The organism is Micromonospora sp. NPDC023633 (assembly GCF_040640035.1).
Classification (GTDB): domain Bacteria; phylum Actinomycetota; class Actinomycetes; order Mycobacteriales; family Micromonosporaceae; genus Micromonospora.
Genome location: NZ_JBFABB010000048.1, coordinates 1 through 49,863, shown reverse-complemented (window position 1 = coordinate 49,863; position 49,863 = coordinate 1). Strand labels below are relative to the sequence as shown.

53 protein-coding genes, 1 tRNA gene, 1 pseudogene and 1 riboswitch are annotated in these 49,863 nt (G+C 73.0%); of the genes and pseudogenes, 15 read left to right on the top strand and 40 right to left on the bottom strand.

Going from position 1 to position 49,863, the window contains the following annotated elements:
- Positions 1-218 precede the first annotated feature (218 nt).
- The 3 genes from AB0G13_RS17090 to AB0G13_RS17080 form a co-directional block, all read right to left on the bottom strand.
- Entirely contained in the window at positions 219-584 is a 366-nt protein-coding gene (locus AB0G13_RS17090) for a hypothetical protein (RefSeq protein WP_357875124.1), read from the bottom strand.
- A 122-nt stretch (positions 585-706) separates the two neighbouring features.
- A complete protein-coding gene (locus AB0G13_RS17085; protein ID WP_357875132.1) occupies positions 707-838 on the bottom strand; it encodes a hypothetical protein in 132 nt (43 codons plus the stop codon).
- Complete coding sequence (locus AB0G13_RS17080; RefSeq protein WP_357875130.1) at positions 817-1,128, bottom strand: hypothetical protein; 312 nt, start codon at positions 1,126-1,128, stop codon at positions 817-819. The genes AB0G13_RS17085 and AB0G13_RS17080 overlap by 22 nt, the downstream gene beginning before the upstream one ends.
- Between AB0G13_RS17080 and AB0G13_RS17075 the strand changes: the two genes are divergently transcribed.
- Positions 1,128-1,529 carry a tyrosine-type recombinase/integrase gene (locus AB0G13_RS17075; protein ID WP_357875128.1) on the top strand — a complete coding sequence of 134 codons (402 nt, stop codon included), beginning with the start codon at positions 1,128-1,130 and terminating at the stop codon, positions 1,527-1,529. The two genes, AB0G13_RS17080 and AB0G13_RS17075, sit on opposite strands and share 1 nt — an antisense overlap.
- 14 nt (positions 1,530-1,543) lie before the next feature.
- Here AB0G13_RS17075 and AB0G13_RS17070 read toward each other — a convergent pair.
- From AB0G13_RS17070 to AB0G13_RS17050, 5 genes are all read right to left on the bottom strand, one after another.
- Positions 1,544-1,619, bottom strand: a tRNA-Arg gene (locus tag AB0G13_RS17070).
- Positions 1,620-1,846: 227 nt separating this feature from the next.
- Positions 1,847-3,037, bottom strand: coding sequence for an IS110 family transposase (locus AB0G13_RS17065; RefSeq protein WP_357875122.1), 1,191 nt, complete (start codon positions 3,035-3,037; stop codon positions 1,847-1,849).
- Between the two features lie 426 nt (positions 3,038-3,463).
- Positions 3,464-4,357, bottom strand: coding sequence for an RNA polymerase sigma-70 factor (locus tag AB0G13_RS17060; RefSeq protein WP_357875120.1), 894 nt, complete (start codon positions 4,355-4,357; stop codon positions 3,464-3,466).
- A 102-nt stretch (positions 4,358-4,459) separates the two neighbouring features.
- Positions 4,460-4,843, bottom strand: coding sequence for a DoxX family protein (locus tag AB0G13_RS17055; RefSeq protein WP_357875119.1), 384 nt, complete (start codon positions 4,841-4,843; stop codon positions 4,460-4,462).
- Positions 4,844-4,978: 135 nt separating this feature from the next.
- A complete protein-coding gene (locus AB0G13_RS17050) occupies positions 4,979-6,163 on the bottom strand; it encodes an FAD-dependent oxidoreductase (RefSeq protein WP_357875116.1) in 1,185 nt (394 codons plus the stop codon).
- A 466-nt stretch (positions 6,164-6,629) separates the two neighbouring features.
- Between AB0G13_RS17050 and AB0G13_RS17045 the strand changes: the two genes are divergently transcribed.
- The gene (locus AB0G13_RS17045) at positions 6,630-7,187 is read left to right on the top strand and encodes an ABC transporter ATP-binding protein (protein WP_357875113.1); all 558 of its coding nucleotides are present in this window, start codon (positions 6,630-6,632) and stop codon (positions 7,185-7,187) included.
- Between the two features lie 58 nt (positions 7,188-7,245).
- Here AB0G13_RS17045 and AB0G13_RS17040 read toward each other — a convergent pair whose 3' ends face one another.
- Positions 7,246-7,797 carry a helix-turn-helix domain-containing protein gene (locus AB0G13_RS17040; protein WP_357875110.1) on the bottom strand — a complete coding sequence of 184 codons (552 nt, stop codon included), beginning with the start codon at positions 7,795-7,797 and terminating at the stop codon, positions 7,246-7,248.
- A gap of 73 nt (positions 7,798-7,870) precedes the next feature.
- Entirely contained in the window at positions 7,871-8,764 is an 894-nt protein-coding gene (locus tag AB0G13_RS17035; RefSeq protein ID WP_357875107.1) for a T6SS immunity protein Tdi1 domain-containing protein, read from the bottom strand.
- Between the two features lie 238 nt (positions 8,765-9,002).
- On the opposite strand from AB0G13_RS17035, the pseudogene AB0G13_RS17030 reads away from it, so the two are divergent.
- Positions 9,003-9,449, top strand: a pseudogene (locus tag AB0G13_RS17030) (transposase); the annotation flags it as partial.
- A gap of 128 nt (positions 9,450-9,577) precedes the next feature.
- Here AB0G13_RS17030 and AB0G13_RS17025 read toward each other — a convergent pair.
- On the bottom strand, positions 9,578-9,781 hold the full coding sequence (locus AB0G13_RS17025) for a cold-shock protein (protein ID WP_013283833.1): 204 nt from the start codon (positions 9,779-9,781) through the stop codon (positions 9,578-9,580).
- Positions 9,782-9,993: 212 nt separating this feature from the next.
- On the opposite strand from AB0G13_RS17025, the gene AB0G13_RS17020 reads away from it, so the two are divergent.
- Positions 9,994-10,647, top strand: a complete 654-nt coding sequence (locus AB0G13_RS17020; protein WP_357875126.1) for a helix-turn-helix domain-containing protein — start codon at positions 9,994-9,996, stop codon at positions 10,645-10,647.
- Positions 10,648-10,701: 54 nt separating this feature from the next.
- On the opposite strand, the gene AB0G13_RS17015 is transcribed toward AB0G13_RS17020, so the two are convergent.
- Complete coding sequence (locus tag AB0G13_RS17015; protein WP_043326983.1) at positions 10,702-10,998, bottom strand: helix-turn-helix domain-containing protein; 297 nt, start codon at positions 10,996-10,998, stop codon at positions 10,702-10,704.
- Between the two features lie 993 nt (positions 10,999-11,991).
- Between AB0G13_RS17015 and AB0G13_RS17010 the strand changes: the two genes are divergently transcribed.
- A complete protein-coding gene (locus AB0G13_RS17010; protein WP_357875103.1) occupies positions 11,992-13,305 on the top strand; it encodes a reverse transcriptase family protein in 1,314 nt (437 codons plus the stop codon).
- A gap of 922 nt (positions 13,306-14,227) precedes the next feature.
- On the opposite strand, the gene AB0G13_RS17005 is transcribed toward AB0G13_RS17010, so the two are convergent.
- The 12 genes from AB0G13_RS17005 to AB0G13_RS16950 form a co-directional block, all read right to left on the bottom strand.
- Entirely contained in the window at positions 14,228-14,812 is a 585-nt protein-coding gene (locus AB0G13_RS17005; RefSeq protein ID WP_357875100.1) for a hypothetical protein, read from the bottom strand.
- 141 nt (positions 14,813-14,953) lie between these two features.
- Positions 14,954-16,186 (bottom strand): serine protease, encoded by a 1,233-nt coding sequence (locus AB0G13_RS17000; RefSeq protein ID WP_357875097.1) that lies wholly within the window; start codon positions 16,184-16,186, stop codon positions 14,954-14,956.
- 220 nt (positions 16,187-16,406) lie between these two features.
- Positions 16,407-17,618 (bottom strand): low temperature requirement protein A, encoded by a 1,212-nt coding sequence (locus AB0G13_RS16995; protein ID WP_357875094.1) that lies wholly within the window; start codon positions 17,616-17,618, stop codon positions 16,407-16,409.
- Positions 17,619-17,840: 222 nt separating this feature from the next.
- Positions 17,841-18,383 carry a hypothetical protein gene (locus AB0G13_RS16990; protein WP_357875091.1) on the bottom strand — a complete coding sequence of 181 codons (543 nt, stop codon included), beginning with the start codon at positions 18,381-18,383 and terminating at the stop codon, positions 17,841-17,843.
- Positions 18,384-18,572: 189 nt separating this feature from the next.
- The gene (gene mnhG, locus AB0G13_RS16985) at positions 18,573-18,935 is read right to left on the bottom strand and encodes a monovalent cation/H(+) antiporter subunit G (protein ID WP_089002240.1); all 363 of its coding nucleotides are present in this window, start codon (positions 18,933-18,935) and stop codon (positions 18,573-18,575) included.
- Positions 18,932-19,195, bottom strand: a complete 264-nt coding sequence (locus AB0G13_RS16980; protein ID WP_089002241.1) for a monovalent cation/H+ antiporter complex subunit F — start codon at positions 19,193-19,195, stop codon at positions 18,932-18,934. The genes mnhG and AB0G13_RS16980 overlap by 4 nt, the downstream gene beginning before the upstream one ends.
- A complete protein-coding gene (locus AB0G13_RS16975) occupies positions 19,192-19,818 on the bottom strand; it encodes a Na+/H+ antiporter subunit E (protein ID WP_357875088.1) in 627 nt (208 codons plus the stop codon). Before AB0G13_RS16975 ends, AB0G13_RS16980 begins: the two co-directional genes overlap by 4 nt.
- Complete coding sequence (locus AB0G13_RS16970) at positions 19,815-21,392, bottom strand: Na+/H+ antiporter subunit D (protein ID WP_357875085.1); 1,578 nt, start codon at positions 21,390-21,392, stop codon at positions 19,815-19,817. Before AB0G13_RS16970 ends, AB0G13_RS16975 begins: the two co-directional genes overlap by 4 nt.
- Entirely contained in the window at positions 21,389-21,862 is a 474-nt protein-coding gene (locus AB0G13_RS16965; protein WP_357875082.1) for a Na(+)/H(+) antiporter subunit C, read from the bottom strand. Before AB0G13_RS16965 ends, AB0G13_RS16970 begins: the two co-directional genes overlap by 4 nt.
- Positions 21,859-24,696, bottom strand: a complete 2,838-nt coding sequence (locus AB0G13_RS16960; RefSeq protein WP_357875079.1) for a Na+/H+ antiporter subunit A — start codon at positions 24,694-24,696, stop codon at positions 21,859-21,861. Before AB0G13_RS16960 ends, AB0G13_RS16965 begins: the two co-directional genes overlap by 4 nt.
- Positions 24,697-24,817: 121 nt before the next feature.
- Positions 24,818-25,114 (bottom strand): TrkA C-terminal domain-containing protein, encoded by a 297-nt coding sequence (locus AB0G13_RS16955; RefSeq protein ID WP_357875076.1) that lies wholly within the window; start codon positions 25,112-25,114, stop codon positions 24,818-24,820.
- A 3-nt stretch (positions 25,115-25,117) separates the two neighbouring features.
- Positions 25,118-25,297, bottom strand: coding sequence for a potassium transporter TrkA (locus AB0G13_RS16950; protein ID WP_357875073.1), 180 nt, complete (start codon positions 25,295-25,297; stop codon positions 25,118-25,120).
- A 147-nt stretch (positions 25,298-25,444) separates the two neighbouring features.
- On the opposite strand from AB0G13_RS16950, the gene AB0G13_RS16945 reads away from it, so the two are divergent.
- Positions 25,445-25,696, top strand: coding sequence for a hypothetical protein (locus AB0G13_RS16945; RefSeq protein WP_357875070.1), 252 nt, complete (start codon positions 25,445-25,447; stop codon positions 25,694-25,696).
- Here AB0G13_RS16945 and AB0G13_RS16940 read toward each other — a convergent pair.
- Positions 25,659-27,266 carry an amidohydrolase gene (locus AB0G13_RS16940; protein WP_357875067.1) on the bottom strand — a complete coding sequence of 536 codons (1,608 nt, stop codon included), beginning with the start codon at positions 27,264-27,266 and terminating at the stop codon, positions 25,659-25,661. The two genes, AB0G13_RS16945 and AB0G13_RS16940, sit on opposite strands and share 38 nt — an antisense overlap.
- 203 nt (positions 27,267-27,469) lie before the next feature.
- On the opposite strand from AB0G13_RS16940, the gene AB0G13_RS16935 reads away from it, so the two are divergent.
- The 4 genes from AB0G13_RS16935 (at position 27,470) to AB0G13_RS16920 (ending at position 31,932) form a co-directional block, all read left to right on the top strand.
- Positions 27,470-28,036 carry a sigma-70 family RNA polymerase sigma factor gene (locus AB0G13_RS16935; RefSeq protein WP_357875063.1) on the top strand — a complete coding sequence of 189 codons (567 nt, stop codon included), beginning with the start codon at positions 27,470-27,472 and terminating at the stop codon, positions 28,034-28,036.
- A gap of 88 nt (positions 28,037-28,124) precedes the next feature.
- Positions 28,125-28,880: a zf-HC2 domain-containing protein gene (locus AB0G13_RS16930; RefSeq protein WP_357875060.1), complete on the top strand. Its 756-nt coding sequence runs from the start codon at positions 28,125-28,127 to the stop codon at positions 28,878-28,880.
- A gap of 81 nt (positions 28,881-28,961) precedes the next feature.
- Positions 28,962-29,564 (top strand): copper resistance CopC family protein, encoded by a 603-nt coding sequence (locus tag AB0G13_RS16925; protein WP_357875057.1) that lies wholly within the window; start codon positions 28,962-28,964, stop codon positions 29,562-29,564.
- Between the two features lie 109 nt (positions 29,565-29,673).
- Positions 29,674-31,932, top strand: a complete 2,259-nt coding sequence (locus AB0G13_RS16920; RefSeq protein WP_357875054.1) for a bifunctional copper resistance protein CopD/cytochrome c oxidase assembly protein — start codon at positions 29,674-29,676, stop codon at positions 31,930-31,932.
- 7 nt (positions 31,933-31,939) lie between these two features.
- Here the strand turns inward: AB0G13_RS16920 and AB0G13_RS16915 are convergent, their stop codons facing one another.
- The 13 genes from AB0G13_RS16915 to AB0G13_RS16855 form a co-directional block, all read right to left on the bottom strand.
- The gene (locus tag AB0G13_RS16915) at positions 31,940-32,305 is read right to left on the bottom strand and encodes a hypothetical protein (RefSeq protein ID WP_357875052.1); all 366 of its coding nucleotides are present in this window, start codon (positions 32,303-32,305) and stop codon (positions 31,940-31,942) included.
- Complete coding sequence (locus AB0G13_RS16910) at positions 32,302-33,069, bottom strand: ABC transporter ATP-binding protein (RefSeq protein ID WP_357875049.1); 768 nt, start codon at positions 33,067-33,069, stop codon at positions 32,302-32,304. Before AB0G13_RS16910 ends, AB0G13_RS16915 begins: the two co-directional genes overlap by 4 nt.
- Entirely contained in the window at positions 33,069-34,148 is a 1,080-nt protein-coding gene (locus AB0G13_RS16905) for an iron chelate uptake ABC transporter family permease subunit (protein WP_357875046.1), read from the bottom strand. Before AB0G13_RS16905 ends, AB0G13_RS16910 begins: the two co-directional genes overlap by 1 nt.
- Before the next feature lie 5 nt (positions 34,149-34,153).
- On the bottom strand, positions 34,154-35,167 hold the full coding sequence (locus AB0G13_RS16900) for an ABC transporter substrate-binding protein (RefSeq protein ID WP_357875043.1): 1,014 nt from the start codon (positions 35,165-35,167) through the stop codon (positions 34,154-34,156).
- Between the two features lie 28 nt (positions 35,168-35,195).
- Positions 35,196-35,377: riboswitch (cobalamin riboswitch) on the bottom strand.
- A 63-nt stretch (positions 35,378-35,440) separates the two neighbouring features.
- Positions 35,441-36,112, bottom strand: a complete 672-nt coding sequence (locus tag AB0G13_RS16895; protein WP_357875040.1) for an ATP-binding cassette domain-containing protein — start codon at positions 36,110-36,112, stop codon at positions 35,441-35,443.
- Positions 36,109-37,170, bottom strand: coding sequence for an ABC transporter ATP-binding protein (locus AB0G13_RS16890; RefSeq protein WP_357875037.1), 1,062 nt, complete (start codon positions 37,168-37,170; stop codon positions 36,109-36,111). Before AB0G13_RS16890 ends, AB0G13_RS16895 begins: the two co-directional genes overlap by 4 nt.
- Positions 37,167-38,036 (bottom strand): ABC transporter permease, encoded by an 870-nt coding sequence (locus AB0G13_RS16885; RefSeq protein WP_357875034.1) that lies wholly within the window; start codon positions 38,034-38,036, stop codon positions 37,167-37,169. The genes AB0G13_RS16890 and AB0G13_RS16885 overlap by 4 nt, the downstream gene beginning before the upstream one ends.
- Positions 38,029-39,072, bottom strand: coding sequence for an ABC transporter permease (locus tag AB0G13_RS16880; protein WP_357875031.1), 1,044 nt, complete (start codon positions 39,070-39,072; stop codon positions 38,029-38,031). Before AB0G13_RS16880 ends, AB0G13_RS16885 begins: the two co-directional genes overlap by 8 nt.
- Complete coding sequence (locus AB0G13_RS16875) at positions 39,069-40,664, bottom strand: ABC transporter substrate-binding protein (RefSeq protein ID WP_357875028.1); 1,596 nt, start codon at positions 40,662-40,664, stop codon at positions 39,069-39,071. Before AB0G13_RS16875 ends, AB0G13_RS16880 begins: the two co-directional genes overlap by 4 nt.
- 467 nt (positions 40,665-41,131) lie before the next feature.
- Positions 41,132-41,890: an SRPBCC domain-containing protein gene (locus AB0G13_RS16870; protein WP_357875025.1), complete on the bottom strand. Its 759-nt coding sequence runs from the start codon at positions 41,888-41,890 to the stop codon at positions 41,132-41,134.
- 1 nt (position 41,891) lies between these two features.
- Positions 41,892-42,500 (bottom strand): helix-turn-helix domain-containing protein, encoded by a 609-nt coding sequence (locus tag AB0G13_RS16865; RefSeq protein WP_357875022.1) that lies wholly within the window; start codon positions 42,498-42,500, stop codon positions 41,892-41,894.
- A 69-nt stretch (positions 42,501-42,569) separates the two neighbouring features.
- Positions 42,570-44,654 (bottom strand): heavy metal translocating P-type ATPase, encoded by a 2,085-nt coding sequence (locus tag AB0G13_RS16860; protein ID WP_357875019.1) that lies wholly within the window; start codon positions 44,652-44,654, stop codon positions 42,570-42,572.
- A gap of 154 nt (positions 44,655-44,808) precedes the next feature.
- Positions 44,809-45,216 (bottom strand): four-helix bundle copper-binding protein, encoded by a 408-nt coding sequence (locus tag AB0G13_RS16855; protein ID WP_357875016.1) that lies wholly within the window; start codon positions 45,214-45,216, stop codon positions 44,809-44,811.
- A gap of 99 nt (positions 45,217-45,315) precedes the next feature.
- Here AB0G13_RS16855 and yidD point away from each other — a divergent pair, with 99 nt between their 5' ends.
- From yidD to AB0G13_RS16835, 4 genes are all read left to right on the top strand, one after another.
- Positions 45,316-45,639 (top strand): membrane protein insertion efficiency factor YidD, encoded by a 324-nt coding sequence (gene yidD, locus AB0G13_RS16850; protein ID WP_357875013.1) that lies wholly within the window; start codon positions 45,316-45,318, stop codon positions 45,637-45,639.
- A gap of 49 nt (positions 45,640-45,688) precedes the next feature.
- Positions 45,689-46,144: an ATP-binding protein gene (locus AB0G13_RS16845; RefSeq protein ID WP_357875010.1), complete on the top strand. Its 456-nt coding sequence runs from the start codon at positions 45,689-45,691 to the stop codon at positions 46,142-46,144.
- 175 nt (positions 46,145-46,319) lie between these two features.
- Positions 46,320-47,153 carry an MEDS domain-containing protein gene (locus AB0G13_RS16840; RefSeq protein ID WP_357875007.1) on the top strand — a complete coding sequence of 278 codons (834 nt, stop codon included), beginning with the start codon at positions 46,320-46,322 and terminating at the stop codon, positions 47,151-47,153.
- Complete coding sequence (locus AB0G13_RS16835; RefSeq protein ID WP_357875003.1) at positions 47,150-48,109, top strand: sensor histidine kinase; 960 nt, start codon at positions 47,150-47,152, stop codon at positions 48,107-48,109. The genes AB0G13_RS16840 and AB0G13_RS16835 overlap by 4 nt, the downstream gene beginning before the upstream one ends.
- Here the strand turns inward: AB0G13_RS16835 and AB0G13_RS16830 are convergent.
- Together AB0G13_RS16830 and AB0G13_RS16825 are read right to left on the bottom strand one after the other, a co-directional pair.
- Positions 48,069-48,947, bottom strand: a complete 879-nt coding sequence (locus AB0G13_RS16830; protein WP_357875000.1) for a cytochrome c oxidase assembly protein — start codon at positions 48,945-48,947, stop codon at positions 48,069-48,071. The genes AB0G13_RS16835 and AB0G13_RS16830 overlap by 41 nt on opposite strands.
- The gene (locus AB0G13_RS16825) at positions 48,944-49,408 is read right to left on the bottom strand and encodes a DUF2243 domain-containing protein (RefSeq protein ID WP_357874997.1); all 465 of its coding nucleotides are present in this window, start codon (positions 49,406-49,408) and stop codon (positions 48,944-48,946) included. The genes AB0G13_RS16830 and AB0G13_RS16825 overlap by 4 nt, the downstream gene beginning before the upstream one ends.
- A gap of 228 nt (positions 49,409-49,636) precedes the next feature.
- On the opposite strand from AB0G13_RS16825, the gene AB0G13_RS16820 reads away from it, so the two are divergent.
- A complete protein-coding gene (locus tag AB0G13_RS16820; protein ID WP_357874994.1) occupies positions 49,637-49,777 on the top strand; it encodes a hypothetical protein in 141 nt (46 codons plus the stop codon).
- The last annotated feature ends 86 nt before the right edge of the window (positions 49,778-49,863 follow it).

Sequence of the window (49,863 nt, the reverse complement as noted above, 5' to 3'; positions counted from 1 at the left end):
ATCTCTGAACGCCCGCCCTCATCAGGACAAGGTTCTAGACCGCACGTCAAGCATGTCCTGGGACGGATCCGTCAAGCATGTGGTGGGACTAGACAGCTGTCCTGCCCCGGTTGATGGTTGACACTGCGGCCTCAGCTGATGCTTTACATGAGCGCGACACCGCGCGGATCTCGGTAGATCCGAGGAACCGATCATGGCGTCGACGTCCGGCGACGCAGTCAGTCAGCCGTCAGGTCCGCAAGGACGGCGGCACGGCCCTGTTCGTACTCTGCGAGGGCGGCAGGTTCGCTGGAGAACTGATCCGTCCAGAATCCATGCCGAAGCCAGGGCCGGGGAGCGAGCCGAAGCGACCCGTCACTGTCCAATGCCACCGACCAGCAGCTAGGGATGCGCCCGTCCACGGTCTCGAACATCTCCGGGCTCCAGATGGAGTCGGTCCCCTCATCGTCGACGACCCGCACGTAGAACGCGTCAGCCCAGTAGGAGATCTCCAGAACGGGATAGGACCTGCCGACTGTCATGCCGGGGTACGTATCAACTGGATCACCAAAAGCATCGATAATTCTGACGCATCGCACCAGCACTCGGCGATCCTACGGGACCGCCAACTGCCTGGTGGCCACCCATGGCGATCATGTCAAATGTTCTACGACGCCGTCTCGTCAACCATCATTCGAGACCCGGCCTCGCCGGCAGCCGACCGTCCCTACGCCTTCGCGGCTTCGCTGCGCTGGACGTTTTCGCTGACTAGCGCGGCTGCCATATCTGCGGGCACCTTCGATGTGTCGATGGTGAGGTCGGTAAGAGCCACCCAGATCATGACCTCGGCGGTGGACAACGGCATGATCCCTTCATCGCCATGCCGGGTGTCAAATTGCCTCGGATACCGGAAGCCGACCCGCACATCCTCACGTCGAGGAGGTCGACCGGCTCGCCTCGAACTGCGATCTCGCCGACCGGTTCCTGGTGCTGCTGCTCGCCTACGGCGGCCTGCGCATCGGCGAGGCGCTGCCGCTGCGCCGCCGTCACATCGACCTTACCAACGGCAGAGTGGTCATCGCCGATGCGGCCAGCGAGTTGCCGGGCGGCCCTGTCATCGACACCCCGAAGAACCATCAGCGCGAGCACTGCTGGTACCCGCGTTCGTCGCCGAACTGGTCGGGGAACACCTCGCTACCCTCCCCGACGACCCCGACGCCTTCGCCTTCCCTGGTCGGCAGACGCACACCGCCCACCGACAGCAGAGCTACTACGGCTTCCGCCGTCGCTTCATCCAAGCCGTGGCCGCCGCCGGGCTCGCCGACGTCACTCCGCACGACCTACGCGCCACCCACGCAAGCTGGGTGGCTGACTCTCACGGCGTACTCGTCGCCGCCCGACGGCTCGGTCATGCCAACGCCAATGTCACCACCCGGCACTACGCCCGCGCGATCGACTCCCGCGACGCCGAGGTGGCTGCTCACCTGGACAACCTCGGTCGGGCACGCAACGGGCACGGAAGCGCCGAGAGGAAGGAGAATGATCGTTGATCAAGGGTCTGACCTGGTGCCCCCGGCAGGATTCGAACCTGCGACACACGGTTTAGGAAACCGATGCTCTATCCCCTGAGCTACGAGGGCGCGAGGGCCTAGTCTAGCGACATGGGCGTTCACCTGGGGTGGCAGGGAGTGGCTCACGTTCACCCACATCACCCGGACCCCCGTTCTCCCAGCCCAGGACGGGTTGCCCGGTACGGCGTTCCAGTGCCGTACCCACACCCGGAGTCTCCATGTGACTCCCGTTGATCTTGGTGGGCTGGGTGGAGTGGCCGGCGCGATGGGGCCGCGTCGGCGGAGAGCGGTTTGGTTCAGGCTGCGGCGCGGATGGTTGATGCTGGTCGGCTGAAGGTCTTGCGATCACGGATAAGCGCCCAGAGGACGTCGACGCGTCGTCGGGCGAGGGCAAGGATGGCTTGGCGGTGGTTCTTTCCTTCGGCGCGTTTCCTCTCGTAATAGGCACGCGACGTGGGGCATTCCCTGGCGGCGGTGAAGGCGGCCATCCAGAGAATGTGTCGCAGCCGCCGGTGAAAGCGGCGGGGCTGCCGATGGTTGCCGGAAACTGTTCCGGAGTCGCGGGATACAGGTGCCAGGCCGGCGTGGGCGGCGAGTTTCGCGGGGCTGTCGTACTCGGTCATGCCGGCGGTGTGGACGAGCAGTTCGGCGGTGAGTAGGGGTCCCATGCCGGGCAGGCTGCTGACGATCGGCGCGAGTGGGTGTTGGTCGAGGTGTTCGGCGATGAGGTCGTCGACGGCGGCGATGCGTTGCTCGAGGGCGAGGATCTCGGTGGCCATCTGCCCGACCACCACAGCGGCGGCGCGTTGGCCGGGCAGGGTGACGGTCTGCTGCCGGGCGGCGGCCACCATCGCCTCGGCGACCTGGGCGGCGTTTTTGACGTGGCCGCGTCGGAGCAGGGCGGTGATGCGGCCGACGCCGGCGTGCCGGATCGCGGCCGGGGTCTGCCAGCAGGCGAGGACCATCATCGGCCCCTTCCGGTTCAGGTCCACGGCCCGTTCGAGGGCGGGACTGATGCCGGTGAGTAGTTCCTGCAACCGGAACAGGGTCGCGACGCGCTGCCCGACGAGATCGGCGCGGTAGCCGGTCAGCACGGTCAGCTCGGCGAGGAGCCGGTCAGACGGTTCCAGGACGGGGATGTCGGGGCGCATGCGGATGGTCTGGGCGATGACCACCGCGTCGCGGGCGTCGGTCTTGTTTTCTCCGGCGAACGCGGCGGCCATGTGGAACGCGACGGTGCCGGAGACGTAACGGACCTGGACCTGCCTGCGCCACAGCAGGGTCAGCAGCAGCGCCGACAGACCGGTGGTGACGTCGACCGCCCAGCAGACCGGACGGCCGTGCGTCGACACCTCAGCCATGACCGCCAGGAGAGCGGTCTCGTCATTGGCGACCCGGCGGGAGTAGACCAGCCGGCCGTCACCGTCGACGGCGGCCACGTGGTGGTGGGTCTTGCCGATGTCCACGCCGATCCACAGCTTTCCCACCGTCGTGCTCCCCTTCGTTGATCGGTTCTCTCGGATGGCACTCGTCTGCGGGTTCGGATTTGCCGGCACCTTCTAACGATGCGAACGCAGGTCGCGGGTCTCCATCAGCGGTCTACCGAATCTCGCAGACGACGAAGCGACGGGTGGCATCTCCTACCGTCAGCCAAACGATCACGGCGAAACACACGCAGCCATACCCGCCACTTCCTGGGCGTCAGGGTCTACGGCCACCAGGCCGCGCCCGTTCAACTCGGCGCGCCCGCGCGGCGGGAGTGGGTGGCACCTCGAGGCTTAGCCACAGGCAGGCGGAACACACTTCAGCCATTCCCACTCCCGGCCCGCGGGCACAGTAGCCCCGAGCCTGCCGCCGTCGCCGGCCGGCACCTCGGACACGGTGTGCGGGCCCGGAAACGGGGGAAGCTCAGTTCATCGCAGGGTGAGCGGGGTTTCGGATTCGACGCGGGTCAGCTTCTCGGGGTTGCGGACGTAGTAGAGGCCGGTGATGCGGGCGTCCTCGACACGGATCGCCAGGACGCCGTCGAGCTCGCCGTCCAGGCGTACGAGGAGTGCCGGGTTGCCGTTGACCACGGTCGGTTCACCGGTGAGCGTGCCGTCGACCTTGCCCAGGCCACCGAAGAACATACGGGCCACCTTTTCCGCGCCGGTGATCGGCCGCAGCGCGGCCTGCTTGACGCCGCCGCCGTCGCCCACCAGGACGACGTCAGGGGCGAGCACGTCGAGGAGACCCTGCAGGTCCCTGGTTTCGACCGCGCGTTGGAAGGCACCCAGAGCCGCTCGGGTCTCGCTCGGGGAGACCACCTGGCGGGGGCGGCGGGCATCGACGTGCTGGCGGGCGCGGTGCGCGATCTGGTGGACGGCCGCGGGGCTCTTGCCGACGGCGGCCGCGATCTCGTCGTAGCTGACATCGAAGGCCTCGCGCAGAACGAAGACGGCGCGCTCGGTCGGCGACAGTGTCTCCAGGACGATCATGAGCCCCATCGACACGCTTTCGGCGAGCGTGACGTCTTCGGCCACGTCCGGTGCGGTGAGCAGCGGGTCGGGCAGCCAGGGGCCGACGTAGGCCTCCTTGCGGCGTTTCATTGTGCGCAGCCGGTTGAGCGACTGCCGGGTGGTGATCCGGACCAGGTAGGCGCGCTGGTCGCGCACGTGCTCCGTGTCGACCTTGATCCACCGCAGCCAGGTTTCCTGGAGGACGTCCTCGGCATCGGTCGCCGATCCAAGCATCTCGTATGCGACGGTGAAGAGCAGGTTGCGGTGGGCGACGAAGGTGTCGGTCGCCGGGTCAGTGGCGTGGCTCACATCGCGTCCCTTCGTCGTCGCGGGCGGCCTGGTCACCGACGGCCGTCAACCGTCGGATCACCCGCGCCAACACGACACCACCCCGCCAGCGGCACGTCTTCATCAGGCGGTGAAAGGCTCGAGGCCGAAGCGGCCCCACGCGATGAAGGCTGCAAGCGCGACGTAGCCCAGGTTCACCATGACCAGTTTGAACTGATTGAGGCGGACATGGATGATCATCGCACCGACCATGAGCAGAACCCAGCAGACGGCAGTCACCGGTACCATGAACGGTGCGATGTCGAGCACGGCGGGCAGGATCAGGCCAACCGCGGCCAGGAGCTCGAGGACCCCGATGGTCTTGATGAAGCCGACGCTGGCGTGTCCGGTCCATTCCCCGCCATTAAGCGCAGCCAGTTTCTCCCTCGGTACGAACGTCTTGGTGATTCCGCCGGTCAGGGAGACTGCCGCCAGCAGCCCGCTGGCGATCCAAAGAGCGAGGTTCATGCGGTCTCTCCTTGCCTTGTGTGGGTGACTCCGGTGTCCTGGGACCATCCGGCACGGGCGGAGCTCCAATGGGACACCCTCGATTGTTGGTAGCCGTTCGACTGGGATCGCCGATGCGTGGCCCAGGCTGTCCGTTCAGCGGGTGGCCGGCGCCTCGCCGCGCTTGGCCCCCAGCAACTCCTGGCGCTTGTCGTCCTTGACCCAGGTGAGCGAGCCGGGCTTGCGTGCCTCGTCCGCCAGATGCTTGACGGTGTGCTTGCAGACGAACTCCTTGAGCTTCGCGCCCGCGCCGCCGCCGATGTACAACCCGTTCGCGGTGTCGTCCCTGGCGGCAAACTGGAAGATGCCGGCGCGACGCCCCAGGCTGATGCACTGGCCGAAGAAACCTAGGTTGATGGGCGACGGCTGCGCACCCGCGATCCGGGCCAGCACCGTGTCGGCGGCGTGCGCGCCGATCCTCGTCGCGGCCTGGCAGCTCATCCGGAACGGCAGGTCCGACGGGGCCGCCGAGTCCCCGGCCGCGACGATGCGCGCGTCGTCCACGCTCGTCAACGTCTCATCGGTGAGCAGGCGGCCCAGCGCGTCAGTGCTCAGCCCGCTGCGGCCGGCCAGGTCCGGCACGCCGAACCCGGCGGTCCAGATGGTCACCGTGCTCGGCACCTCTCGGCCGCCGCCGAGCCGTACGGCATCGCGAGTCACCGCCGTCACCTTCGCGCCGGGGCCGTCGAGCACGGTCACACCGAGCCTGGCCAGCCGCCTAGCAACCGAGCGCCGACCCCGGGCGTGCAGATACGGGCCGAGCACCCCACCGCAGACCAGGGTCACCGTACGGCCTGCCTCCGCCAGCTCGGCGGCGGTTTCGATGCCGGTCGGACCGGCTCCGACAACTGTCACCGGGGCCGTTGTGGGAGCGGCGTCGACGACCGGCCGCAGCCGCTGTGCCTCCTCCAGGCTGGCGATCGGGTAGGCGAACTCGGCCGCTCCGGGCACGTCCAGGTGGGCGCTGCCACTGCCCACCGCGTAGATCAGGTAGTCGTAGCCGACGGTGCCGCCGGCCGCCAACGTCACGCTGCGCTCGGCCGCGTCGATCCGGGTCACCGTGTCGACCACCAGCCGGACGCCCTCGGCCAGAACCTCTCGGTAGTCGACGACCGCGTCATCGGACCCGCCCACCACTTGGTGCAGGCGGATCCGCTCGACAAACGTCCGGCGCGGGTTGATCAACGTCACAGCTACAGCGTCGCGCTGCGTCAGGCGATTGGCCGCCATGACACCGGCGTACCCGCCGCCGACCACGACCACATCGATGTTCCCAGCCATAGTGGCTCCTCCGTTTTAAGGGGTTCGGCCTCAAGACACCGCGTGACCGACCGTGCTGACATCGTGTGAGGCAGGCCACTCCACAGGCGTGGGCTCGACAGGCGGGAGCCCCGGCGGGGCGAACGCTTCGAAGCGGGCCTCGGCCGCGACCACCGTGGAACCGTGTAGTTCTCCCGCGACGCGGAGCGCTTTCTGCCAGTCCTTGCGGGTTGGTGTAGCGCAGCTGGCCGGCACCAGATGCACGACGCACTGCTGGCCTGCGCCCACCCAACTGAACCTGGGCGAGTGCCGACAGTGGCCGTTGCCGAAGTTCGGCAACGGCCACTGTCCGCATCTGTCACGACATCGGCCTGGAAAGCCGCTGGGGCGAAGGCGAAGCTGCCGGCATGGATGAAACCCGCCGCGTGCCGGCCAGGGCCGACACGTCGCTGCTACCTACTGTTGCCGCTGGGCGAGGGGATGTGCCGTGAACTCGGTGATCGAGGCCCGGAGCCTGACGAAGTTCTACGGCGGTCGCCGCGGTTTGGAAGATCTCGATCTGCGGGTCCAGCCGGGTGAGGTGTTCGGCTATCTCGGTCCGAACGGAGCCGGGAAGACGACCACGATCAGGCTGCTGCTGGATTTCATCCGTCCCACCCGGGGCACCGCCACAGTGCTCGGCGCCGTTCCCCGGCACGGCGTCGACACCCGCCGCCGGATCGGCTACCTGCCTGGCGAGCTGTCGTTCGAGGGACGGGAACGGGTGGCGGAGCTGCTGCAATTCTTCGGCGACGCCCGTGGTGGCGTATCCGCCCGACGCATCGGAGAGCTGGCGGAGCGGTTGGAACTGGACCTGTCCCGCAGGATCCGCGGCCTGCCGAAGGGCAACAAGCAGAAGGTCGGCCTGGTGCAGGCGTTCATGCACGAGCCGGAGTTGCTGGTCCTCGACGAGCCGACCACCGGCCTGGACCCGCTGATGCAGCAGGAGTTCCTGGAAATGGTGCGCGAGGCCCGCGCTAACGGGCAGACGGTGTTCATGCCCTAACCTGGCGGACCGGTGGTCACATGCGCCACCCCCGCGGGCGCCGACGATGTGCCTCCCGTCAGGTCCCGCGGTGACCAGGAGCAGGCCGTCGGTGGCGTCGATGTGAAGTCGGTGACCGGCGGGCCAACGCAGCGCCCGCAGCAGCGCGCGGGCGGCCGGCCGGCCGGCCGGCCGGCCGGCCGGACCACAGTGCTACGGACGATGCCGGATCCCTGGCCGCCCGGTGCTTGCCGATGGTCACCAACGACAAGCCGATACCGAACCAGTTGCGTACCAGTTGGCGTACCTGCGGGCGGGTCCACACCAGGCCCGGCAACGCGACCTGGTCGGGGTATTTGCCGAGCACCGCCCGCCGTACCCGGGCTTCCTGCTTCGGGTCCAAGGCCTTCCGCTCACCCGGACGTCGGCCCCGCTTACCGGCCTTGAGCGACCTGTTTCCCTCACGGTCGAAGGCGTTGACCCAACGCGAGACCGCCTGCGGTGACACACCGAGCACTGTGTCCACCGCCGCCTGGGTATGCCCCGCCTTGACCGCCGCGACAGCCCGACGGCGCAGATCCTCTTGTGCCTGAGGAGAAAGCCGCCGCGCATCCCGCACCGTAACGCCCATACACTGACAAAGATAACAAACTATTTGCGTTACGCCTCAAATGACCGTCGAGTCTGGTGAATGCCGGCTATCGCTATTGGCGGCGTTGTGCCGCCGCCGCGGTCAGGTCCGCAGCCGGGGTGCGTTTGCCGATGCGCCATGCTGCGATCATCTGGTCTCGCTCCAACGCCGACGTACCGAACAGCAACGCCCCGCCGTGACTGATGATCAGCTGAGCACCGCCGAAGCCCATCTGCCAGACGTACACCGCCTGCTCACCAGGCAGGCGTTCGATGCCAAACTCCAGGCCCGGCTGTAGCGCGTCGAGCTGCTGCTCGCCGAGCACCGCCCACTCCTTCTCCTCACCGGTCAGCGCTCCGGTGCCCGCGGCCACCCGGCCCCTCGGTAGCGGCTCGTCCTGAGGCGGGTCGACCTCGTCGAGGTCCAACGGCGCGCCGCCGGTCTGTACCAGGAACAACAGATGCTCCTTCAATTTGCGCCGCACCACATTGTCCGCAACCTCCGACCCGCCCATCGCCAGCGGCAGCTTGAACCCGAAGCACTCGTCGATCGCCGGTTCACCCAACGTCGCTACCGCGTCGTCATAGCACTGACGTTGAAGCCTCGTCTGCTGCGCGTGGCGATCCTCCAGGTGATCGAAGATCAAGTCTGACACGAAGCCTGAGTGTTCGACGTAGAAGCCGTACCGGTACAGCACGAGCACGTAGGTGTCGTCGTACTGCACCACGAGGTCGCCCCAGGCGGTCGTGAAGAGCGGGATCGCACCGGGATGCGACGGGAGGATCGTCTCCATCACCGGCAGCAGCAGCGCCGGATCGATGAGGCGCACGAAACCGTCCTGGGTGACCAGGGCGCCCTCATTCTTCCAGGCCTCCTCAATGCCGGGGGAAACGATCTCACCAAAACGCTCGACGACCTCGGCCGAGATGCTCCCCACCACCCGGTGGCCGTGCTGAAAGTGGCTCATTGCGCCTCTCTGACCGTGACGTTCGGTTGATCACCCCGCACGATAATGACGCACGAGGCGGCGCCGCGAACACCCACTCGGTGTCACGACCTAATACTCCAACGTCACTTGACTTCGGCGTTGGGCGTGGCGCAGGTATGAAGACGGCCACCGCGTTGATCATCGATGGTTTGTGAGGACAACCGAAGATCGTGCGGTGGCCGCGTGCCACAGCGTAGACGTTGATCGGTGGCGGGTCATCCTGGACGAGGCGGCGGCGCGTGTCGCTGACCGGTTCGTGCGGGCGGAGCCACGCCGGACCGCTGGGCAGTTCGTAAAAGGGCTGCTGTCGGGTCTGGAACGTAAGACCTGCTGGTCGCTTGCGGAGCGGGCTGGCCACTGCGATCCGCAGGCGATGCAGCGGCTGCTGCGCACGGCGGTGTGGGACGCGGGCCCGGGGTGAACCCGTTCGGCGACGAGACGCGACGCTGTCCGCGATGACGTGCGCGCCTGGCTGGTTGAGCAGCTCGGCCACCCTGACGCCGTGCTGGCCACCGACGAGACCGGGTTCTCGAAGAAGGGCGTGGGCTCGGTTGGGATGCAGCGGCAGTACACCGGCACCGCCGGGCGTGTCGAGAACAGCCAGGTCGGGGTGTTCCTGGCCTACGTCTCACCCCTGGGGCGGGCGCTGATCGACCGTAGGCTCTGAGCTGGCTCCACACCGAGATGACCGGCCTTCTGCCGATCGACGATTTTCGCGATGCCGTGGTGAGCGCATGAAACGCCGGACGGCGGCCCGCTGAACCAGTCGGGCCGCCGCTCACAGAATGTGGATCAAAGCGGGCGGATGTTCTCCGCCTGCGGGCCCTTCTGGCCCTGGGTGATGTCGAACTCCACCTTCTGATTCTCGTCGAGGCTGCGGAAGCCGCTCGCCGAGATCGCGGAGAAGTGAGCGAAGACGTCGGCGCCGCCGTCGTCCGGGCTAATGAAGCCGAAGCCCTTGTCGGCGTTGAACCACTTCACGGTACCGGTAGTCATGTCTGCTCCTTCGCAGGCTGTCAGAGACCGCACTGTGCGGACCCTTACGCCGCCGCGTTGATCACCCGCGTCGAAACGACACGAAAAACGAAAAGCGCCTGGATGGGTTTCAGATGCCCCATCAGGCGCCGGAAAACGTCTACGGAAATCAAAACTGCAACTCAGCTACCGTAGCACATGATCCGTCGTCGATCCCACGTCGGTGAGCGGACCTGGCCACTGAGCTTGCTTTCCTGCGGAGGCGCGCCCGGATCCACGCCGCGCTCGGCGACCCGGCGCGCCTGGCGACCGTGGACGCGCTCACCCTGGGCGACGCCGCTCCCGGCGAGATCGCCCAAGACCTGGGGATGCCGACGAACCTGGTCGCCCACCACGTCAAGGTCCTCGCCGAGGCCGGCCTCGTGGTCCGTGGCCGGTCCGAGGGCGACCGCCGCCGCACCTACCTGCGACTGCGACCCGAAGCCCTCGCCACACTGACCCCGGCGCCGCTGACCGGCGTCGGTCGGGTGGTGTTCGTCTGTACCCGCAACCCCGCCCGCTCGCAGCTTGCCGCCGCTCTGTGGTCCGAGCGGCCCCACACCGCGGCGGCGTCCGCCGGCACGAAACCCGCCGAGCGGGTTCATCCGCGCGCCGTCGCCATGGCCCACCGGCACGGGCTGGGCCCTGGACCCGACCGCCACCTCCCATGTCGCCGACATCGTGCGCGACGACGACCTGGTCATCGCCGTCTGCGACAACGCCCACGAGGAACTCGGCGGGCTGGTCCGGGCCGGCTGCACTGGTCGGTGCCCAACCCGGTCCGGGTCGATACCGACGACGCGTTCGAGGCCGCGTTCGCCGATCTCGCCCGGGCCCGTTGTCGCTGACCTGGCAGGTCAGCAGGTCGTGGTGCTGCCACAGACTGCCGCCGCTGGCCCCCGCTACTGCTTCTCGTTCTGCCGGAGGGCTTCCTCGAGTTGGTCTTCCAAGATGATGATCCGGCAGGCGGCTTCCAGGGCGGTGCCCTGATCCACCATCTCCCGGGCCCGGGCGGCCAGACGCAACTGGTAGCGGGAGTAGCGGCGGTGCCCGCCGGCAGAGCGGTGCGGGTTGATCAGTTTCGCCTCGTCCAGGCGGCGCAGGAAGTCCTGCGTGGTGCCGAGCATCTCCGCGGCCTGACCGATGGTGTAGGCCGGAGTGTTCTCGTCGCCGAACATGTCATCGGGGTTTCGCCCCATGTCACCTCCACGTCGAGGGCCCCGGCGCTTACGCGCCGGGGCCCAGGGTTACGGGTCAGAACACCATCTACCGACAGGAACGTCGGCTTGTCGTATCCGCACCAGCCGCAACTGACGGCTTCGAGTGCGAGGATCGCATATGCGTGACCGGAGACCACCTCTCGTTCGATGGAAACTGCGGTGTCCGCCGAGCCTGGAATGACGGCTACTGGCGGGCGATCCAACGGTGTACGGCCCTCCCTTTCCTCTGCGTCTTCTTACCCTTGCGGTCGTACGGTTTGCCGGCGCCGGAGCCCACGCGACTTCATGGCCCCGACACGTGCGGCGAACATCAGCTGGAGCCCTGAGCAAGCCTTGGCCCCACCTGCGCGCCCCATCGCGCATCACACGTTGGGGCTGACGTACTCCTACTGCCGTTCTGGCGGAAACGAATCCCGCTTCTTGCCGTCCGTCGTGACCTCACGGCCGGGCGGCCCGTCTGCGTCTTGACAGATCTTCTCTCTCGACTCGAAGAAGAGTATTCCACAGCGCCGAGGATGTCTAGTCGTTCCAGCCTAGATTCTCTGGTCGGACGTCGTCAGGGTCACCGGCGTGCCCCAGCAGGCACGGCGAGGGCCGCGCCGACATCGACCCGACACCGGTACCGCCTACCGACCGATCAACAGCGCCGTACGGTCGCGACGCACTCCGGCCGGCACGCCCGTTGTCCCACGACAGCGAGACCCAGCCCTGCACGGTTCTCTCCACCGCGCCACGCGCATCGCGGACACCCATGACGGTCCCCGTTCTCTACGCTGCTCCCATGGCAGCGTGTCCCGAGCTGACCAGGCCGCTCCCCCACGCGGGGTCCGGTCATGGTCTCTCCGGGGCAACCCCGGGGACGCGACACTCACCTCGGCACCACACCACAGGTGCGTCGGCACGCTCCGCGAGCCTGTGCACCCGTACGACCGGGCATCGTCGGGACACGCTGCCACCCCTACCGGCCTGCCCGTGACCACCATCCACGCCCTGGCCACCGCGCTCGCCGACGCGTTCCTCGCCGGCGAGGGCTGGCGCCGCGCCGATCTCGTCGGCCAGGGTGGGCTCGTCCTCGGGGTCCGGCGGCGATGGCTGCGGCCGGTCGCCGACGCGGTGCTGGCCGCCTACCCGCACCCACCCACCGACCGGCCACGCGAACTGGCCACGTTCCTGAGCACCCTCGACCCGCTCCGCGCGGCAGTCGCCGCCGCCCGCCAGCACCAGCGGCCGATCGTCATCCGCGCGCGGCCCGTGACGCCGACCCGCACCGTCCGCCGTCCCTGGCGCACCCCCGTCATCGACACCGTCGGCGACCTGGCCGCGATGCTCGACCTGAGCATCGAGCACCTCGACTGGTACGCCGACCGACGCGCCATGAACCGGCGCGCCACCGCCCACCGGCTGCACCACTACCACTACCGGTGGACCGACCACGGTCGGCTGATCGAGGCACCGAAGTCTCGGCTCCGCGCCCTGCAACGCCGGCTCCTCGCCGAAATACTCGGCCCCATCCCGGTCCACACCGCCGCGCACGGCTTCGTACCCGGCCGCTCCGCGCACACCTTCGCCGCCGCCCACACCGCGCAGCCGGTCGTCGTCCGGATCGACCTGCTCGCCTTCTTCACCCACATCCCCGCCACCCGCGTCTACGGTCTGCTCCGCGCCGCCGGCTACCCCGAACCCGTCGCCCACACCCTCACCGGACTCTGCACCACCCGCACCCCACACCCCGTCCTCCGCCGCGCACCAGCCCACCTGCCGCACCGGGCGACGCGGCTCGCCACGCTGCGAACCGGCCACCTGCCCCAAGGCGCGCCCACCTCACCCGCACTGGCCAACCTGTGCGCCTACCGACTCGACCGACGCCTCACCGGCCTCGCCGACGCCTTCGAGATCACCTACACCCGGTACGCCGACGACCTCGCCTTCTCCGGCGACCTCACCACCCGCCGAATCCACGACCTGATCACCGCCGTCACCGACATCGCCCGCGACGAGGGCTTCCAAGCCCACCCAGGTAAGACCCGCATCCGCGGGCGCGCCGACCGGCAACTTCTCGCCGGACTCGTCGTCAACCAACACCCCGCCACACCACGCGACGAATACGACCGGCTCCGCGCCATCCTCCACAACGCTGCCCGCACCGGCCTCGCCATACAGAACCGGACGGGCCACCCCGATTTCGCTCAATACCTCATCGGACGAGTTCTCTGGGTCGGTCATCACCACCCAGCACGCGCAGCCAAACTCGCCGCGCTGCTGGCCCAAGCTCTTGCGGCACCGTAGACTGACGCGGCGCGGCAGCTTCGCCGGATCTCGGCAAGGACACGTCGAACCAACCGAAACATGGCCTGAGCAGGACTTACGCCTGTTCTGCTGATCTTCGGCAAGCGAGCACAGCAATGCGCGTGTGCGACCCGCTAACGTGAAGACGGAATAGGAACCCGCAGGTAGTAAGCCTCTGGATACAGATAGAGCGTCGTCTTAGGAAACCGATGCTCTATCCCCTGAGCTACGAGGGCGCGAGTCGTCAGTCTCGCGACCTCCGGGCTGACACGGGGTGGCAGGGAGTGGCCTGCGTTGACCTGCCTTGTCCGGGCCGGGCGACGACCCTACGTGGACCACACGGAGCGCGCCGACGACCATGATCATTGGCCAAGTGGCACCGGTGGAGAGCACACACCGCGCAAATCAGCCAAGATGATGACGTCTCCACCACCCCATCGGGCGGAGCTGCTGGCCCGCAGGAATCAGCCTCGGCGGCTTCGGGCGCCCACAGATCACGACGCGGATCCCGGGCCAGCGTTCGGCGGGACGGTGGAGAGCGAGTCGTTGCCGGGAGGCTTTCGGGTTGACCCTGGTCTGACCACGCCGCCATACCCCCGCTGAGCAGGTCGTCGAGGCCGACCGGCGCGCAGACGACGAGCGGGGTCGTACCCGACAAGGCGTAGCGCCACGGCGGCGCCGTGCGCGGGCCGCGTGGCGAAAACGTCGGCGACCGGAACCCGAAGGGCCACCGGGTCGCCGCCGAGCCTCGCCGGACACCAGGCGTGCGCGGCCAACTCGTTCTTCGCCCTCCCACGGCGGGTCCACCCGTCGCAACCAGCCACTCGTCCACACCATCCCGCGCCCGGGGCCAGCCACGCACCCGTACGGAGAAGCGTGCCGGGTCGCGTCCGACGCCTGGGCCGCCGGCAGTCCCACGCAGTCAGTACTGGGTGATGATCAGATCCAGCTTTCGCTCGACGACCGTACGGCAGTGGTCGGCGAACGCCCGAAGTCCGGCCAGCACGCGGGCGAACGCCTGGTCGTCCTCCTCCTCAGCGTGCACCTTGTACACCCCGAGTTCGCTCATCTCGACGACGGAGAAGTCGCGCCGGACCGCGACGACGTCCAGCCTGTCGATCCGTTCGACGGCCGCGGCGAGGAACGCCGTCGCCGAGCACCGCCACCGGAAGCCCTGCCCGCTGGTGGCATGTTCGGCGAAGACCTCATCGCCGTGGACGATGCGGTAGGCCATCGAGCGCTCACGCTCCTCCCACGTGCGAGTCGCGCGGTGGCCCTTCGGGTCGAGCAGATATTCGGCCTGCTCGAACGAGCGGTCACCGAAGCTGTGGACCCAGCCGGCTCCGGCCGGTAGCACGGCGAGAAGCTCCCGGCTGATGTCCGGCAGGGTTTCGCCGGCCCACGGCCGACAGAACGGCGGCTGCTCGCTGGCCAACTCCCACAGCACGGGGTCGGCACGAATGGCCCGTACCGGATCGGCGCCCAACGGCAGAGCGATGCTCTCCATGTCGGTACCCACGGCACGAGCTCAGCACATCAACGCACGGCTACCCACACCAGCGTTGCCTGTAGTTGCACAGGTGCAGGATGCCGAAGGGCCGCCGGAGCGCGCGATCGCGCTCCGGCGGCCCGCCGTTGTCAGCCGTCGTCAGCCGTTGTTGTCGATCAGGCTGGCGATCTGGCTGTAGATCAGGTGCGCCTTCGCGCCCTGGTTCGACGGGCAGCCGCCGAGGTGGTGCAGGGCGATCACCCGGTGGCTGGCGTTCAGCACGGGCGAGCCAGAGTTGCCGCCGGAGGTGTCACAGCTGTAGCTGATGTTCCAGCTGTTGTAGTTCGCGTTCTTGACGGTGCACGTCGCGCCGTTCTGGGTGTCCTCGAAGATCGACAGTCGCTTCGGGCTGCCGTCGCCGTGGCCCGGGATGTACATCCGCGTGCCGGTGCTGGTGGCGGTCGTCGCCAGGTACAGCGTGCCGAAGCTCTGGATGCTGGTGAAGTTGTTCACCGAGTACAGGGTGTAGTCCAGTTCGCCGGACCCACCGCTGCTCACCTTGTAGAGGGTGGCGCCGCTCACCTTGGTGCCGGCGCCGGGGTTCGCGCCGCCGCAGGTGGCGCACTGGTAGTTGAACTGCATCTCGCTGCCGCTGACGGCGGACTGCGTGGAGAAGCAGTGCTTGTTGGTCAGCATGCGGTTGGTGTTGCCGACCCGCCAGGTGGTGCACATGCCACCGCCGCTGATCAGCAGCCGCGCCACGGCCCTGCCGCGGGCGTACTCCGTGGGGTGGCTGTTCTGGTAGCAGACCACGTCGCGGCGGGCGTCGGTGCTGCAGACGGACTGCGTGGAGAGATTGTGCTGCGCGATCTCGGTGCGGTCGTAGCCGCGCCAGAACCGGTCGATGGTCGCGACGTTGCCGCGCGCGGCGCGGCTACTGTGCAGCGTCACCACCGCGGTGTCGCCGTCCACCGACATCGCCCAGAAGCCCGGCTGCCCGTCGGTGGTGTAGTCCGAGCCGGTCGCCCGGTTCAGGTAGCGGTCGTACCGGTAGCTCTCCCGGCCGTCGGGGCTCGACACCGTGACGTAGTCGCCGTGGGCCAGGCGCAGCGAGCTGAAGTGCACCTTGACGTACGACGCGCCGGGATGCCGGATGATCTGCGTCCGGCCGTCGCCGGCGGCGGAGAGCGCGCCCTCGACGGTGCGGAGCTCGCCGACCGTGGTGACGCCCTCCGCGTGGAACTGGTCCGCCTCGGGTGCCCGCTGGGACTGCGGTGCGAGAGGTTGGACCGCGGACGCCTCGGCAGCGGGTATCGACATCAGACTCAGCCCGAGCGTGCAGGCGCCGAGTGCGACCGCCGCCGTTCGCAGGCGGCGTAGGGCATGTTTCATCGTCGCTCCTCCCCAGGAACCAGCACCCAGACGTGCTTGCAGCCTTCATACACGAGATCAACCAAGACATGCAAGTTTATCGATGCTATGCCGAGGTCGACCGCAGCCCCCGTTCGCCGGCGAAGCGCCGAGGACGGGCTCCGGTGAGGCGCCGAAGACCAGCTCCGCACGGCCATCATCTGATCGCGGTGCCGCCCGCGCCGGTACGGGCACGGGTCGGTCAGTGCGCCGGTGACGGCGCCTCCGGCGGGCGACCGGCGGCGTGGGAGGCGTCGGCGAGGGCGACGCCCAGCAGGACCAGCGCGGCCACGGCCGAGGCGGCCAGCGGTGGGGCGAGGAGGAGGGGTACGGCTGCGGCGGCCAGGATCGCGATGGCCACGATCCGCCGGATCGACAGCCGGTCGAACACGACACGCTCCAGCCGGATGCGGCCGTAGAGGAACAGCGCCGGCCCGCCGAGGATCACCGCGAGCCACACCGGTTCCGGCCGGCCACCCGGGTGTTTGAGCGCGAGCTCGTAGCCGACGGCGGTGGCGACGATGCCGATCACCATGACGACATGGGCGATGCCGGTGGCCTGGCCGGCGGCCAGCCGGTCACCGGCGCCGGCGACGGCGTCGGCGATGACCTGCCCGGAGCGGTAGAAGTAGATCCGCCACAGCAGCACCGTGGTCAGGAACGCCACCACGAGCGCCGCCGACGTCGCCGGGGTGACCGGCAGGTCGGTGAGGGTGATGCCCACGACGAGGATGGTCTCGCCGAGGGCGATCATCAGGAGCTGCTGGTAACGGTGGGGCAGGTGGTGGCCGCTGTGCACCGCCCAGGCGCTGACAGGTGGCCGGGCCATGCCGGGCACCGGCCAGCGCAGCTGAGCGACGACGATGTCCACGGTCACGGCGACGCCCCACAGGGCGGCGCGAGGCCAGCCGCTGACCGCCGCACCCCCGAACCAGAGCACCGCGCCGACCGCGCACCACAGCATCGACCGGACGTAGAGTCCGCGCAGGATGTGCCCGCGCAGGAGGGGCAGGAGGATCAGCGGCCGGGCGCAGTGCAGGATCACGTACGGCAGCACGAACGCCAGGCCGCGGCCCCCGAACGCGTAGGGCAGCGACGAGGCCATGATCAGCAGACCGAACGCGCTGGCCAGCACCACCAACTGGATCTTGCCGCGCCGGGGGTCGAACCAGCTGGTGATGTGCGCGGTGGTGATCCACACCCAGATCACCGGCAGCGCCAGCACCAGCAGGTACGCCAGGGAACGCCACCGGACGAGTGGATCGCCGCTGGTGATGTCCCGCACGACGCGGCTCACCACGCCGGACAGGGCGAACACCAGCACCAGGTCGACGAACAGCTCCAGGAAGTTCGCCTGCCGCACGTCCTCGCGCCGTTCCAGCAGGTTCCGCCCCTGACCGTCCCGAAGCCCCATGTCGCCCATGCTCGCGGCTGGCACGTCGCCGTACGGGCATGTTCGGGGTGCTCCACCCGGTAGGAGCGGGTCGGTTCGGGTCGTCGGAGCCTCGGCGGCGCGCTCGCGACGAGCTGGGCCAGGGCGTGGCGGCCCGGGTCGGCATTCTCGCGGCCGGGCGCACCGGTCACGGAGCCCGGGTACGCGTCCGCGCCTCGACGGTCTCCGCGGGTGGGCGCCCCGTCACCGCCAGTGCCCGCGGTACTTGCGCTGGTACTTCGGGTCGGCCTCCGCGTCGATCAACTCCCGTGCCGTCCGCTCGACGGCCGGATCGCCGACGGCGTCGTGGAGGTGCCGCAGCCCTTCGACGATGTCGCTGCGCACCAGGGTGCCGTTCTTCTCGTCGGCGGCTTCCCGGTACCGCCGGGCCAGGGCCGCCACGACGGCGTGGCGCTGGCTCTCCCCGGCCAGGCCGATCTTCCACAGAGACCGGAGGGCGTGGCGGGCGGTGACGAACCGCTCGTCCCTGCTGACCGCCACCAGCGCGTCCAGGTCGCGCAGGATCCGCTCCGACGGGTGGCGTGCGGCGAGGTTGCACAGGAGCTGCGCGGCGATGGCCCGGTTGTGGTTGTCGGCGTCGCTCAGGTGGCCGACGAGGTCGTCCCAGACGTCGTCGGCCCAGGGCACCGGCTCGCTCGTCGCCTCCATCAGGGCCGTGTAGGCGGCGTTCTGGCGCGTGCGGTCCGTGCCCCACGCATCGGCGTACTGCGCCGGTGCTCCGTCCATCGTTCGGCCTCCGGTGGTCCACGTCGCTGCCGGCTTCGGGGGATGGCACCGTCGTTCCGGTCGACGGGCCCCCAGCAGGTTGCCAGAGAGCCGCCGCCGGGTGCAGCCCGCCGCGCGGGGGGCACGGGAGGCGACCGTACGTCCGCCCGGGCCCGCCGCCCCCCTGCGGACGCCGGCCGGGGGCGCCGGTCAGGACCGGCCGGAGCTGATCCGGTCCAGGTGGGGCGCGAGTTCGTCGGTGATCAGCAGGTCGCGGCGGATCTCGTCGTGCGGGTAGCCGGCCCGGCCCACCATGTGCGCCGCGACGGGCGCGGTGGCGAGCTGGAAGGCGCCGACGAGGACGAGGGTGGTGATGTCCACGCCGGTGCGCAGGCGCAGCGCGCAGCCGAGCAGCACGAGCAGCAGGCCGAGCACCTGGGGCTTGGCCGCCGCGTGCATCCGGGCGAGCAGGTCGGGGAAGCGCAGCAGCGCCGCCCCGGCGGCGACGCAGAGCAGCGCGCCGGCGATCAGGCAGACCGCGGCGGTGACGTCGAGGACGGCGTCGAGCGTCACTTGTCGTTCCTCCGGGCGGCGAAGCGGGCGACGCTGACCGAGCCGACGAACCCGAGGATGGCGAGGACGACCAGCACGGGCAGCGCGGTGGCGTCGCGGCTGTAGGCGGCCTCGGTGGCGATGGCGGCGACGACGACGGCGAGCAGGACGTCGGTGGCGACGGCGCGGTCGAGGATGGACGGTCCGCGGATGATGCGGACGAGGGTCAGGCCGACGGCCACGGCGAGCAGCGCGGCGACGGTCACGGCGACGACGGTCATGCGGGTGCCCCTTCCGGGTGGGCCGGCTCCGGCGGGCCGGCGGGGTGGGGTTGCGTCACGCGGCGCAGCTCGTCGGGCGAGCCGATGGCGGCGACGATCCGCGCTTCGAGGTCCAGCACGCCCTGCCGGAACCGCTCGACCTCGTCGCGGCTGCGGACGCCGATGACGTGCACGTAGAGGGTGCCGGTCGTCCGGTCGGCCTCGATGATGAGGCTGCCGGGCACCAGGGACAGCGCCTCGGCGGTCAGCGTGAGGTTGAGGTCGGTGTTGACCCGCAGCGGCACGGCGATGATCGCGCTGAGCGGGGGGTGCCCGAACCGCACCGCCAGCCAGGCGATCTGGGCGGAGGCGACCACGAGGTCCCGCAGGAAACGCACCCAGAACCGCGCGAGCGGCACCGGGCGGATTCGACCGGCGAAGGTCACCGGCGGCAGCGGGAACACCGCCAGCAGTACGAAGGAGAGCACCAGCCCGCTGATCAGGTTGGCCCAGGAGAGGGTGCCCCACAGCAGCACCCAGACGCCGGTCAGCCCGGTCACGGCGACGATCCGGTTGCGCCGGCGGGCCTTGCGGGTCAGCGGCGGGTTCGCCGGCCCGGTGGGGGGCGTCGGGTCGCCGGTCACGGGGCACCGTCCGGGAACACGGCCTCGACGTACGGGGTCCGGCGCAGCAGGTCGTCGGCGGCGTCGGTGCTGATGTCGAACAGCGGCCCGGCCACCACCGTCAGCGCCAGGCCGAGCGCCACCAGGGCGGCGGTCGACCCGATCATCAGCCGGGGCAGCACGACGCCCGACGCCTCGGGGTCCCGTTCCCGGTGCGGCTGCTCGGCGCCGCCGGTGCGGGCGGCGTGGGCGGTGTCGCCGGCGTCGGGCATGTCCGGGTGCGGGGCACGCCAGAAGGCCAGGTTCCACACGCGGGCGATGGCGTAGAGGGTGAGCAGGCTGGTGAGCAGCCCGCCGGCGACGAGCGTCCAGGCCAGCGGGCCGCCGTCGTCCACGCCGGCCTGGACGAGGCCGAGCTTGCCGAGGAAGCCGGAGAACGGTGGGATCCCGGCGAGGTTGAGCGCGGGTACGAAGAACAGCACGGCCAGCAGCGGCGACAGTCGGGCCAGCCCGCCGAGCCGGTCCAGGGCGGTGCTCCCGCCACGGCGTTCGACCAGGCCGGCGGCGAGGAACAGGGTCGTCTGGATGGTGATGTGGTGCACCACGTAGAAGATCGCCGCGGAGAGCCCGAGGGAGCTGCTCAGGCCGACGCCGAAGAGCATGTAACCGATGTGGCTGATGAGGGTGAACGACAGCAGCCGTTTGACGTCGGACTGGGCGACCGCGCCGAGGATGCCCACCACCATGGTCAGCGCCGCCACCACCAGCAGCAGGTCGGCGGTGCGGCCGCCGGGGAACAGCAGCGTCTCGGTGCGGATGATCGCGTACACGCCGACCTTGGTGAGCAGGCCGGCGAAGACCGCGGTGACCGGGGCGGGGGCGGTCGGGTAGCTGTCCGGCAGCCAGGCCGACAGCGGGAACACGGCCGCCTTGATGCCGAAGGCGAGCAGCAGCATCCCCTGCAGGACCAGCCGCAGGTCGTCCGGCAGCGCGTCGAGCCGGTCGACGAGCTGGGCCAGGTTGAGCGTGCCGGTCGCCGCGTAGACCAGGCCGATCGCGATCAGGAAGATCAGCGACGACAGCAGGCTGACCACGACGTACGTGGTGCCGGCCCGGATCCGGGTCTCCGTGCTGCCCAGGGTCAGCAGCACGTAGCTGGCCACCAGCAGGATCTCGAAGCCGACGTAGAGGTTGAACAGGTCGCCGGAGAGGAACGCGTTGCACACGCCGGCGGTCAGCACGAGGTAGGTCGGGTGGTAGACCGACAGCGGGGTCTCCTCGTTGCCGTCGGCCGTGCCCTGCCCGATCGAGTAGACCAGCACGCAGAGGGTGACGGCGGCGGAGACGACGAGCATCAGCGCGGCGAGCTGGTCGGCGACCAGGACGATGCCCAGCGGCGCGACCCAGCCGCCGACCTCGACGACCAGCGGCCCGTCGACGGAGGAGCGGACCAGCAGCGTGGCCGCCACGACCACGGTGGCGGTGAGGACGGTGAGGCTGACCCGGCGCTGGGCGCGGGGCCGGCCGACGAGCAGCAGCGTCAGGGCCGCGCCGAGCAGCGGCATCACCACCGGCAGGGGTACGAGCCAGGTCATCGGCCCCTCCCCGCGTTCCCGGCCGGGCTCGCCGTCCGGTCGTCGTCGGGCGCGGCGGCCGGTTCGCTCTCGCCGTCACCGGTGTCGGGGTCGTCGGTGCCCGGTCCCTCGTCCCGGTCGGCCAGCTCCATGATGCGGCGGTCCTCGACGTCGTCCTGCACCTCGTCGTGCCCGTTGAGGTGCCAGCTGCGGTACGCCAGGGCGAGCAGGAACGCGGTCATGCCGAGGGTGATGACGATCGCGGTCAGCACCATGGCCTGGGGCAGCGGGTCGCTCATGTCCCCCTCGGCGGTGGTGCCGACGATCGGCGGCCCGCCGGCCCTGCCGCCGGTGAGCAGCAGCAGGTTGGCGCCGTTGCCGAGCAGGATGACGCCCATCAGCACCCGGGTGAGGCTGCGTTCCAGCAGCAGCGTCACCCCGGCGGCGAAGAGGACGCCGACCACGAGGACGTAGGTCAGGTTCGGGTTCACACCAGCTCCTTCGCCCGGTCGTCGGCCTGTTCGGTCTCGGATTGGTCGGTCTCCTGCTGGCGGTCCATCTCCGCGCCCAGGCTGCGCAGGATGTCCAGGACCAGGCCGACCACGATGAGGTAGACGCCGACGTCGAAGAAGACCGACGTGACGAAGTGGACGTGGCCGAGGACCGGCAGGTGGAGGTCCAGCAGGGCGCTCTGCAGGAACTCGCCGCCCAGCAGCATCGCGGCGACGCCCGTGCCGACCGCGACGAACAGCCCGGCGCCGAGCACCGCGCCGGCGTCGACCGGGGCGGCCCCGTTGAGCTCGGTACGCCCGCCCGCCAGGTAGCGCACGGCCAGTGCGAGCCCGGCGACCAGTCCGGCGGCGAAGCCGCCGCCGGGGGCGTTGTGCCCGGAGAAGAGCAGGTAGATCGAGAAGAGCACGATGGCGTGGAACAGCAGCCGGGTGACGACCTGGAGGATGACCGACTGCTGGCGGGTGGTGGCGCCGGTGGTGAGCCAGCGTGGCCGCGCCGACTCGGTGCGGCCGACGCCGGGGATGCCCCGGCGCAGGTCGAGGTCCCGGGAGTGGCGGAAGATGAGGCTTGCCACGCCCGTGGCGGCCACCACCAGGACGGCGATCTCGCCCATGGTGTCCCAGGCCCGGATGTCCACCAGGGTCACGTTGACGATGTTCCTGCCGCCGCCGTAGGAGACGGCCTCGTCGGGGAAGTCGACGGAGATCGGGGTGGCCACCCGCGCTCCCGCCGCGACGTACGCCATGCCGGCGGTGACCACGCCCACGGCGACGCCGAGCGCGACGCGACCGCGCCGGCTGGCCCGGATGGGCCGCTCGGAGAACTTGGCCGGGAGGTGGCGCAGGACCAGCACGAACATGACGATCGTGACGGTCTCCACCAGGAACTGGGTCAGCGCCAGGTCCGGGGCGCCGTGCAGGATGAACAGCAGCGCGGTGCCGTAGCCGGCGACGCCGACGAGGATCATCGCGGTCAGTCGGCGCCGGGCGCGGGCGGCGGCCACGGCGGCCACGATCACCACCGCGGCGGCGACGGCCTGCAACGGGGTGTCCCACAGCTGGAACCGCTGCGGCCAGGGCAGCCCGGCCAGCAGCGCCCCACCCGGCAAGGCGATCAACACCAGCAGGATGACGCCGAGGTAGAACGGGAGGGATCCGCGCTGGGTGGCGCCGGTCAGCTCCACCGCCAGTCGGTCCACCCCGCCGATGAGCCGGTCGTAGACCGCGGCCCCGTCGAAGGGCAGCCGGGCCGCCGGGCCCAGCCGCCCCCGGTGCCGCAGGAGGAACAGTCCGACGCCGGCGGCGACCGCCAGCGCCGACAGGCCCAGCGCCGGGGTCGGCCCGTGCCACAGCGCGAGGTGGTAGCCGGGCTCGGCGCTCGGGTAGAGGTCCGCGTACGGGGCGAGGACCTCGTCGACGGCGGGCGCGAAGAGCCCCGCCGCCAGGCCTGCGGCGGCGAGCACGACGGCCGGCGCGAGGAAGGGCCACCGGACCGGCCGGGCCTGGGTGGTGGGGACGTCGCCTTTGGTGGCGAAGGCGCCCCAGACGAAGCGCAGCGTGTACGCCACGGTCAGCGCCGAGCCGAGCACCACGCCGGCGAGCACCGCCAGGTCGGCGGTGCCGCCGTGCAGGAACGCCTCGACCGCCGCCTCCTTGGCGACGAATCCGGCCAGCGGCGGGAGGCCGGCCATGGAGGCCGCCGCGAGGCCGGCCACCGCCGCGAGCGCCGGCGCCCGCCGCCCGAGGCCGCTGAGTTCGCGCAGGTCGCGGGTGCCGGCGACGTGGTCGACGACGCCGACGACGAGGAACAGGGTGGACTTGAACAGCGCGTGGGCCAGCACCATCGCCACGCCGGCCAGCGCGGTGTCGCGGGTGCCGGCGCCGAGGACCACCATCAGCAGGCCGAGCTGGCTGACCGTGCCGTAGGCCAGCAGCAGCTTCAGGTCGACCTGCCGCAGCGCCGCCCAGCCGCCGAGGAACATGGTGATCAGCCCGCCGACGAGCAGCACCGGCCGCCACGGCGTGACCCCGGCCACGGCCGGTCCCATCAGCGCGACGAGGAAGACGCCGGCCTTGACCATCGCCGCGGCGTGCAGGTAGGCGCTGACCGGGGTGGGCGCGGCCATCGCGCCGGGCAGCCAGAAGCTGAAGGGGAAGATCGCCGACTTGCTCAGCGCGCCGAGCAGGATCAGCACCAGGGCCACGGCCAGGTAGCCGCCGCCGGGCAGGTCCGTGGCGATCTCCGACCAGCGGTAGGTGCCGGCGTGCTGGCCGAGCATGACGAACCCGGCGAGCATCGCCAGGCCGCCGAGGGTGGTCACCAGCAGTGCCTGCATGGCCGCCCGCCGGCTGGCCCGCCGGGTCGGGTCGCTGCCGATCAGCAGGTAGGAGAGGACGGTCGTCAGCTCCCAGAACACGTAGAGCAGCAGCAGGTCGTCGGAGACCACGAGGCCGAGCATCGCCCCGGCGAAGGCGACGAAGACCGCCGCGAAGCGGCCCAGGCCCGGGTCGTCGGAGCGGAAGTAGCGGGCGCTGTAGGCGAGCACGAGCGCCCCGACCCCGCCGACGAGCACCACCATCAGCCAGGCCAGGGTGCCCATGCGCAGGGCGATCTCCAGGCCGAGCTGGGGAACCCAGGTGACCGTCTCGACGACCGGGGTGCCGGAGCGGACCGTTCCGGTCCGGGTCAGCGCCCAGACCAGGGTCGCCGCGGGGGCCAGGGCCACCAGGTAGAGGGCCCGTCGCCCCCAGATACGTATCAGTCCCGGGGCGATCACGGCTGCGAGTGCGTGGACCGCCACCAGAACCAGCACATACCCTCCCCAGAGCTCGACAGCCGGTTAGCCAACCCTAACCGGTAAGGAGCGGATCCGCATCTCGGGCGATACCGACCGGACGGCGGGGCGGACCTGGACGCCGCGAACGCCCCGCTCGTCAGCCCCCCGCGAGGAGGTCAGCGGCGGCCGACGTGGCGGCCTCGGCGCCCGCGACCACGACCTCGTCACCGACGTGCAGGACGTACCCGTCGCCGGGGGTCGGCACGACCGTGCCGTCACGGACGACCGCGAGCAGCGCCAGGGGCTGCCCGGCCAGGCCGGTGTCGGCGAGGGGCCGCCCGTCGGCCGGCGAGCCCGCGCTGACGGGTATCCGCACGACGGAGACCCCGGGCAGCCGTCGCTCGAGCTCGGCGACGTGGTCCACCGTCACCGCCTCGTCCAGCACGGTCGCCACGGCCTACGCCTCGCTCCTGGCCAGCACCAGGGTGTGCAGCGCGGTGTCCGGGTCCTTCGGGTGGTAGACGACCAGGTCACGCTGGCCGTTGACGTGCGAGATGACGGCGGCCCGCTGGCCCTTCGCCGTCGTGAAGCGCTGGCAGACACCGATCCCGGCCATCACCGTACGTTCGAACCGCATGGCCGCCCCCTGTTCCTCGCGTACCTCCTCCCTATCATGATCAGGAGGCGATCGCCCACCCTCCGGACACCCTTGCCACCCTGGTGAGCAGGGCGGACGGCCCGCTCCCCGAGCGCGACGGCCGACGCGCCAGATCGAGGATTACGGATGGGTGGGACGATGCGGAACAGGGCGCTGGTGTCGACCCGGACGGCCCTCGCCGCCGTACCCCTGCTGACCTGGACCAGGCGGCGCCGCGAGGTGCGCGCGATCGCCCGCGTGCCCGCGCCGCGCGACGTCGCCGTGTTCGTCATGCCCGCCGGGCCGGGGCGCGCCGCGCTGGCCGTCTGCCGCGCGCCCCGGGAGGTCGCCGCGGCGGCGGTCAGCGCTGCCAGCGCACGACCCCGCCGACCACGGTGAGCGCCACCGTGAGGTCGCGCAGGTCCGCCGGCTCGACCTGGTACGGGTCGGTGGGCAGCGCGATGAAGTCCGCGAGCATGCCGGGGGTCAGCCGCCCCTTCAGGTGCTCCTCGTAGGAGGCGTACGCGCCGGCCTCGGTGAAGCAGCGCAGCGCCGTGTCGAGACTGACCCGCTCGTGCGGGTCCACGCCGCCCGGCGGGGTGCCGTCGGGCTGCTGCCGGGTCACCGCGGCGTGGATGCCGAAGAACGGGTCCGGGTCCTCCACCGGGGCGTCCGAGCCGAACGCCACCGTCGCGCCGGCGTCCAGCAGGCTCTGCCAGGCGTACGAGGCGAGGTCCCGGCCAGCGAGCATCCTGCTGGTCAGGGGGATGTCGCTGGTGCAGTGGGTGGGCTGCATCGAGGCGGTCACGCCCAGCCGGGCGAGCAGCGGCACGTCCGCAGGCCGCAGGTGCTGGGTGTGTTCGATCCGGTGCCGCAGCCGCCGTACCGCCCCGGCGACGGTCGGGTTGGTGCGCGCCGACTCCTGCCAGTTGGCGTACGCCCGCAGCACCATCTGGTTCGCGGCGTCGCCGATGGCGTGCGCCGCGACGGCGATGCCGGCGCCGGCCGCCTTCGCCACCAGCCGCTCGAACTCCTCCGCCGGGGTGACCGCGATGCCGTGGTTGTGCGGCTCCCCGTCGTACGGCTCGGTCATCAGGCAGGTGTGCGAGCCGAGCGCCCCGTCGGTGAAGATCTTGACCGGGCCGGTGCTCAGCCAGCGGTTCCCGTCGCCGGTCGCCCAGCCGAGGTCGATCACCTCGTCCAACGCGGTCGACGGGATCGACTTGTGCACCCGCAGCGGCAGCTCGCCCCGGGCGTACAGGGTCTCGTAGGCGGCCCGGCAGTCCTGCCCGTCGAGGTCGTGGATGCTGGTCAGGCCGACGGAGAGCAGCCGGGGCAGGTGGGTGCGCAACTGCGCGACCAGGTCACCGGCGAGCGAGGAGCGCAGGACGTCGTAGGCCGCGTCCCCGGCCGCCTCCCGCAGGATGCCGGTCGGCTCGCCGCGTTCGTCGCGGGCGATCTGCCCGCCGACCGGGTCGGGGGTGTCGGCGTCGATGCCGAGCCGCCGGAGGGCGGCGGTGTTGACCCAGGTGGTGTGCCCGTCGATGCTGGGCAGCACGGCGGGCCGGTCCGGGCAGACGCGGTCCAGGTCGGCCCGGGTCGGTTGCACCGGCCGGTCCCACTTGTGGCTGTCCCAGCGCCCGCCGAAGAGCCAGGCGTCGGGCGCCAGGGTGGCGGCGTGCCGCCCGATCCGCGTCAACGCCTCGTCGAGGCTGGTCGTGCCACGCAGGTCCACCTGCTCCAGGCCGCGTACGTAGAGCGCCGAGTGGAGGTGGCTGTCGATCAGCCCGGGCAGCACGGTCATCCCGCCGAGGTCGACCCGGCGCGCCCCGCCGCCGGCCCGGTCGCGGCACTCGTCGAGGCTTCCGACGGCGACGATCCGCTCGCCGCGCACCAGCATGGCCTCGGCGCGTGGACGGGCGGGGTCGAGCGTGTGGATCAGGGCGTTCTCGAAAACCGTAGCGGTCATGGGCTGCCTGCTTCGACGGTCGGGTGGGGGGCCAACCATGCTAGACAGCCGCCGGCGACGGGCACCGGGCACCCGGGCGGGGTGGCGCCGAGGGCCGGCCGGCACCGGGCCGCCTGCGGTACGCTACCGGCCAGTCACTACTACGACCTGTCGTGCTTGTCGTCGGGCACCCGCCCTCCGGCGGCCCGACACGGAGGTGCCGGATGGCCGACGACGCGGAGCTGACCGCGTGGGCGCTGGCCGCCGGCCGGGGTGACCCGACCGCCGCCGCCTGCTTCGTCCGGGCGACGCAGCAGCAGGTCCGGCGCTTCCTCGCCGCGATGGTCGCGCCCCGCGAGGCCGACGACCTGGCCCAGGAGACCTTCCTGCGGGCGATGCGGTCGTTGCCGTCGTACGCCGGACGCTCCTCGACGCGCACGTGGCTGCTCACCATCGCCCGCCGGGTCGCGGCGGACCACGTCCGCACCGTGACGTCACGGCCGCGCACGGTGCCGATGCCGGACGGGTACGACGTCCCCGACCCGACGCACAGCGGCTTCGACCGGCGGGTCGTGCTCGAACGCCTCATCGCGGCGCTGCCCAGGGACCGGCGGGAGGCGTTCGTCGCCACCCAGGTCCTCGGCCTGTCCTACGCCGAGGCGGCGGAGGTGTGCGGCTGCCCGGTGGGCACCATCCGTTCCCGGGTGGCCCGGGCCCGGGAGGATCTGGTCGCCGCCGTGCGCAGCTGGTCCGGGCCAGACGCGCGCCGGGGCGGCACCGCCACGGGCTGAGCGGCACTCCCCGCGCTGACCTGCGGGAAGGCGACGGTCCACCAAACTGCGCGGGAACCAACGACGCGTCCGGGCCGACTACCGGTACATGGGGTGCGAGCAGTGGCGCGAGGTGCTGTCGGCGCAGTTGGACGGGGAGGAGACCGCCGCCGAGCGGACGGCGGTGGCGGCCCACCTGACCGGCTGCGGCGGCTGCCGGGCGTGGTACGACCAGGCCACGGCGGTGACCCGCCGGGCCCGGCTCTCGGTGGCCGTCTCCGGTGACGACCTCACCGACGTCATCCTCGGCACGTTGCCCACGCCGGCCCCGCGCCGCCGGCGGGAGCGGGTCGTGCTCACCCTGCGGGCGGTCCTGGGTCTGGTCGGGGCGCTGCAACTCGTGCTGGGCCTGGCGCAGGTCGGACGCGGCACGGCGAGCGCACACGCGCACGCGGCGGCCGGCGGGCTGATGTCGGGGCACCTGTGGCACGAGTCGGCGGCGTGGAACGTCGCCGTGGGCGCGGGCTTCCTGTTCGTCGCGGCCCGGCGCACACGACCGACCGGGCTGGTGCCGACGTTGAGCGCCTTCGTCGGCATGCTCGCGCTGCTGTCGGTCAACGACCTGCTGACCGGGCGGGTGGACACCGCCCGGCTGGTCAGCCACGGCTTCCTGCTCGCGGGCTACGTCATCGTCGTCGCCCTGTCCCGCCCGGGGCTGCGCCCCGACGGCCCGACCCGGCGCAGCCGTCCGGACGAACCCCGCTGGAGCCTGCCCGCCGACGAGCCCACGGAGTCGCCGGGCCTGCGGCTGCTCCCGTCGCCGTACCCCGGCTCCGCGCACGTCTCCGACCGCCGCGCGGCCTGACCGGAACCACCCGTCCCCCTCGGCACCTCCTCGGCCCCCAGTTGCCCGGCCGACCACCACCGACCAGGAGAAGCACCAGACATGCACACCCGGTTCCGCCACCCGACCGCCGCGGCCCTCGTCGCCGCCGCGCTGGCCGCCGCCGCGCTGCTGCTCGTACCGGCCGCCCCCGCCGCCGCGCACAACACGCTGCGGGCCGCCAGCCCCGCCGACGGCGAGCGCCTGACGACGCCGCCGACGCGGGTCACGCTGGAGTTCGCGCAGCGGCTCGACCCGACCTTCACCACCATCGCGCTGACCGACGCCGACCGGGGGAAGGTCCCCACCGGTGCGCCCACCGTCGACGGGACGAAGGGGACGGTGACGGTCGACGAGACGCTGGGCGAGGGCACCTACACCGTCGCCTACCGGATCGTCTCCGCCGACGGGCATCCCGTGCAGGGCTCGTACCGGTTCACCGTCGTCGGCGGCGACGCCGCTGCCGGGGCGACCGCCGCCCCGCCGGCCACCGGATCGGCCGGCCCCACCGCCGCCTCCACCGGGTCGGCCGGCCCCGCCGCCGCTCCCGCGACCGGCTCCGGCGGCTTCGGGACGGGCGCCGCCGCGCTGGTGGCCGCCGGGGTCCTGGTGGCCGTCCTCGGCGGGGCCACGCTGCTGCTGCGTCGGCGCCGCGAGACCCACTGACCGGCAGCACCCCGACCTCGACACCCCGGCGCCGCACCACCGCGTCGCGAACCGCCGCACCACCGGGTCGCGAACCGCCGCCCCGCCCCGAACACCAAGGGACACCGACGTGCCAGACACCACTTCCCGCCCTGCCCACCCCGCCCGGCTCCCGGGTGCCGACTCCGTGGCGGCGACGGCGGTGGGCGACGCCGTACCCGCCGGGGGCCCGCCCGGCGCCGGCGGCCGTCCCGGCGCGCGGGGCCGTGGCGCGTGGCTCGTGCCCGTCGCGGCCGTGGCGTCGGCGGTGGCCGTGCTCCTGCTCGGCCTGCGTGCCGGCGACGCGGTCGCGGTCGCGATCCCCGGGCTGCCGAATCCGGGGCCGGTCACGGCGTGGGCGCTGCCCGTGGTCCGGCTGCTCGCCGACGGCCTCGCGACCCTGACGGTCGGGATGGCGGTGACGGCGGCGTTCCTGCTGCCCGGCGACGGGCGGAGCGTCTCGGCGTACGGCTGGCTGCTGCTGCGCCGCGCGGGCGCGGCGGCCACGGCCTGGGCGGTGGCCGCGGTGGCGCTGATCGTGCTGACGGTGTCGGACCTGCTCGGCGTCCCCGTGGACGGGCTCGGCGCCGCCACCGTGGTCAGCTTCGCCACCTCGATCTCGCAGGGGCAGGCGCTGCTGCTCCAGGCGGGGCTGGCGCTGGCGGTGGCGGTGCTGGCCCGGGTGGGGGTGTCGCGCGGGCTCGCCGCCGCGGCGGCGTCGATCGCGCTGGTCGGGGTGCTGCCGCCGGCGTTCACCGGGCACGCCGCCGGGGCGGGCAACCACCAGATCGCGGTGTCCAGCCTCGCCCTGCACGTGCTGGCCGCCGCCCTCTGGGTCGGCGGGCTGGTGGCGCTGCTGATGGTCCGCCGCAGCCGACAGCTGGCCGACGCCGCCGACCGGTACGGCCGCCTCGCCCTGGGCTGTTTCGTGGCCGTCGCGGTGAGCGGGTCGGCCAACGCCGCCGTACGCCTCGGCGACGTGGCCGAGCTCTGGCAGTCCCGGTACGGCTGGCTGGTCCTCGGCAAGCTCGTCGCCCTGGCGGTGCTGGGCACCCTGGGCGCCGTGCACCGGTCGCGGACCCTGCCGGCCCTGCGCGCGGGCCGACGCGGTGCGTTCGCCCGGCTGGCCGCCGGCGAGCTGGTCGTGTTCGCCGCCACCGTCGGGCTGGCGGTGGCGTTGTCCCGCAGCCCCACCCCGGTGACGCAGGACCCGCTCGACGCCGATCCGATCACCGAGCTGCTCGGCTTCCCGATGCCCGCCGCGCCGACCCCGGAACGGCTGGTCGGCCAGCCACTGCCGGACATGTTCTTCCTGACCCTCACCGTCCTCGGCATCGGTGGCTACCTGGCCGGGGTGTGGCGGCTGCACCGGGCCGGCCACCGCTGGCCGGTCGCCCGGACCGCGAGCTGGTCGGCCGGCCTGCTGCTGCTGGCCGCCGTCACCAACCTGGGCGTGGCCCGCTACGCGTACGTGCTGTTCAGCGCCCACATGGTGCAGCACATGGTGCTGTCGATGCTGGTGCCGATCCTGCTCGTCGGCGGCGCCCCGGTCACCCTCGCGCTGCGCGCCCTGCGTCGCCCCGCCGACCCGCAGGTCCGCGGCGCCCGGGAGTGGCTGCTGCTGGCGCTGCACAGCCGACCAGCGAGGCTGCTCACCCACCCCCTGGTCGCGCTGGGCATCTACGCCGGCAGCCTCTTCGGCCTCTACCTGAGCGACCTGCTCGGCACGCTGATGCGCTCCCACCTCGGCCACCTGGCCATGCTCACCCACTTCGTGGTGGCCGGGTACCTGCTGTTCTGGGTGCTCATCGGGATCGACCTGGGCCGGCCGAGGCTCGCCCACCCCCTCCTGGTGATCATCCACCTCGCGTCGATGATGGCGCACGGCTTCTTCGGCCTCGTGCTGATGCAGACCACCACCCTCATCGCCCCGGACTGGTACGTCGCCGTCCACCCCGACTGGGCGTCGTCGCTGATCGAGGACCAGAAGCTGGGCGCGGGCATCGCCTGGGCGTTCGGGGAGATCCCCGCCGCGGTCGTCCTGGTCGTGCTGGTCCGCCAGTGGATCCGCGCCGACCGGCGGGAACAGGCCCGCCTCGACCGGGCCGCCGCGCGCGCCGAGGCCAGCGGCGAGCCGGACGACCTGGCCCGCTACAACGCCTTCCTCGCCGCCGCCGGCCGCGCCGATCCCACCGCCCCCGGCCGCGCCGACGACGGCCGGGTGGGCAACGGCCCGACCGGTGACGGCGGCCCGACCGGTGACGGCGGCCCGGCGGCGACGACCGGCGACGGTCGGGCCGGTGCGGCGGGGACCGGCGACGGTCGGGCCGGTGCGGCGGGGACCGCCTGAGGCCGCCTCACCGGCCGGGGTCGAACGCCGGCGCGACCACCGACAGCTCCAGCGCGGCGGGCAGCGGCGCCACGCCCGGCCCGCCGGCCCGGACCCATCCGGCGATGTCGTCGACGACGGCGTCGTCCAGGACCAGGCCGAACCAGACCGGCCGCGCGCCGGCGCGGCGTGCCGCCGGGGTGGGATGCACGACGACCAGGTTGGACTGCGCGCAGAGGTCGAGGCAGGCGCTGATCCGTACCCGGTGCGGTGGAGGCAGCCCGGCGCGCAGCCGCCGCAGCTGCGCGTCGTGGTCGACGGACGGGTGCTTGCGGGTGCTGCCGCAGCAGCAGTCGCGGCAGACGGTGACGAGGCACCCGGGTGCGACGGTCATGGCGCGGGCGGGTGGTAGGTGATGGCGGGCCCTCCGGTGGCCGGGTGCGCCCCGACGTCGGCCCGCACCCCGTAGACGTCGGCGAGCAGCCCGGGCGTGAGGACCTCGGCGGGCGTGCCGGCGGCGACGACCCGCCCGGCGGCCAGGACGACCACCGCGTCGCAGAACATGGCGGCCAGGTTGAGGTCGTGCAGCGCGGCCAGGGTGGTGACCCCGGAGCGGCGGACCAGGTGCAGCAGGTGCAACTGGTGGCCGATGTCGAGGTGGTTGGTGGGCTCGTCGAGCAACAGCAGCAGCGGTTGCTGGGCCAGGGCGCGGGCCAGCTGCACCCGCTGCCGCTCGCCGCCGGAGAGGGTGCGCCAGCGGCGGTCGGCGTACCCGTCCAGGTCCACCCGGGCCAGCGCGTCCGCCGCGGCGGCCCGGTCGGCGGCGCTGTCGGACCAGCGCGAGCCGCGATGGGGCGTACGGCCAAGCAGCACCACCTCGCCGACGGTGAGGTCCAGGTCCGTGTCGGCGTGCTGGGCGAGCAGCGCGGCACGGCGGGCCAGCGTGGCCCGGGGCAGGGTGGCGACGTCGTCGCCGTCGACCGTGACCAGCCCCGTGTCCGGCGCGGCGAGCCGGGCGACGATCCGCAGCAGGGTGGTCTTGCCGCAGCCGTTGGGGCCGAGCAGCCCGACGAGGCTGCTCGGCGGCACCGCGCAGGTGACGTCGTCGAGGATCCGCCGGGCCGCGACGGACCAGGAGACGCCGGTGACGGTGAGCATCAGCCACGCACCTTCCGCCGGTGCAGCAGCACCACGAAGGCGGGCACGCCGAGCAGGGCCGTCAGCACGCCGACCGGCAGTTCCCGGGGCGCGAAGAGGGTCCGCGCGGCGGTGTCCACCCAGACCAGGAAGATCGCACCGGCGAGGACGACGACGGGCAGCAGGCGCCGGTGGTCCGCCCCGGTGAGGAACCGGGCGGCGTGCGGCAGGATCAGCCCGACGAAGCCCACCGCGCCGCTGACGGCGACCAGCGCCGCGGTGAGCAGCGCGGTGGCGACCAGCAGCAGCCATCGGACCCGGGTGACGGGGACGCCGAGGCTCGCCGCGGCGTCCTCGCCGAAGGCGAACGCGTTGAGCGTGCGGGCGTACGCCGCCACCAGGGCGAGCACGGCGGCCAGGACCGGCGCGGCCCAGGCCAGGGCGGCCCAGTCGACGCGGGCCAACGAGCCGGAGAGCCAGAAGGTGATGCTCTGGGTGGCGTGCGGGTCGGCGACCCAGATGATGACGAACGAGGTCGCCGCCCCGCAGAGCTGCGCGACGGCCACGCCCGCCAGCACCACCCTGGTGGGGGCCAGGGCGGCCTGTCGGCCGGCCACCGCGGCGACGACCACGAACGCGGCCAGCGCCCCGGCGAAGGCGCCCCCGGTGAGCGCGGCGACCCCGCCGCCGAAGCCCAGGACGAGGACCGCGACCGCGCCGAGCGACGCCCCGGAGGAGACCCCGAGCAGGTACGGGTCGGCCAGCGGATTGCGGGTGACGGTCTGCATCACGGCGCCGGCGGCGGCCAGCCCGCCCCCCACCGCGGCGGCCCCGAGCACCCGGGGCAGGCGCAGCCGCCAGACGATGTGCTCGCGCAGCAGCGGCACCTCGGCGTGCGGGAGCCCCAGGCGGTCGGCCACGACCGACCAGACCGTCGACACGGGAATGTCGGCCGGACCGACGGTGACGGCCGCGCCGATCGACACGACCAGCCCGGCCAGCAACGCCACCAGCAGCGCCGCCAGGCCGACCGGGTGGGCCGCGCGGGCCCCGGCGGGGGCGGTACGGCGGGCCGGACCGGGGGCGGTGCGGCCGGCCACGGCGGTCAGCGGTCCGCCCCGGCGGGCAGCTGCGCCACGCCCGCGGCGAGCGCCCCGACGCCGAGCACGACGCGCACCCCGGCGGAGGTGGACGAGAACGGGACGACGACGAACCGCTGCCCGGCCACCGCGGGCAGGTCCTTCAGGCTGGGGTGCCGGGTGAGGAAGGCCCGCTTCGCGGCGGCCGCGTCCCAGCCCGCGTCGACCAGCACGATCACGTCGGGATCGCGGTCGACGACCGCCTCCCAGCTGGTGTCGGCCCAGCCGCCGCCGAGGTCGGCGAACACGTTCCCCACCCCGACCGCCGACATGATCATGTTGGGGCTGCCGCAGCAGGCGCCCACACTCGGCGCGTCGGTGCCGGCGTCCCACCAGAGCACGGACACGTCCCGGGCGGCGCCGACCCGGGCGGCGGCCGTGGCGATCCGGGCCCGCTGCTCGGCGATGAGCTTCTCGGCCCGCTCCGGCACCCCGAAGACGGCCGCCACGTCCCGGATCTCGGCGAACACGTCCTCGAGGGTCAGCTTCGCCGGCCGGTGCCGCCTCGGGCACCCGGCCGGCGAGAGGTACGTGCCGATGCCGAGTCCCGCGAGCGCGGCGCGGTCGCCGACGCCCTCGTCGCCGAAGGCACTGTGGAACGAGGCGTAGACGAAGTCCGGTGCCGCCTCCAGCAGCTTCTCCTTCGCCGGGTACCGGTCCGACAGCACCGGCACGGCGGCGTACGCGGCGGCGTGCTCCGGCAGGATCGCGTCGTCCAGGTACGCCGTGCCGGCCATCCGGTCGGCCAGGCCGAGCGCCAGCATGATCTCCGTGGCGGGCTGGTTCAGGGTCACCGCCCGCTCGGGCGGGGCGGCGACGGTGACCGGCGTACCGCAGTTGGTCAGCGTGACCGGGGCGGCGGACGGCGGGGGTGTCGTGGCCGGATCGTCCGTGGCGCAGCCGCCGAGCAGCACGACGAGGACGGACAGGGGCGCGGCAACGCGCCGGGACAGGGTGGGCCGCACAGCGCGCACGCGCATCGGGACCGCCTTCCAGCACCTCGTGGACGGGTCATCGCAGTGCCGTGGCCGGTCTCCTGGCTGACGGGAGGTGCGTCCGTGGCCGGCCTTCCCAGGCGTGTGACGCCCAGTGACCTCTTACGACGAGGGCCGCGGACTTCCCGATCACAGTGGCGAGGGCCGCACCGGTCTTGCACCGGCTTCCCGAACACCACGGCAGCGTTACCCTAGCCGCCGGCCCGCCCGGAAGTCACGTGACGAACACCATGAGGGACGGTCGGTCCGCTGGGGCGGTCAGGGCTGTGGCGGAGTCGGCAGGTCGACCACCCGGGTGGCCCAGCGGGCCATCAGCGCCGGGTCGTGGGTGATGAGCAGGACCCCGGCGGCGTGCTGCCGCTGGTAGTCGGTGACGACGGCCGCGAGGTGCGCCTGGGTGGAGGCGTCCAGCATGGCGGTGGCCTCGTCGCAGAGCAGGTAGTCCGGCCGGTGCACGAGCGCGCGGGCGAGGCAGGCGCGTTGCAGCTGCCCGTCGCTGACCGCGTGCGGGCGGCGGGCGAGCAGGTCGGGCGTGAGGCCGACGAGGTCGGCCAGCTCCGCCGCCCGGGCCCGCGCCTGCGCCTCGGGTGTGCCGGTGGCGCGGAGCGGTTCGGCGATGATGTCGGCGAGGCCCAGCCGGGGGTCGGTGGCGGCGCGGGGGCTCTGGAACAGGATCGCGACGCGGGTGCGGACGGCGGCGGGCAGCCGGTGCCGGGCGCCCGCCACCGGGTGGCCGTCGAGGGTGACGTGCCCGGCCTCGGGGGCGTGCAGCAGGGCGAGGACCCGGGCGAGGGTGGACTTGCCGCTGCCCGAGGGCCCGCGCAGGCCGACCGTCTCGCCGGGGGCGACGCGCAGGTCGACGCCGTCGAGGACGCGGCGGCGGCCGTAGGAGACCGTGACCTGGTGGGCGGCGAGCGCGGTACTGGTCATGCCGGCGCTCCGAGGGTCAGCGGGTGGTGACAGGCGACCCGGCCCGGGACGCCCGCCGCGGGCGCGGGCGGGGTGCGGCAGACGTCGGTGGCACGGCCGCAGCGCGGGGCGAAGGCGCAGCCGGGAGGCAGGTCGGTGAGCATCGGCGGGTGGCCGGGGACCGGCCGGAAGGCCCGTTCGGGCAGGGCGTCGAGCAGGCCGGCGGTGTAGGGGTGGGCGGGCGCCGCGAACAGCTCCGCCGTGGGCCGTCGTTCCACGATCCGGCTGGCGTACATCACGGCGACCGTGTCGGCGACCCGGCGGGCGGCGGCCAGGTCGTGGGTGATGAGCAGGACGGCGCCGCCGGCGTCGCAGCGGCGGCGCAGCAGGTCGAGGGTGTGGTCGACCAGGGGCCGGTCGAGGCCCGTGGTGGGTTCGTCGGCGAGCAGCAGCGGCGGGTCGGGGGCGAGCGCGAGGGCGGTGGCCAGGCGTTGGGCCATGCCGCCGGAGAGCTCGTGGGGATAGCGGTCGAGGTCGGCGGCGTCGAGGCCGACGTCGGCGGCGACCCGCTCGGCCGCCGCGGGCGCCTCCCGCCGGGTGTGCCCGTGGGCGCGCAGGGTCTCCTCCAGCAGCCGCCGGCCCGTCCGCACGGGGGTCAGCGCGGTGGCGGGGCTCTGCGGCACCAGCCCGACCGCCCGGCCGCGTACGGCGCGGGCTAGGTGACGCTCGGAGGAGCCGGCCAGGTCGATCTCCGCCCCGGTGGGCGGGCGCAGGCGGGCGTGGCCCGTGACGGTGGCGTTGCCGGGGAGCAGGCCGAGCAGGGCGTGCGCGAGGACCGACTTGCCGCAGCCGGACTCCCCGACCACGGCCAGGAGTTCGCCCGGGTGGACGGTCAGGCGCAGGTCGGTGACGGCCTGCACCACGGCGTCGCGGAGCTGGAAGCGGACGGTCAGCCCGTCGACCTCCAGCAGGCCGGGCCGACCGTCGGCCGCGGTGCCGCCCGTGCCAACGGAGTCGGCCGTCGCGACGGTCCCGGCGGGGTCGGCCGGGGCGGCGGTGGGCTCGCGGGTGGTGGTCACAGGTTCAGCTCCGCTCGTACGCGCGGGTCGAGGCGGTCGCGCCACCGGCCGGTGAGGGCGGCCAGGGCCAGCGTCACGACGACGAGGAGCAGGCCGGGCACGATGCTGGCCCACCAGGCGCCGGTGAGCAGGGAGCGCTGCCCGTCGTTGATCATGTTGCCGATCGAGGCCAGGTGCGGGGGCAGGCCGAGGCCGAGGAAGGACAGCGCGGTCTCGTGCCAGACGGCGTGCGGCACCATCAGCGTGGTGGCCAGCGCCAGCCGGGGCAGCACGTGCGGGAGCAGGTGCCGGGTGATCACCCGGGCGCGGCTGGCGCCGCCGGAGATCGCGGCGTCGATGAACGGCCGGGTGCGCAGGCTGAGCAGCTCCGAGCGGACGATGCGGGCGGTGGAGAGCCAGTGCGTCAGCCCGATCGACAGGATCACCGCGCCCAGGCTCGGCCGCAGCATCGCGACGATGAAGATGCCCAGCAGCAGGTGCGGCAGCGCCGCGATGGTGTCGACCACCCGCATCAGCACCCGGTCGACCCAGCCGCCGAGGGTGCCGGCCACCGCGCCGACGAGGCCGCCGATCACGGTGGCGACGAGCGCGGCGACCGCGCCGACGAGCAGCGAGACCCGCAGGCCGTAGAGGCTGCGGTGGGCCACGTCGCGGCCCAGGTCGTCGGTGCCGGCCGGGTGCGCCCAGGAGGGCGCGAGCCGGGTGCTGGCCAGGTCCACCGCGCTCTCGTCGAGCGGCCAGAGGACGGGGGCGAGGAGGCAGGCCAGGCCCGCGCCGACGAGCACGGTCCAGGCGACGGCGGCACCGACCCGGCCCGTACGCGGCTTCGGCCGCCGGACCCGGACGGGCAGGGCGAGGTCAGTCATCGAGGCGTACCCGGGGATCGGCGGCGGCGTAGGCGAGGTCGGTGCCGAGGTTCGCGGCCAGCACCACGACGGTGGTGGCCAGGGTGGTGGCGGCCAGCAACGGGAAGTCGCTGCCCAGCGCGCCCTGGACGGTGACCGCGCCGAGGCCGGGCAGGGAGAACACGGTCTCCACCAGGACGGCGCCGCCGATGAGCTCCGGCAGGTGGGTGCCGACGAGGGTGAGGAACGGCAGCAGCGCGGTACGCAGGGCGTGGCCGAACAGGACCGTACGGCCGGGCAGCCCTCGGGCCCGGGCGGCGAGGACGTGGTCGTCGCGGAGGCTGTCGGCGACGGCGTCCCGGATGAACAGGACGAACCACGGCGTCTGGGCGATCGCCAGCACGCCCACCGGCAGGATCAGGTGCCGGGCCACGTCGGCGGGGTCGGTGCCGGTGGCGGTGATGTCGGTGAGCCCGCCCGCCGGCAGCCACCCGAGGGTGAGGGCGAACAGGGCGATCGCGGCCAGCCCGATCCAGAACACCGGCATCGACTGCACGGTGTACGCGGTGGCGCGCAGCCCCCGGTCGAACCAGCCCCCGCGCCGGTACGCGGCCAGCGTGCCCAGCAGCAGGCTCGCCACGAGGACGAGGGCGAGGGCGGCGCCGACGAGCAGCAGGGTCCAGCCGGCGCGGGCGGCGAGCACGGAGGTGACCGGCTCGTGGCGGCTGGTGGACCAGCCCAGGTCGCCCTGGAGCAGGTTGCCCACCCAGCGGAGGTACTGCACCGGCAGGGGGTCGTCGACGCCCCAGTTGGCGCGGATCTGCGCCAGGTTCTCCTCGCTGGTGGTGAACGCCGCCGCGCCCGCGTACTGCTGGGCGGGGTCGATCGGCGAGGCCGCGCCGAGGGCGAACATGCCGACGCTGGTGGCGGCGAGGATGGGCACGGCCACCAGCAGCCGCCGGCGGACGACCTTGCCGGCTCCGGCCATCCGGCGCGTCCGGCGTCGGGCCGTGGTCTTCGCCGGGGCCGGCGCGACTGTCGGGGCGGGCGTCGTCACGACTTCCTCGTCCAGGTGTGGATGTTCCACCAGAGGCTGTTGGCGACGTCGTGCTCGTGCGGCTCCACCCGCGGGGTCACCCCGGCGACCGCGTCCTTCACCACGTAGGTGTGCTGGAGGTAGGTGAGGAACACCCACGGCGCGTCGGTGGCGAGCTGCTTCTGGAACGTGGCGTACGCGGCCCTGCGGGTGGCCGGGTCGGCGCTGGCGCGGCCGTCCTGCAACGCCTTGTCCACCACGGGCGACCGGTAGGAGCCGGGGTTGAAGAAGCCCTGGCCGGCGAAGACGGAGCCGAAGAGCTTGTAGGAGACGAAGTCCGGGTCGTACGGGGTGCCGTAGCCCATGACGAGCGCGTCGCTCTTCATCCGGGGCGTGATCGCGTCCCAGGTCAGGCCCTCAGGGGTGATCCTGATGCCGACCTTCTTCGCGTCGGCGGTCACCGCGAGGGCGAGTTCCTTGCGGAGGCTGTCGGTGGCCGGGTACATGAGCGCGAACGCCGCCTGCCGGCCGTCCTTGGTGCGGATCCCGTCCGGGCCCGGCTTCCAGCCCGCGGCGTCGAGGGCGGCAGTCGCGGCAGCCGGGTCGGCGGCGGGCTTGCCGACGATCGACGGCTCGGCGAACTCCGACGTCGGCGGGACCGGCCCGAACGCCGGCTCGCCCGCCCCGCCGAGCAGGCCGGTGACCATCGCCGCGCGGTCCACCGCCGCGTTCAGCGCCCGCCGCACCGCGAGGTCGGCGGTGACCGGGTTGCCCATCGGCAGCATCACGCCCCGGTAGTCGGCGGTGGGCACCCGCTGCACCCGGTAGCCGGCCTGCCCGTCGAACCCGGTGGCCAGCTTCGGGGCCAGCTCCGCCGCGTCGAACTCCCCCGCCCGCATCCGCTGCGCGCGTACGTTGTCGTCGGCGACGAACGCCACCACCACGCCGCTGTTGGCGGGCTTGCCGCCCCAGTAGCTGTCGTTGGCCGCGAGCACGAGCCGGTCGCCCGGGGTCCACGACGTCACGCGGTACGGGCCGGTGCCCACCGGCTTGCGGTTGAACTCGGCCTTGTTGATGTCCTGCCCGGCCAGGGCCTTCGCCGGCACGATCCCCAGGGCCAGCCGCTGCGGGAAGGGCGCGTAGGCGTACTTCAGCGTGAACACTACGGTCGACGGGTCGGGCGCGGTGACCGAGGCGAGCATGTCCAGGTCGGAGCGGAGCGTGGAGTCGACCTTCGGATCCAGCACCGCCTGGTAGGTGAAGACCACGTCCTGCGCGGTCAACGGGCTGCCGTCGTGGAACAGCACGCCGTCGCGCAGCCTCGCGGTGACGGTCCTGCCGTCAGCCGACACGGTCGGCAGCTCCCGCGCCAGCGCCGGCACCAGCTCGTTGCGGGCGCCGCGGGCGACCAGCCCGTCGAAGATCAGGGAGCCGCCGTCGACGCCGTAGTTCAGCACCGGGTTCAGTGCGTCCGGCTCGCCCGCCGTCGCCACGACGAGGGTGCCGGCGCCACCCGCGCCCGTCGCCGTGGTCGTCGGCGAGGAGCAGCCGGCCACGGCGAGGACCCCGGCGACGGCGATCGCCGTCACGCGCTTGGACACAGGCGTACCCATCACATGCTCCCGGGTCTGTTCTCCGCACGACCGCCCGGCGTCACGCCGGGTCGGCGTCCTGGTCTGGCCGACCGTGCCCGCAGCGGTCCACGGTCACGAGCGGGCGGACGCCCCGGCGATGGCTTGATCATCGCGCGCCGAGGCAGCCGGCCACTAACGCCAGCATTCCGCAATTGCCAATCTGATGCAACAAGCGTGGCCCGGCCGTGTCGCCCAGGCCACACCCCGCCCCCGGCCGTGATCGCCTGTCGGACCGGAAGCAGGGTACGGCCCGGCACGGGGACCTCGTGATCGACCCGCACGGGCACCGACGGCCGGCGCGGGTGGCAGGCCAGCGCGTCCGCGTCGTCCACGACCGCCTCGCCGCTTCCGGCCTGCGGGCAGCACGCCGGAAGCGGCCCCGCACGTCGCTGAGTGCGGGGCCGCTTCCGGTGGTGGAGCGGGTGGCCGGGCCACCCGCCGGCGGGTCAGCCGACGGGCAGGGCGGCCAGCCAGTCCTGCCAGGCCCGCTCGGCCCGGGCCGGGTCCTGCCCGGCGGCGAAGACGTGGTGGCCGAGGACCAGGGCGTCGCCGCGCTCGGCGCCGGAGTAGAGGAACCGGTAGAGCGCGTCGGCGGTACGGACGCCGACATAGGTCGGGAGGCCGGCGAGGTCGACGACGCCCTCGATCGGCGGCAGGCCGCCGACGGTGAACCGGACCCGGTCCCCCTCGGCGATCGGGCCGGCGACGCCGAAGGCCTCGGCCACGGCCGCCCACACCCGGTCCGCGCCGCCGGCGTCCGGACGGAACGCCGAGACCGGGGCCGCGGTCCGGCCGGGGAAGTGGGCGAGGTACGCGGCCAGCGTCCCGAGGTACATGTCCCAGCCGATGCCCATCGCCTCGTACTCGGCCTCCCAGCTGTCCCCGAGGATGCCGCTCTGGACGAGCCGCAGGGTCGTGCTGCCCTGCTCGCGGCCCTCGATGAGGTATTCCAGGGCCATGAAGGTGCCGTCCGGGGCCGGCTCGGTGCGGTCGGCCAGCCGCTTCCCGGGCTCCCACGCGGTGATCGTCGACTCCTCGACCTGACCGGCCATCGTCAGGCGGGTCCGGCCGCCCTCGCCCGGCTCGACCTCGGTGCGGCCCATGAACCAGGAGTCGATGCCCGGACCGGTGGCGATGGCCTCCCACACCTGCTCGGGCGTGGCGGCCAGCTCGACGTCCTTGCGCAGCTCGAAGTGGTGTCCCATGTCAGTGCTCCTCGTTTGCGGTGCTGTCGTCGGGGTCGGCGCTGGGGTGCAGGGCGACCACCACCCGGTGGTCGCGGCCGCCGGGGGCGTGCTCGTCGTGGTACTTGCCGACCAGGGCCGTGACGGCGGCCGCCAACTCCTCGGCGAAGGCCGCCCGGTCGCTCGCCGAGGCGAACCGGACGGTGCCGTCGACGGCGAACGTCGCCACCCGCTGCTTCGCCCGCTCGGCGCCGGTGACGAGCGCGCCGACGTCCTGCACGAGGCGGGCGGCCAGCGCCAGCAGCCACCGCGCCGACAGCCGGTCCGGCGACTGCGCCGGGTCGGGCCGCACGGCGGCGAGGGCCACCGGCGAGATCACGTACGACGCCGCGGTCGCCCGCATGACCCGCTCGGTCACGTTGCCCTTGCGGCGCTCCTCCACCAGCTCAATCAGGCCGTGCTGCTCCAGCGCCCGGAGGTGGTAGTTGACCTTCTGCCGCGGCAGGCCGACGCGGGCGGCGAGCATCGTCGCCGAGGCCGGCTCGGCGAGCGCGGCCAGCAGCCGGGCCCGCATCGGGTCCAGCGACGCCTCGGCCGCCGCCGGGTCCTCGATCACTGCGATGTCGAACATGACCACAGGGTTCCACCGACAGTTTTTCCTGTCAAGACAATTCTGTTGGTCGGCAGGATGAGCGGCGGCTCACTCTCCGGGGCCCAGGCGGACGCGGCGCAGCAGCTGGGCGTTGAGCGCCACCACGATCGTCGAGGCGGACATCAGGATCGCGGCGACCGCCGGGCTGAGCGTCACCCCGGCCCAGGCCAGCACGCCCGCGGCCAGCGGCAGGGCGACGACGTTGTAGCCGGCCGCCCAGCCCAGGTTCTGGATCATCTTCCGGTACGAGGCCCGGGACAGCCGGATCACGCCGGTGACGCCGCGCGGGTCGGACGAGGCGAGCACCACCCCGGCGGACTCGATCGCCACGTCGGTGCCGGCGCCGATGGCGATCCCCACGTCGGCGCGGGCCAGGGCGGGGGCGTCGTTCACCCCGTCGCCGACCATCGCCACCCGCAACCCGCGCCGTTGCAGGTCGGCCACGGCGTCGTCCTTGTCGGCGGGCAGCACCTCGGCGAAGACCTCGTCGACGCCGGGACGGAAGCCGAGGTCGGCGGCGACCGCCTCGGCGACCGGGCGGGCGTCCCCCGTGATCATCACGATCTTGCCGACGCCCTGCGCCCGCAGTTCGGCGATCGCCTCGCGGGCCTCGGGGCGGACCTGATCCTCCAGCGCGAGGGCGCCGAGGACGCTGGCCGTGTCGCCGTCGAGGCGCAGCAGGTGCAGCACCGCCGCGCCCCGGCGCGACCAGTCGGCCTGCCGGTCGGCCAGGTCGTCGGGCACCCGCGCGCCCAACTCGCGGAGCAGGGCGGGCCCCCCGACGGCGTACGCCGTGTCGTCGACCTCGGCGCGGACGCCGCGCCCGGTCAGCGAGCGGAACCCCGTCGCCCGCCGGGCCACGCCGCGCTCGGCCCCGGCGGCCACGATGGCCCGGGCCAGCGGATGCTCGCTGTCCGCCTCCACCGCCGCGGCCAGGGCGAGCACGTCGTCCCCGCTGCCGCCCCCCGTGGCCGCCACCCCCGACACCACGTGCTCACCCCGGGTCAGGGTGCCGGTCTTGTCGAACAGCACCGCGTCGACCGTGCGCATCCGCTCCAGCGCCAGCCGGTCCTTGACCAGGATCCCGCCCCGGGCCGCCACGGCGGTCGACAGCGCGATCACCAGCGGGATGGCCAGGCCCAGCGCGTGCGGGCAGGCGATCACCAGCACGGTGACGGTACGCACCACGGCCGCGCCGAGGTCGCCGAGCACGGCCCAGGTCACCAGGGTCGCCAGGGCCACCACGGTCGCGACGTAGAACAGCCAGGCCGCGAAGCGGTCGGCGAGCACCTGTGCGCGACCGCTGGACTGCTGGGCCTGGGCCACCAGGCGCTGGATGCCGGCCAGCGCGGTGTCCTCGCCGACCGCCTCGACGCGCACCCGGATCGCGGCGTCGGTGGCCACCGTGCCGGCGACCACCCGGTCCCCGACGCCGCGGGAGACCGGCCTCGACTCGCCGGTGACCATGGACTCGTCCAGCTCGGCGCCACCCTCGGTGATCCGTCCGTCGGCCGGCACCCGCCCGCCGGGGCGGACCAGCACCAGGTCGTCGACCCGCAGGTCCGCAACGGAGACCCGCTCGACCCCGCCGCCCGCCGTCACCCGTTCGGCGTCGTCGGGCAGCAGTGCCGCCAGGGCCGACAGCGCGCCCTGCGCCTGCCCGATGGCCTTCATCTCCTGCCAGTGCCCGAGCAGCATGATCGTGACCAGGGCCGCGAGCTCCCACCAGAAGTCCAGGTCGAAGATGCCGAGCGCGGTGGCCGCCGAGGCGAGGTAGGCCACCGTGATGGCCATCGCGATCAGCAGCATCATGCCCGGCGCCCGGTCCCGCACCTCCCGCACCGCGCCGAGGAGGAACGGCCAGCCGCCGTAGCAGAAGACGACCGTGCCGAGCACCGGGCCGACCCATGCCACGCCCGGGAACTCGAGCCGGTAGCCGAACCAGTCCATCACCATGTCGCTGGTCAGCACGATCGGCACGGTCAGCGCCAGGCTCAGCCAGAACTTCCGGCGGAACACCTCCGGGTCGTGCCCGGCGTGCTTGTCGTGGCCGCCGTGACCGCCCGCACCGTGGGCGGGCTCGCCCGTCGGCCGGGGCAGGTGGTCGTCGTGGTGGTGCGTCTCGTGGGGCATCTGCGCCTCCTCGCGACCACCATACATACCCCCTCGGGGTATCGTCACCGGTTCGGCCCGGTTACCCCGACCACCACGGGACAGGCCGGCGCCGGCATCCCGTACGGGATGCCAGCGCCGGCGCGCGGTCGACCACGTCGACCACCCGGACGGGTCAGCTCATGGTGGCGAGCAGGTCGCGGCAGGCCCGCTCGCACGCGCGGCAGGCGTCGGCGCAGACCCGGCAGTGCTCGTGCATGCCCGCGTGGCCGGCGCACTCGTCGCCGCAGGACTTGCAGGCGGTGGCGCACGCCTCCAGCATGCTGCGGCTGATGTTGGCGTCGTAGCCGGTGTGCCGGGACAGCACCCGGGCGGTCGTCGTGCAGATGTCCGCGCAGTCCAGGTTCGTCCGTACGCACTTCGTCAGCCCGGCGACCATGTCCTCGCTCAGGCAGGCGTCGGCGCAGGCGGTACATGCCTGGGCACAGGTGTTCAGCGCATCGATGACGGCGGCCAGCTTGGCCCGTTCCAGGTTGATCGACTTGGGATACGTCTCGAGCATCGGCATCGTGGTGCTGGGCACGGCGTTCTCCTCTCGGTCGTTGCCTGCGCACTACCCGCAACCGTGGCGGGGCATGCGGCCGGCCCCGCCGAGCCGGAGAACCGCCGGCGGCAACAGCGCATGTCGGAGTCGAGGAACCCCGACGGCTGCTGCGACTGCTGCGACCTGGGGCTGTTCTCCATCCTGCTGATGCTCGGCTCGGCGACGGCGGCGGCGACCCGGGCGCCCGTGCTGGACCGGGCGGGGGTGACGGCGATCCGGGGCTACCGCCGGTGGCTGTCGCCGCACTGGCCGGGACGGTGCCGGTTCACCCCGACGTGCGGGGCGTACGGCTTGACGGCGGTGGAGCGGCACGGGCTGGCGGTCGGGGGACGGATGGCCGCCGAGCGGGTGCGCCGCTGCCGTCCCGGGGTGCCCCGGGGCACCCACGACCCGGTGCGCTGACCGTTGTGCCGGGGGCATGAGCCGGCCGGAGATCGGGTAGGACGAGACCATGGGCCAGCTGAGCAGTTCCCCACCCCCGCGGCAGGCCACCGAGCTGCGGCGGTGGACGTTGTCGGAGGCGGCGGGCCTGCGCGCCCTGCGGGCGTCCCTGCACGAGGAACTGACCGGCGACGTGCTCGGTGAGGGCGAGGCCCTGGAGGAGGTCCCCGAGCTCGTCGCGCTGATCGCCACGGAGCTCGCCACGAACGCCCTGCGCCACGGGATCCCGCCGACCGTCGTCCGGCTGCTCGCCACCGACGAGTACCTCATCCTCGACGTCGCCGACCACGACCTGGGCTCCCTGCCGCAGCTCGCCGAGGCCCGGCCCGTCGGCGACGGCGGACGCGGCCTGGAGCTGGCCCGCGCCCTCTCCCTCGACGTCGGCTGGTACGCCACGGGCGCCACCAAGAACATCTGGGCGTCCTTCCCCCGCACCGCGCGCCTCAGCGGCGCGCGGAGGGCCTGACCGGGCACCTGGCTGACCGGGGTCGGCGAGGCCCCGGCGACGGAGCGGCCCGCCGGAGAAGCCCGACCAGGCGCGACGGCCCGGGCGGAGAGCGCCGCCCGAGGCGTCCCCGGCAGATCGCGGGCCGGGTGCCTGGTCCCGGGCGGCCTACACTGGTTGCCGTGAGGCAACCAGCATGATCAGCAGCGAACGGCGGGCCGCGCCGGGCGGCCACGTCTGCTGGTCGTACGACGACCCGAAGTCCCTCGCCGACCTGGCGGAGCGCCACCTCGCCGCGAGCCTCGCCGCCGGCGAGCGCTTCTGGTACGTGACACCGCGCCCCTCGGACCTGGTGGCCGAGCGGCTGCGGGCCCTGCCGAGCTTCACCGACGCCGTGCGTCGGGGCGCCGCCGCGGTGGTCCCCCTGGTCTCGACCTACTCGCCCGCCCACGTCGTCGATCCGGCCACGCAGGTCGCCGCCTACGCGGCCGCCACCGACGAGGCGCTGGCCGCCGGCCACAGCGGGCTGCGCGTGGTCGCGGAGGCCACCGAACTGGTCCGCACCCCGGCCCAGCTGGACGTCTTCACCCGCTACGAGCACCTCATCGACCGCTACATGCGCACCCGGCCGTTCAAGGCGGCGTGCGCCTACCACCGGCTGAAGCTGGGTGACCGGGCGGTCACCGAGCTGGCCTGCATGCATCCGCGGAGCAACGTCGAGGACCTGCTGTTCCGGTTGTACGCCGTGCCGCCCGCCGACGGGCACGCCGCGCTCGCCGGCGAGCTGGACATGTCGAACCACGAGCTGTTCCGCACCGCCCTGGACCGCGCCGACCCGCGGCCCACCGACGGTGAGCTGGTGCTGTCGGCGGCCGACCTGCGCTTCGTGGACCACCGTGCCCTGGCCCACCTGGCCGAGTACGCGCACCGGCGCGGCGCGACCGCCGTGCTGCGCACCCCCCGCTCGGCCGCGGCCCGCCTGGTGGACCTGCTGGACCTGCCCGGGATCCGGGTGGAGGTCACGCCATGAGGACGGGTGCGGCCGCCCAGCACCACGGCTACTACCACGAGGCCGTCCGCTACGACACCGACGACGAGCTGCTCGCGGTGGCGGTGCCGTTCCTGCTCGGCGGCGCCGACGCGGGCGAGCCGACCTTCGTCGCACTGGGCGAGCGCACCGGCGGCCTGGTCCGCTCGGCGCTGCCGGCCGGTTCCCCGGTCGAGTTCCTGCCCGGCGGCGACCTCTACTCCCGGCCCGCCGCCGCCATCCGCTCCTACCGGGAGCTCCTCGCCGAACTGGTGGCCGCCGGCGCCGGGCAGATCCGGATCATCGGTGAGGTGCCCCCGGCCTCGTTCCGCGCGACCTGGGACTGGTGGGCCCGCTACGAGTCGGCGATCAACCACGCCTACGACGACTTCCCACTGTGGAGCATGTGCGCGTACGACACCCGGATCACGCCGCCGGAGGTGCTGGCGGACGTGGCCCGGACGCACCCCCGCTTCGCCACCGCCGACGGGCGGCACGTGCCCAGCCCGACCTGGACGCCGCCCACGGAATACCTGCGGCAGTGCCCCCGGGTCGCACCCGACCCCCTCCAGGCGCGGCCGCCGGTCGTCGAGCTGACCGACCCGACGGCGGCCGAGGCGCGCGCCGCCGTGCACAAGGCCGACCAGGGCCAGCTGCCGGTCGACGACGTGGAGGACCTGGTCGTCGCGGTCAGCGAGATCGTCACCAACGCGCTGCGCCACGGCAGGCCGCCGGTCCGACTGCGCGTCTGGGCCGGCGACGACCGCATCGTGGCGACGGTCAGCGACGGCGGCGACGGGCCGGGCGACCCGTTCTGCGGGCTGCTCCCCGCGTCCGACGGGGCTCCCGGCGGGCTCGGTCTCTGGATCACCTACCAGTCCTGCAACCACGTGACCTGGCAGCGCGACGACGGCGGCTTCACCCTGCGGCTGACGGCCGGGCACGCGTACGCCGGCTGACCGGACCGACCCGGACGGCCGCGCGCCCCGGCGCGGGCCCGGGCGGGTCCGCGTCGGCGGACGGCGCCGGCCGGCGTGGCCGGCGCCGGTGGTACCAGGCCGCGAAGAGGGCGGCGGCGAGCAGCAATTCGGCGACGTCGCCGCCGTAGTACATCAACCGGGCCGCCGCGCGCAGCGCCGCGACGTCCCGGTCGGGCAGCCCGGGCGGCAGGGTGGCGGCGTGCGCGTAGAGGTACTTCGCCAGCACGGCGTGCCCGGCGCCCGCGCCGAGCAGCGCGCCGGCCCGCACCGCCAGGCCCGGCCGGCGCGGGGCCGGGTCCGGGCCGGCCACCGACCAGGCGAGCAGGTAGCCGGCGGCGACGTAGTGCACGTGCAGGGCGTGGTGCAGCACCGGGTTCCGCTCGGCCGCCGCGTAGAGCGGGGTGAGCAGCACCAGCGCCAGCCCGCCCGTGGTGAGCAGCGCCGCCGTCACCGGATGGGCGAGCACGTGCACCGGCCCGGCCCGCAGGAACCGGCCCACCCGGCGGCCGGCCGGCGGCGGGACGACCCGCAGCAGCAGGGTCACCGGCGCGCCGAGGGCCAGCGCGAGCGGCGCGACCATGCCCAGCAGCAGGTGCTGGGCCATGTGGACGCGGGGGTCGCCGGGCCCGCCGGCCAGCGGGCCGAGGGCGACCGCGAGCACCGCGCAGCCGGCCAGCCAGGCGACCGTACGCCGGCGACGCCAGCCGCGCCGGTCCCGGGACACCGCCAGCAGGTAACCGGCGGCGAGCAACGCGACCGCCGCGAGCGGCAGCGGGTCCGGCCCGGCGGCCGCACCGGTGTACGCGAGCGCCGTCACCGGGCGTCGCGGCCGGGGCGGGAGCGTACCCGCCAGGTCACCCACGCGCCGCACAGCAACAGCACCACCGCCGCCACGTTCCACACCACGTCGTACGGGAGCAGGTGCACCCCGTAGCGGATCTGGTGCAGCCGCAGCACCTTGTGGTCGACGATCCCGTCGAAGAGCTGGAACGCCCCGGCGCCGAGCAGGAATCCGCCCCAGGCGGCCCGGGGCACCAGGGCACCCCGGCGGCGCAGGTCGGCGAACCAGAAGAAGCCGCCGACCAGGGCGAGCAGCTCGGCCGAGTGCAGCAGCCCGTCGGAGAGCAGCCCGACGGAGGGGGTGGAGCGGTCGTAGAAGTGGTGCCAGCCGAGGAGCTGGTGGAAGACGATCTCGTCGACGGCCGCCATCACCGCCGCGCCGATCACGGCGGCGGCGAGGACGGACCGGCGGAGACCAGGTGCGCCGGAGCGGTTCACCGCAACCACGATCCCGCCATCTCCACCTCGCATCGCTCGCGTGCCCCGGAACTACCCGGGACCGGCCGGACCATGCGGAGGTTCCCCGCCGGCCAGGCGGTCGGGCCGGGGGGTTGCGGTGGCACCGGTCACGACCGGCGGACGGCGGGCGGGCCCGGAGGTACCTTCGGCGGGCGGGCGACGATCGTTTCCCGGCGCGGGAGAAACAGACCCCAGGAGGACACGGCCGTGCCGGACGCCGAGGAACTCATCAGCGACGCGCTCGCGGCGGTGCGCGGCACCGACGTACGCCTCGCGGAGCGACAGCTGGACCGGCTGATGATCGGGACGGGCGCCGCGGACGGCGCGGCGGCGGTGGACGCCGAGTGATCCTCACCAGTGTACGGCGAAGCGACGAGCCCGCCACCGGACCACGGACGGGTAGTGGGCGGGCTCACCATCGTCGTCGTACGCGG

Excerpts from the sequence above, each read along its gene's own strand:
- AB0G13_RS16950 (WP_357875073.1), bottom strand. The coding sequence starts at position 25,297 with ATGCGGTTCGAACGTACGGTGATGGCCGGGATCGGTGTCTGCCAGCGC.
- AB0G13_RS16995 (WP_357875094.1), bottom strand. The coding sequence starts at position 17,618 with ATGGGGCTTCGGGACGGTCAGGGGCGGAACCTGCTGGAACGGCGCGAG.
- AB0G13_RS17000 (WP_357875097.1), bottom strand. The coding sequence starts at position 16,186 with ATGAAACATGCCCTACGCCGCCTGCGAACGGCGGCGGTCGCACTCGGC.
- AB0G13_RS17050 (WP_357875116.1), bottom strand. The coding sequence starts at position 6,163 with ATGGCTGGGAACATCGATGTGGTCGTGGTCGGCGGCGGGTACGCCGGT.
- AB0G13_RS16990 (WP_357875091.1), bottom strand. The coding sequence starts at position 18,383 with ATGGACGGAGCACCGGCGCAGTACGCCGATGCGTGGGGCACGGACCGC.
- AB0G13_RS17025 (WP_013283833.1), bottom strand. The coding sequence starts at position 9,781 with ATGACTACCGGTACCGTGAAGTGGTTCAACGCCGACAAGGGCTTCGGC.
- AB0G13_RS16865 (WP_357875022.1), bottom strand. The coding sequence starts at position 42,500 with ATGTTCGACATCGCAGTGATCGAGGACCCGGCGGCGGCCGAGGCGTCG.
- AB0G13_RS16935 (WP_357875063.1), top strand. The coding sequence starts at position 27,470 with ATGGCCGACGACGCGGAGCTGACCGCGTGGGCGCTGGCCGCCGGCCGG.
- AB0G13_RS16875 (WP_357875028.1), bottom strand. The coding sequence starts at position 40,664 with ATGGGTACGCCTGTGTCCAAGCGCGTGACGGCGATCGCCGTCGCCGGG.
- AB0G13_RS17005 (WP_357875100.1), bottom strand. The coding sequence starts at position 14,812 with ATGGAGAGCATCGCTCTGCCGTTGGGCGCCGATCCGGTACGGGCCATT.
- AB0G13_RS16835 (WP_357875003.1), top strand. The coding sequence starts at position 47,150 with ATGAGGACGGGTGCGGCCGCCCAGCACCACGGCTACTACCACGAGGCC.
- AB0G13_RS16860 (WP_357875019.1), bottom strand. The coding sequence starts at position 44,654 with ATGCCCCACGAGACGCACCACCACGACGACCACCTGCCCCGGCCGACG.
- AB0G13_RS16945 (WP_357875070.1), top strand. The coding sequence starts at position 25,445 with ATGGGTGGGACGATGCGGAACAGGGCGCTGGTGTCGACCCGGACGGCC.
- AB0G13_RS16915 (WP_357875052.1), bottom strand. The coding sequence starts at position 32,305 with ATGACCGTCGCACCCGGGTGCCTCGTCACCGTCTGCCGCGACTGCTGC.
- AB0G13_RS17015 (WP_043326983.1), bottom strand. The coding sequence starts at position 10,998 with ATGGGGCGAAACCCCGATGACATGTTCGGCGACGAGAACACTCCGGCC.
- AB0G13_RS16895 (WP_357875040.1), bottom strand. The coding sequence starts at position 36,112 with ATGACCAGTACCGCGCTCGCCGCCCACCAGGTCACGGTCTCCTACGGC.
- AB0G13_RS16940 (WP_357875067.1), bottom strand. The coding sequence starts at position 27,266 with ATGACCGCTACGGTTTTCGAGAACGCCCTGATCCACACGCTCGACCCC.
- AB0G13_RS17035 (WP_357875107.1), bottom strand. The coding sequence starts at position 8,764 with ATGAGCCACTTTCAGCACGGCCACCGGGTGGTGGGGAGCATCTCGGCC.
- yidD (WP_357875013.1), top strand. The coding sequence starts at position 45,316 with ATGTCGGAGTCGAGGAACCCCGACGGCTGCTGCGACTGCTGCGACCTG.
- AB0G13_RS17055 (WP_357875119.1), bottom strand. The coding sequence starts at position 4,843 with ATGAACCTCGCTCTTTGGATCGCCAGCGGGCTGCTGGCGGCAGTCTCC.
- AB0G13_RS16845 (WP_357875010.1), top strand. The coding sequence starts at position 45,689 with ATGGGCCAGCTGAGCAGTTCCCCACCCCCGCGGCAGGCCACCGAGCTG.
- AB0G13_RS16870 (WP_357875025.1), bottom strand. The coding sequence starts at position 41,890 with ATGGGACACCACTTCGAGCTGCGCAAGGACGTCGAGCTGGCCGCCACG.
- AB0G13_RS16885 (WP_357875034.1), bottom strand. The coding sequence starts at position 38,036 with ATGACTGACCTCGCCCTGCCCGTCCGGGTCCGGCGGCCGAAGCCGCGT.
- AB0G13_RS16900 (WP_357875043.1), bottom strand. The coding sequence starts at position 35,167 with ATGCGCGTGCGCGCTGTGCGGCCCACCCTGTCCCGGCGCGTTGCCGCG.
- AB0G13_RS16970 (WP_357875085.1), bottom strand. The coding sequence starts at position 21,392 with ATGACCTGGCTCGTACCCCTGCCGGTGGTGATGCCGCTGCTCGGCGCG.
- AB0G13_RS16925 (WP_357875057.1), top strand. The coding sequence starts at position 28,962 with ATGCACACCCGGTTCCGCCACCCGACCGCCGCGGCCCTCGTCGCCGCC.
- AB0G13_RS16910 (WP_357875049.1), bottom strand. The coding sequence starts at position 33,069 with ATGCTCACCGTCACCGGCGTCTCCTGGTCCGTCGCGGCCCGGCGGATC.
- AB0G13_RS16930 (WP_357875060.1), top strand. The coding sequence starts at position 28,125 with ATGGGGTGCGAGCAGTGGCGCGAGGTGCTGTCGGCGCAGTTGGACGGG.
- AB0G13_RS16980 (WP_089002241.1), bottom strand. The coding sequence starts at position 19,195 with ATGACCGTCGTCGCCGTGACCGTCGCCGCGCTGCTCGCCGTGGCCGTC.
- AB0G13_RS16840 (WP_357875007.1), top strand. The coding sequence starts at position 46,320 with ATGATCAGCAGCGAACGGCGGGCCGCGCCGGGCGGCCACGTCTGCTGG.
- AB0G13_RS17040 (WP_357875110.1), bottom strand. The coding sequence starts at position 7,797 with ATGGGCGTTACGGTGCGGGATGCGCGGCGGCTTTCTCCTCAGGCACAA.